We start from the raw sequence: 56,665 nt of genomic DNA on the forward strand, positions 1-56,665 counted from the left end.
CCGAAGGGGCCTTTCCGCTCGACTTGCATGTGTTAAGCACGCCGCCAGCGTTCGTCCTGAGCCAGGATCAAACTCTCCATCAAGGTCCAACGACCACCCGAGGCGCGAACCCCGAGCAGCCAAACCTCAGAAGAAAATCCCAGCAAACAACCCTCCGTACACGAAGGGCCGTATTGCCTCAAAGAAATCCCCACCACCGAACACTGAGATCCGATGGCCACGGGGCGATCCGGCCGAACAAACCGGCCAGATCGATAAAGGCACTGGCTTTTAACACGCTGTTGAGTTCTCAAGAAACGGACACCCACCGCGCCGGACTCGCTCCCGCGAGCCCCGCTCCGGGGCAACCCTTCTAGTTTAGCCGCTCCGTCCGGTTTGTCAAACCCTGGGCGGTTTGGCCATCCACGTCCCGTTTGGGCGCGAGAGACTCACACCCAACTGTTCCGTGGAAGTTTCCCCCGAGGTCGGCCGCCTGTCGGCGTCCCGCTCCCCCGTGGGGCGTGTAGAACATTAGGTCGCTCCGGCAGCACCGTCAAATCGGCTCCGCGAGGGCATGTATCCCCAGGTCAGTCGGGGTTTTCGGGGTCTCAAACCTTGCTCGGGGACAGTCTCTTGTAACCGCACTGTGACGTGTATCTGGCGAAGCTCGTCCGCAACGCGCCGAGCGCCCGCCGGAACCGTCCGGAGGGCGCTCGTCCTTCGTGGGCCAGAGGCCCTGATCAGGGCGCGGTCACCTCGACGCCGCCGACGCTGCGCTTGCCTCGCCGCAGGACGAGGAAGCGGCCGTACAGGAGATCGGCGGCCGCGGGGACGGCGTCCTCCGACTCCACCTTGGCGTTGTTGAGGTAGGCGCCGCCCTGGGCGATCGCACGCCGTGCCTCCGACTTGCTCTTGCACAGGCCGGACGCCGCCAGGAGGTCGGCCACGGACGGCAGGCCGCCCCGCGGGACCTCCGTGCGCGGGACCTCGGCGAGCGCGGACCTCAGGGTGCGCTCGTCCAGCTCCTGGAGGACGCCCTGCCCGAACAGGGCCTTGGACGCGGCGATGACCCGGGCCGTCTCGTCGGCGCCGTGCACGAGGGTGGTCATCTCCTCGGCGAGAGCGCGCTGGGGCGCGCGGGCGGCGGGGCGGTCGGCGCCCTGCTTGACGAGGTCCTCGATCTCCTCGCGGGTACGGAAGCTGAAGACCTTGAGGAGCTTCTCCACGTCCCGGTCGTCGGAGTTGATCCAGAACTGGTAGAAGGCGTAAGGCGAGGTCAGCTCGGGGTCGAGCCAGTAGGTCTCGCCTCCGGCGGTCTTGCCGAACTTGGACCCGTCGGCCTTGGTGAGCAGCGGGGTGGTCAGCGCGTGGGCGCTGCCCCCCTCGACGCGGCGGATCAGGTCGACGCCGGCGGTCAGGTTGCCCCACTGGTCGCTGCCGCCGGTCTGGAGCCGGCAGCCGTGCCGGCGGTACAGCTCGAGGAAGTCCATCGACTGCAGCAGGACGTAGCTGAACTCCGTGTAGCTCATCCCGGAGCTTTCGAGGCGGGCCTTCACCGTCTCGCGGGCCAGCATGCGGTTCACCGGGAAGTGCTTGCCGATGTCGCGCAGGAACTCGATGGCCGACATGGGGCCGGTCCAGTCGAGGTTGCTGACCATGGCGGCGCCGGTCGGGCCGTCGCCGAAGTCGAGGAACCGTGCGACCTGGCCGCGGATCCGCTCGACCCATCCGGCGACGGTCTCCTCGGAGTTCAGGACGCGCTCGGTGCTCTTGCCGCTGGGGTCCCCGATGAGGCCGGTGGCGCCGCCGACGAGGCCGAGGGGCCGGTGGCCGGCCAGCTGGAAGCGCCGCAGGATCAGGATCTGGATCAGGTTGCCGAGGTGCAGCGAGGGCGCGGTGGGGTCGAACCCGCAATACAGCGTGACCGGCCCCGCGGCGAGCAGGGCGCGCAGGTCGTCCTGATCGGTGGACTGCGCGATGAGGTCGCGCCACGCGAGGTCGTCCAGGATGTCGGTCACGTTCTCCCTCGTCTCCGCCTTGCTCTCTCCGTACGTCCATCAGGGTGCCCGATGGAACGCGAACAAAGGTAACGGTATCCGCGGAGGGGGGCGGGAGGACGCTAGCGGACGGGGTTCCGGCGCTGCCGCGGGACGTGGGCGCGGTATGGGGAGACGCTGGGGTCTCCGTCGATCCAGAAGCGCCAGGGGACCTCCTTGGCCCCGTTGACGCCCGTGCGCGGCCCGCATCTGATGAGCGCGGGATCGGCCGGCTCCCCGACGTGGACGGTGAGGGGGCCGCCCGCGGAGCAGACGTCCAGCCCGTTCTGCTCGCGGGCGACGCCGAGGGCCTGGCAGAGCCGGGCGGGACCGCGGGCGAGGTCCCGGACGGTCGAGCGCGGGCGGCGGGCGCGCGCGGCCTCCTCGCCGGCGATGATCTCGCCGGCGCGCAGCAGGACGGCCGAGGAGAGCCCGTCCGGCCCGCAGACGAGGTTCATGCAGAAGTGCATGCCGTAGGTGAAGTAGACGTAGGCGAAACCGGGCGGTCCGAACATGACGGCGTTGCGCGGCGTCCGGCCGCGGTAGGCGTGCGAGGCGGGGTCGAGGGGCCCGGCGTAGGCCTCGACCTCGGTGATCCGGGCCGTGACGTCGCCGCCGGGCGCGCGATGCGTGATCCGATGCCCGAGCAGCGCGGGCGCGACCTCCTGGACGGGCCGGTCGAAGAACTCCCGTGGCAGCAGCGCTCCGCTCATCGCCTCACCGTGATCGTGTCGTGGTTCCGCCGGGCAGCCAGCTTAGGCGGCGCCGGAGACCGCCCGGCCCGTGCCCGGTGCGGCGGGACGGGCCGGGCGGAACGTCCGGCGGCTCAGGCGTCGGCGCCGGCGGCCCAGCCGGCGTGCTCGTTGACCAGCGCGCGGAGGTCGCGGAGCTGCTCACCGACCCGCTCGGGGGCCGTGCCGCCGTGGCCCTTGCGGGACGCCAGCGCGCCCTGGACGTTGAGGACCTCGCGGACGTCCGGGATGAGCGACGGGGAGACCTTCGCCAGCTCGTCGTCGGTGAGGTCGTCGAAGTCCTTGTCGTTGACCTGGCACCAGACCACGAGGTGCCCGACGATCTCGTGCGCGTCCCGGAAGGCGACGCCGCGCCGGACGAGCAGCTCCGCAAGGTCGGTGGCCAGCGCGAAGCCCTCGGGGGCGAGGGCCTCCAGGCGTTCGGTGTTGACCCGCATGGTGGCGATGAGGCCGGACATCGCGGGCAGGACGAGCAGGAGCGTCTCGACGGCGTCGAAGGCGCCCTCCTTGTCCTCCTGGAGGTCCCGGTTGTAGGTGAGCGGGAGGCCCTTGAGGGTGGTCAGCAGGCCGACCAGGTGGCCGATGAGCCGGCCGGCCTTGCCGCGGGCGAGCTCGGCGACGTCGGGGTTCTTCTTCTGCGGCATGATCGACGACCCGGTGGCGTAGGTGTCGTCCATCTCGATCCAGCGGAACTCCTGCGACGCCCAGAGGCAGATCTCCTCGCCGAGGCGGGACAGGTGCACGCCGATGAGGGCGGCGGCGAAGAGGAACTCGGCGACGAAGTCGCGGTCGGCGACGGCGTCCATCGAGTTGGGGGCGGCGCTGTCGAAGCCGAGCTCGGCCGCGGTGGCGCGCGGGTCCAGCGGCAGCGAGGACCCGGCGAGCGCCCCGGAACCGAGGGGGGACACCGCGGCGCGGCGGTCCCAGTCGCGCAGCCGGTCGATGTCGCGGGTGAGCGGCTGCACGTGCGCGAGGAGCTGATGCGAGAAGAGCACGGGCTGGGCGTGCTGGAGGTGCGTCATGCCGGGGGCGGCGACGCCGAGGTTGTGCTCGGCCTGGGCGATCAGCGCGGTCTCCAGCTCGACGAGCCGGGAGACGATCTGGCGGGCGTGGTCGCGCAGGTACAGCCGCAGGTCGGTGGCGACCTGGTCGTTGCGGCTGCGGCCGGCGCGCAGCTTGCCGCCGAGCGTGCCGAGGCGCTCCAGCAGGCCGCGTTCGAGGGCGGTGTGCACGTCCTCGTCGGCGACGGCGGGACGGAACTCGCCGGACCGGCAGGCCGACTCCAGGTCGTCCAGGGCACCGATCATGCGCTCGAGCTCGTCGTCGGTGAGCAGCCCCGCCCGGTTCAGGACGCGGGCGTGCGCGCGCGAGCCCATCAGGTCGTAGGGGGCGAGCCGCCAGTCGAACTGGACGCTCACGGAGAGCCGCGCGAGCGCGTCCGACGGGCCGCCTTCGAACCGGCCGCCCCACAGTCGCGTCGGTGCCTTGGTCACGGAGATCCTCTTCTTTCCCTGCGTTGTCGTTAGGTGTCCCCGCCATCCCATCACGGGGCCCGCGCGAACGCCGTGCGGAAGCGCCGCGCGCCGGATTCGGGCGCGCGGCTCCCCCGCACGGCACGGCGTCCGCCACAGGGTACGGCTCCGGCGGCGCCGGGCCGGCGGCCCGGCGCCGCGTCGGGCGGGGTGTCAGGCGCCGAGGTCGCGGTCCCGCTTGGCGGCGATCTTGCTGGGCAGGCTCCACAGCTCGACGAAGCCCTTGGCCAGGCTCTGGTCGAAGGCGTCGCCGGTGTCGTAGGTCGCCAGGTCGTAGCTGTAGAGGGAGGCGTCGCTGCGCCGCCCGGTGACGACGGCGCGGCCGCCGTGCAGGGTCATCCGGACGTCGCCGGAGACCTGCCGCTGCGCGTCGTCGATGAACGCGTCCAGGGCGTCCTTCAGCGGCGAGAACCAGAGGCCGTCGTAGACGAGCTCGCCCCACCGCTGGTCGACGGACCGCTTGAAGCGGGCCAGGTCGCGTTCGACGGTGACGTTCTCCAGCTCCATGTGCGCGGCGATGAGCGCGATCGCGGCGGGCGCCTCGTACACCTCGCGGCTCTTGATGCCGACGAGCCGGTCCTCGACCATGTCGATGCGGCCGACGCCCTGGGCGCCGGCGCGCCGGTTGAGCTCGGCGATGACCTGGTACGGGGTGAGCGGGCGGCCGTCCAGTGCGACCGGGACGCCGGAGGCGAAGGTGATGACGACCTCGTCGGCCTCGCGGGGCTCGGCGGGGTCGGAGGTGTAGGAGTAGACGTCCTCGATGGGGCCGTTCCAGATGTCCTCGAGGAAGCCGGTCTCGACGGCGCGGCCCCACAGGTTCTGGTCGATCGAGTAGGGGGACTTGGCCGACACGTCGATCGGCAGGCCCTTGTCCTCGGCGAACGCGATGGCCTTGTCGCGCGTCCAGGCGTAGTCGCGGGCCGGCGCGATGACCTTCAGGTCGGGGTTCAGCGCGGACAGGCCGGCCTCGAAGCGGACCTGGTCGTTGCCCTTGCCGGTGCAGCCGTGCGAGACCGCGGTGCCGCCGAACTCGCGGGCGGCCGCGACGAGGTGCTTGACGATCAGTGGCCGGGACAGCGAGGACAGCAGCGGGTAACGGTCCATGTAGAGGGCGTTGGCCCGCAGGGCGGGGACGCAGAAGTCGGCGGCGAACTCCTCCTTGGCGTCCACCACGACGGACTCGGTCGCGCCGCAGGCCAGCGCCCGCTTGCGGATGGTGTCGAGGTCCTCGCCGTCCTGGCCGACGTCGACCGCCACCGCGATGATCTCGCCGCCGGTCTGCTCGGCGAGGAACGGGATGGCCACGGAGGTGTCCAGGCCCCCCGAGTACGCGAGTACGACGCGCTCACTCATGATCGTCTTCTCCTGTGCGAAGTGTCCTGTGGTCGGGGTGTGCGGCGGAGGCGGGGGCGCGGCGGCCCCTACCCTCGTCGCTCGCGGCCGTTCGTCAGTTTCAGCAGTGCCTGCGCGACGTCCTCGCCGCCGACGGGGTCGCGGGCGATGACGAGGATCGAGTCGTCGCCCGCGACGGTGCCGAGGATCGAGGGCCACTCGGCGTGGTCGATCGCCGAGGCCAGATACTGCGCGGCCCCCGGCGGTGTCCGCACGATGACGAGGTTGGCGGACGCCTCGGCGGAGACGAGCAGCTCCGCGGCGATCCGGCCGAGCCGCCCGGCGAAGGTCTCGGTGGCGCCGGTGCGGGTCCGCCGGATGCGCTCGCCGCCCTCCCCGGGGACGGCGTAGATCAGGCTGCCGTCGTCGGCGCGGAGCCGGACGGCCCCGATGTCCACCAGGTCCCGCGACAGGGTGGCCTGGGTGACCTCGACGCCGTCGTCGCCGAGCAGCCTGGCCAGCTCACCCTGCGAGTGCACGGGGTGCCGGTTCAGCAGCTCGATCACCCGCGCGTGCCGGGCGGCCTTGGTCATCGGGGTGGTCATCCGGACCGCTCCAGCAGCCAGGTCAGCAGGGCCTTCTGGGCGTGCAGGCGGTTCTCGGCCTCGTCCCAGACCCGGCTGCGGGGGCCGTCGAGGACCGCGGCGGCGATCTCCTTGCCGCGGTAGGCGGGCAGGCAGTGCAGGACGATCGCGTCGGGGCCGGCGAGGCCGAGCAGGGCCTCGTCCACGGCGTACGGCTCGTAGCGGGCGGTGTCCTTGCCGCCCTGCCCCATCGACACCCAGGTGTCGGTGGCGAGGACGTCGGCGCCGGAGGCGGCGGCGCGGGCGTCGGCGGTGACGGTCACCGACCCGCCGGTGGCGGCGGCGATCTCGGTGGCGCGGGCGACGACCGCGGCGGCGGGCGGCTCGCCCGCGGGGGCGGCGACCCGCACGTGCATGCCGGCCGTGGCGCAGCCGAGCAGATAGGAATGGGACATGTTGTTGGCGCCGTCGCCGAAGTAGGCGAGGGTGAGGCCGGGCAGGGCGCCCCTGGCCTCCCGGACGGTCTGCAGGTCGGCGAGGATCTGGCAGGGGTGGAACTCGTCGGTGAGGGCGTTGACGACGGGCACGGTGGTCCCGTCCGCCATCTCCTCGATCCGCTCCTGCCCGCCGGTCCGCCACACGATCGCGGCGACCTGCCGTTCTAGGACGCGGGCGGTGTCGGCGATGGTCTCGCCGCGGCCGAGCTGGCTCGTTCCGGCGTCCATGACCAGCGGGTTCCCGCCCAGCTCGGCGATGCCTGCCGCGAACGACAGCCGGGTGCGGGTGGACGGCTTGTCGAACAGGACCGCGACCGACCGGGGACCTTCGAGCGGCCGGAACCCGAACCGGTCGGCCTTCACCCGGGCGGCGAGGTCGAGGACCTCGGCCTGCTCGGCGGGCGTGAGGTCGTCGTCGCGCAGGAAGTGCCTGGTCACGCGGCCACCTCCGTCGCGTCCAGGATCGCCGGCAACGCGTCGGTGAACGAGCGCGCCTGCCCGGCGGTGAGGGTCAGCGGCGGGGCGAGCCGCAGCGCGTCCGGCTGGACGGCGTTGACCAGGAAGCCGGCCGCGCGGGCGGCGGCCTCGGCGGCGGGGGCGTGCGGCCCGGTCAGCACGGCGGCGCGCCAGAGTCCGCGGCCCCGCACGCCCGCCAGCAGCGGATGCTCCACGGCGGCGATCCCCGCGGCGAGGACCTCCCCCGTCGCGGCGGCGTTGCCGAGCAGCCCGTCGCGCTCGATGGTGGTGAGCACGGCGAGGGCGGCGGCCGCGGCGACCGGGTTGCCGCCGAAGGTGCTGCCGTGGTCGCCCTTGGCGAAGATGCCGCCGTGCGGGCCGAACGCGACGCACGCGCCGATCGGCAGCCCCCCGCCGAGGCCCTTGGCCAGCGTGAGGATGTCGGGCCGCGCCCCGGCGAGGTCGTGCTCGAAGGCGAACCAGGCGCCGGTCCGGCCGATCGCCGACTGGATCTCGTCGGAGACCAGCAGCGCGCCGGTGGCGTCGCAGATCTCCCGCGCCGCCGCGAGGTAGCCGTCCGGCGGCGGGACGACCCCACCCTCGCCCTGCGCCGGCTCGAGGAAGAGCGCGGCGCAGTCCTCGTCCACCGCGGCCTTGAGCGCGGCGACATCACCGTAGGGGACGAACCGGACGTCCAGGGCGTGCGGCCCGAACGGCTCCCGGATCGAGGCCTTGCCGGTCAGGGCCAGCGCGCCCATGCTCCGGCCGTGGAACCCGTTCTCCGTCGCGACGAAGACGGACCGGCCGTTCGCCCGGCCGTGCTTGATCGCGAGCTTCAGCGCGCACTCGTTGGCCTCGGTGCCGCTGTTGGACAGGAACACCCGGCCGTCGCCGCCGAGCAGGTCCAGCAGCCGCTCGGCGAGCAGCACCGCGGGCTCGTTGACGAACAGGTTCGAGGTGTGCGCCAGCGTCGCGACCTGTGCCGACACCGCCTCGACCAGCGCCGGGTGGCCGTGCCCGAGGGAGCTGACCGCGATACCGGCGATCAGGTCCAGGTAGGCGCGGCCGTCGGCGTCCCACACCCGGCAGCCCTCGCCGCGGACGAGCGCCAACGGGGGGACGCCGTAGTTCGGCATGAACGCGGCCTGGTACCGCTCGCGCAGGTCGCTCACGCCGTCTCCTCCAGTACGGACGCGCCCAGGGGGGAGGGCAGCACCATCGTCCCGATCCCTTCGTCGGTGAAGATCTCCAGCAGCAGCGAGTGCGGGACCCGCCCGTCCAGCACGTGGGCCCGCGGGACACCGCCGCGCACGGCGGTCAGGCAGGCCTCCATCTTCGGCGCCATCCCCGCCGACAGGCCCGGCAGCAGCGCCGCCAGCTCGTCGGTGGTGAGGCTGCCGATCACGTCGTCGCTGTCGGGCCAGTCGGCGTACAGGCCCTCCACGTCGGTGAGCACGACGAGCTTCGCCGCGTCCAGCGCGACCGCGAGGGCCGCGGCGGCGGTGTCGGCGTTGACGTTGTAGACCTCGCCGTCGTCGCCGCGCGCGACGCTGGAGACCACCGGGATCCGGCCGTCGTCCAGCAGCGCCCGCACGGCGCCGACCTGAACCTCGACGATCTCGCCGACCTGGCCGATGTCGACGGGCTCGCCGTCCACGACCGCGTGCTTGCGCTCGGCGGTGAACAGGTTCGCGTCCTCGCCGGACATGCCGACCGCGAACGGGCCGTGCCGGTTGACCAGCCCGACCACGTCCCGCTGCACCTGCCCGGTCAGCACCATCCGGACGACGTCCATGGCCTCCGGCGTGGTCACCCGCAGCCCGGCGGTGAACGTCGAGTCGATGCCGTTGCGGGCCAGCGCCGAGTCGATCTGGGGGCCGCCGCCGTGCACGATCACCGGCCGCAGGCCCGCGTAGCGCAGGAACACGACGTCCTCGGCGAACGAGTGCCGCAGCGCCTCCTGCGTCATCGCGTGCCCGCCGTACTTGATCACGACGGTGCGGCCGTGGAAGCGCTGCAGCCACGGCAGCGCCTTGATCAGCGTCTCCGCCCTGCCCATGAGCTCGCTCCGCTCGCCGGTGCCCGGGGTGACCGCGCTCATGTCGAGTACGCCGAGTTCTCGTGGACGTAGTCGGCCGTGAGGTCGGTCGTCCAGACGGTCGCGCTGTGCGGGCCCGCCGACAGGTCGACGGTGATCGTCACGTCGCGGGGGCGGAGGTCGACCTTGTCGCGGTCGTCGCCGAACGAGCCGCCGCGGCACACCCACACGCCGTTGATCGCGACGTTCAGCTGGTCGGGGTCGAACACCGCGTCGGTGGTGCCGACGGCCGCCAGCACCCGGCCCCAGTTGGGGTCCTCGCCGTGGATGGCGCACTTGAGCAGGTTGTTGCGGGCGACCGAGCGCCCGGCGGTGACCGCGTCGGCGTCGGACGCGGCGCCGACCACCTCGATCGCGATGGCCTTGGACGCGCCCTCGGCGTCGACGAGGAGCTGCCGGCCGAGGTCGCCGCACACCTCGGTGAGCAGCGCGGTGAACTCCTCCTCGCCGGGGACGACCCCGGTGGCGCCCGAGGCCAGCAGCAGGACGGCGTCGTTGGTGGACATGCAGCCGTCGGCGTCGAGCCGGTCGAAGGTGACGGCGGTGGCCGCGCGCAGCGCCCGGTCCAGCACCTCGGCGGGCAGGTCGGCGTCGGTGGTGACGACGCACAGCATCGTGGCCAGGGACGGGGCGAGCATGCCCGCGCCCTTGGCCATCGCGCCGATCATGTAGCCGCCGGCGCCCTGCCGGAAGGAGATCTTCGCGACGGTGTCGGTGGTGCGGATGGCGTCGGCCGCGGCGAGCCCGCCGTCCCCGCGCGACAGCTCGGCGACGGCCGTGTCGACGCCGGGCAGCAGCACGTCCATCGGGAGCCGCTCGCCGATCAGCCCGGTGGAGCAGACCGCGATCTCCCCGGCCGACTCCTCCAGGAGCCCGGCGGCCCGCTCGGCGGTGGCGTGGGTGTCCTGGAAGCCGGGCGCGCCGGTGCAGGCGTTGGCGCCGCCGGAGTTCAGCACGACCGCGCGGACACGGCCGCCCTTGAGCACCCGCTCCGACCACAGCACGGGGGCGGCCTTCACGCGGTTGCGGGTGAACACCCCCGCCGCCGCGCGGGACGGCCCGTCGTTGACGACGAGGGCCAGGTCGCGGCCGCCGCCGTTCTTCAGCCCGGCGACGACACCGGCGGCGCGGAAACCCCGGGGGGCGGTGACGCTCAAGGAGACACTCCGATCGTGGTGAGCCCGAGTTCTTCCGGGAGGCCGAGGGCGAGGTTGGCGCTCTGGACGGCACCGCCCGCCGTGCCCTTGGTGAGGTTGTCGATGGCGGCGACGACGACGATCCGCCCGGCGTCCTCGTCCAGGGCCGCCTGGACGAGGACGGTGTTCGCGCCGAGCGTCATGGACGTGGCCGGCCACCGCCCCTCCGGCAGCAGGCCGAGGAACGGCTCTCCCTCGTACGCCCGCTCGTAGGCGGCGCGCAGCGACGCGGCGGTGACGCCGGGACGGGCCTTGGCGGTGCAGGTGGCGAGGATGCCCCGGCTCATCGGCGCGAGCGTCGGGGTGAACGACACCGTGACCGGGCCGCAGGCGACCACGCCGAGGTTCTGCGCCATCTCGGGGGTGTGCCGGTGCAGGCCGCCGGCGGCGTAGGCGCTCACCGAGCCCATGACCTCGCTGCCCAGCAGGTGCGGTTTGAGGGCCCGCCCGGCGCCCGAGGTGCCGGACGCGGCGACCACGACGACGTCCGGTTCGGCGAGCCCGGCGGCGAAGGCCGGGAACAGCGCGAGGGTCACCGCGGTCGGGTAGCAGCCGGGCACGGCGATGCGCCGCGCACGGCGCAGCGCGGCCCGCTGGCCCGGCAGCTCGGGAAGCCCGTAGGGCCAGGTGCCCGCGTGGGCCGTGCCGTAGAACCGCTCCCAGGCCGCCGGGTCGGCGAGCCGGTGGTCGGCGCCGCAGTCGACGACGAGCACCTCCTCGCCGAGCCGCTCGGCGAGCGGCCCGGACCGGCCGTGCGGCAGGGCCAGGAACACGACGTCGTGACCGGCGAGGGTCTCCGGGGTGGTCTCGGCCAGGACGCGCCCGGCCAGTGATCGCAGGTGGGGGTGGTGCGCGCCCAGCTCGGTGCCCGCGTTGGAGCCCGCGGTGAGCGCGCCGATCTCGAACTCTGGATGTCCCGCCAGGATGCGCAGCAGCTCGCCGCCCGCGTACCCGCTGGCGCCGGCGACCGCCGTCCGGATTCCCATGTCCACTCTGCCCTTCGGAAGCAATGAGCAAGAGTATGCATGCTGCTGGATGAGTATTCAATGATCCGTGCCCGGCTTGTAGGAGTTTGAGACGAGAGCCACAAAGATGCTTAGGCGGCTAAAGATTTGACACCTAAACATCGGTGGGCTAATAATCCCCGTCGTGGAGAACCTCGGCTTCGGTGACCTGTCTCGGCTCGGCCCCGTGGAGGAGTGGCCCATCGGCCGTCTCTTCGCGGTGGCCTCACGGCTCTCGGGGCCGATCGTGTTGCGGCTGGTCGAGCGGCACGGGGTCAGCCCGGCGGGGTTCTTCACGCTGCGCGCGCTCTCCGTCGAGGACGGCCTGCGGGCCGGTGAGATAGCCAGGCGGCTGCTCATCACCCCGGCGACGGTGACCTCCGTCGTCGACACCCTGGAGCGCAACGGCCACGCCGAGCGGCGCCGCTCCGAGCAGGACCGGCGCGCCGTCCTCGTGCACATCACCGAGGCCGGACGGCGGCTGGTCGCCGAGAAGAACCAGCCGATCGGCCACGACATCGTGCAGCTCTACGACGTCGTCGACGAGGGCGACGAGCCCGCCGTCCGCAGATTCCTGCTCAGCCTCATCAAGCGGTTCGAGGAACACTCAGAGACGAGGGAGGAAAGCGCGTGACCGCGTCCCCTGGGCCCGCCGTCCGCACGGTGGACCTGCACAAGACCTACACGAGCCCGCGTGGGGATGTGCCCGCGGTGCGGGGCATCGACCTGGAGGTGCGGCCCGGCGAGTTCTTCGGGCTGCTCGGCCCGAACGGCGCCGGGAAGTCGACCACCATCGGGATGCTGACCACGCTGGTGGTGCCCACGAGCGGCACCGCCGAGGTGTGCGGCTTCGACGTGGCCCGGCGGCCGGTCGAGGTCAAGCGCCGCATCGGCATGGTGTCGCAGAACAACACCCTCGACGCCGACCTCACCGCCTTCGAGAACCTGGAGTTCCGCGGCCGCTACTTCGGCCTCGGCGCCCGCGACGCCCGCCGCCGCGCCGAGGAGCTGCTGGAGCTGTTCGGCCTCACCGACCGCCGCAAGGGCGTCCCGTTCGAGATGTCGGGCGGGCAGGTCAAGCGGCTGATGATCGCCCGCGCCCTGGTGCACCGGCCCGAGGTGCTGTTCCTGGACGAGCCCACCGCCGGTCTCGACCCGCAGAACCGGGCCAACCTGTGGGAGCTGCTGCGCGGCCTCCAGAGCCGCGGCCAGACCATCCTGCTCACCACCCACTACATGGAGGAGGCCGAGGCCCTCTGCGACCGGGTCGCGGTCGTCGACCACGGCACGGTCCTGGCCAGCGACACCGTCGAGGGCCTTAAGGGCTCGGCGGGAACCGACACCGTCATCACCGTCTCCTTCGACGGCGCGGTCCCCGAGGGCGTCCACGCCCTCGACCGGCGCGAGGGCGTCAGCCGGATCGAGGTCGGCGACGGCCAGGTCCGCGTGTTCGCCCGCTCCCCCGCCGGCGTGCTCGGCGAGCTCGTCGCCGCCGGCGCCGCCGCCGGGGTCGGCGTCACCGACGCCGCCCAGCTCCGCCCCAGCCTGGAGACCGTCTTCCTCACCCTCACCGGACGGGAGTACCGAGATTGACCTCCCCAGCCAGCCCGAACGCCACCGGGCCCACGCCCGGCGGGACCACCGAGGAGCCGGCCGGATCTGAGTCCGCGCCGTCACCCGCCGCCCCCCGCAACGAGGCCGCCGGACCCGGTCCGGCCATGCCCCGGGCCACCCTGACCGGCACGTTCCTCGCGATGATGGCGCGCGAGGTCAGGGTCATGCGCAAGAACTTCCTCTCCACGTTCGTCCGCGTGCTCGTCCAGCCGCTGATGTTCGTGTTCGTGTTCGCCTACGTCCTGCCGAAGGTCGGGTCCGGCGCCGGGGCGGGCGGATTCGCGTCCAAGGACGGCGGCCCCACCTTCGCCACCATCCTCGTGCCCGGACTGGTCGGCTCGGCCATCGTGATGCAGGGCATGATGGCCGCGATCTTCCCGCTGATGATGGAGCTGTCCTGGCAGCGGTCCATCACCGACCGGGCCCTGGCCCCCGTGCCGGTCCCCGTGCTGGCCCTGCAGAAGATCACGGCGGCGGGGCTGCAGGCGCTGATCGCCGGGCTGCTGGTCTTCCCCTGCGTGCTGTTCGTCCACGCCGGCGGCCAGGCACCGAACATCCACGTCGGCAACTGGCCGGTGCTGCTGCTGACGCTCGTGACGGGCTCGCTGATGTGCGCGTCCGGCGGGCTGCTGCTCGGCACGCTCATCGACCCGCAGAAGTCGCAGGTGCTGTTCGCGCTCGTCCTGGTGCCCATGTCGATGCTCGGCTGCGTCTACTACCCCTGGGCCGCGCTCGACCACGTCCGCTGGCTGCAGATCGTCACCCTGATCAACCCGATGGTGTACGTCAACGAGGGGCTGCGCACCGCACTGACACCGCAGATGGAGCACATGCCCATCTGGGCGTTCGGCTCGGTCCTGATCCTCGGCACGGCGGCGCTGTCATGGGCCGCCGCCCGCACCTTCACCCGCCGCGTCCTCACCTGAGAGGAACGGCCCCCCAGGCCCTGCGCACCCCGCCGGGTGCGCAGGGCCTCCGTGTACGGACCCCGCTCTTCGTTCTCCAGCGCACCTCCGTGATCAAGGGCGGGGCGGGGCCGGGGGCACGGCTCGCCACGGAGGTGCTCACCGGCCTGGCCCCGGGCCGGCGCAGTCACGTGATCGCGGAGACGGGGCGGACGGTGCTGAGAGCCGTCCCGGCCCGGCGGCGGAGGGAGCCCGCCGTCCGGGAACTTCACCAGGTCCTCGCCGGGAGCGTCCCTCGCACGCGCCCGGCTTCGCCGGCGTGAGGCGTGTCCCGGATCCGAGCCGGTCCGGGACACGCCATGACGGGGTCGTCAGGCGCCGCGCAGGACCGCGCCGGTCCGCTCGGCCGCCACCGCGACCGCCGCGTCCCTGGCCTGGGACGCCTCCTCCGCGGTCAGCGTCCGGTCCGCCGCCCGGAACCGCAGCGCGTAGGCCAGCGACTTGCGGCCCTCGCCGACCTGCTCGCCGGTGTACACGTCGAACAGCCGGATCGCCTCCAGCAGCTCGCCCGCGCCCTCCCGCAGCGCCGCCTCGACGTCGGCGGCGGGCACCGCGGAGCCGACGACCAGCGCGACATCCTGGGTGGCGACCGGGTAGGTCGAGACGTGCGGCGCCCGCACCGGCACCGGCTCGCCCAGCCGGCGCAGCTCCAGCTCCATCGCGCAGCTGCGCTCCGGAAGCCCGTACGCCTTGGTGACCCGGGGGTGCAGCTCGCCCGCGTGGCCGACGAGGACGTCACCGGCGTACAGGGCGGCGCAGCGGCCCGGGTGCCAGGGCGCGTGCCGGTCCGCCCTGACCGTCAGCTCGACGCCGACCTCGCGGGCGACCGTCCGCGCGGCCTCGACGGCGTCCGCCCACAGCGCCGGACGGCCCGCGCCCCACCAGCCGGAGCGCTCGCGCTCACCGGACAGCGCCACCGCCACCCGGTAGGGCTGGTCGGGCAGCGCCGCCTCCACCGAGGCGATCTCCTCCGCCGTCGGGCCGCGATCCACCCGCAGCCGCGGCGACCGCTCCGGCGCTCCGGGACGGGGCAGGAACACCGCTCCCGTCTCGAAGAGGGCCGCGTCGCCGAACCCGCGCCCCACGTTGTGCCCCAGCGCGCGCAGCAGGCCCGGCAGCAGCGTGGTGCGCAGGAGCGGCTCGTCCTCCGACATCGGGTTGGCCAGCCGCAGCGCCGCGCGGCGCGCGTCGTCGGCCGGAAGCTGCAGGTCGTCCCAGTCCTTCTCGGCGGCGAACGGGAAGGCCAGCACCTCGACGTAGCCCGCGCCGGCAAGGGCGCGGCCGATCCGGCGGCGCAGCCGCTGCTCGCCGGTCAGACCCTGCCCGGCGGCCCGCGGCGGCCGTGAGGGGATGTGGTCGTACCCCTCGAGCCTGATGACCTCCTCGGCGAGGTCGTTCGGCTCGGTCAGGTCCGGGCGCCACGCCGGCGGCGTCACGGTGAGGACGTCCCCGCCCGTCACGGCGCAGCCGACCTGCTCCAGCCGCCGGACGACCGCCTCGCGCGGGTAGGTCAGGCCCGCCACCCGCCCCGGGTGGCCCGCCGCCATCGTGATCGTCACGGGCTCGGCGGGCACCTGCGCGTGCGTGACGCCGGGCACGATCTCGGCGCCGCCGAGCTCGGCCAGCATCCGCGCCGCCCGGTACGAGGCGTACAGCGGCAGGTCGCGGTCGACCCCGCGCTCGAACCGGTAGGACGCCTCGCTGTGCAGCCGGTGCCGGCGCGCCATCCGGGCGATGCCCGGGGCGTCGAAGTGCGCGGCCTCGATGACCATCGCGGTGGACCGGTCGTCGATCTCCGTCGCCAGACCGCCCATCGTGCCCGCCAGGGAGATCGGCCCCGAGGCGTCGGTGATGAGGATGTCGTCCGGGTCCAGGGCCCGCTTGACGTGGTCGAGCGTCTCCAGCATCTCGCCCTGCGCCGCGCGCCGCACCACGATCGGGCCGGTCAGCTTGGCCCGGTCGAAGGCGTGCAGCGGCTGCCCGAGCTCCAGCATCAGGTAGTTGGTGACGTCCACGGCCAGCGACACCGCGCGCATCCCGGCGCGGTGCAGGCGGACCCGCATCCACATCGGCGTCCGCGCGTCCGCGTCGAAGCCGCGCACCTCCCGCAGCACGAACCGGTCGGCGGCCGTGGGGTCGCCGATGCTCGCCGGGTAGGACTCCCCCGCCTCGGCAGGCGGCTCGACGTCGGCGGGGTCGGTGAACGGCACGCCGTAGGCCACGGCCGCCTCGCGGGCGATGCCGCGGATCGACAGCGCGTAGCTCCGGTCCGGGGTGACGGCGATGTCCAGCACGTCGTCGCGCAGCCCGAGCAGCTCCACCGCGTCCGTGCCCGCGGGCGTGCCCGGCGGCAGCACGAGGATGCCGCTGTGATCGTCGCCGATGCCCAGCTCGGTGACCGAGCAGATCATGCCCTCCGACAGCCGGCCGTAGGTCTTGCGCGACCCGATCCGGAAACCGCCGGGCAGCACCCCGCCGGGCAGGATCACGACGACGTCGTCGCCGACGGCGAAGTTCGTCGCACCGCACACGATGCTCTGCGGCTCGCCCGTCCCGTTCGCCCGCCCCACGTCCACCTGGCAGTAGCGGATGGGCTTCTTGAAGCCGGTCAGCTCCTCGATCTCCAGGACCCGGCCCACCACCAGCGGCCCACTGAGGTCGGCGCCCGCCTCCTCCACGGTCTCGACCTCGAGGCCCGCGGCGATCAGCTTGGCGGCCAGCTCGCGGCCGGTGACGCCGGCCGGGAGCTCCACGTGCTCACGCAGCCAGGAAAGCGGCGCCCGCATCAGATCTCCATCCCGAACGGGAGGGTGAACCGGACGTCGCCCTCCACCATGTCGTGCATGTCCTCCACACCGTGCCGGAACATCAGCGTCCGCTCGACGCCCAGCCCGAACGCCCAGCCGCTGTAGCGGTCCGGGTCGACGCCGCAGGCGACCAGCACCCGCGGGTTGACCATGCCGCAGCCGCCGAGCTCGATCCAGCCCTCGGAGTGGCAGGTGCGGCACGGGTCCGCCCCCCGCTCCACCGAGGCGCCGCGGCACACGAAGCACTGCATGTCGACCTCTGCCGAGGGCTCGGTGAAGGGGAAGTACGACGGCCGGAACCGCGTCCGCAGCCCCGGGCCGAACATCCCGCCGACGAACGCGTCGATGCCGCCGCGAAGGTCGGCCATCGTCAGGCCCTCGTCCACCGCGAGACCCTCGAGCTGGTGGAAGACGGGGCTGTGCGTGGCGTCCAGCTCGTCGGTGCGGAACGTGCGCCCCGGCACCACCACGTACACCGGCAGCGGCCGCGACAGCAGCGACCTGATCTGCACGGGCGAGGTGTGCGTGCGCAGCACCAGCCCGGTCTCCTCCGCCCCCACGAAGAAGGTGTCCTGCATGGTGCGGGCCGGGTGGTCGGGGGTGAAGTTGAGCGCGTCGAAGTTGAACCACTCCGCCTCGACCTCGGGCCCCTCGGCGACCTCGAAGCCCATGGCGACGAAGACGTCGGCCATCCGCTCCTGCAGCGTGGTCAGCGGGTGCCGGGCCCCGCGGGGGGCGCGGTCCCACGGCAGCGTGACGTCGACGGTCTCCTCGACGAGGACGCGCTGGTCGCGCTCCTCCTCCAGCTCGGCCTGGCGGGCCTTAAGCGCCTGGGAGACCGCCCCGCGGGCGGCGCCGATGCGCTTGCCGGCCTCGGCGCGGCCGGCGGGCGGCAGCGCGCCGATCTCACGGTTGGCCAGCGCCAGGGGGGAACGGTCTCCGGCGTGCGCCAGGCGGACCTGCTTGAGCGCCTCGAGGTCGGCGGCGGCGGCGATGGCGGCGAGCGCCTCGGCTCGGGCCCGCTCCAGCTCTTCGGGCTGCAATGCGGACACCTCGACAGGGTCGTAGGACTTGTTGGGTGCAGACATGGTGGTGTGATGACTCCGGTCGGCGTGGGACGCCCGCAGTCTAGTGCGCGGGCGGTGGGTATCCGGCAGGACGTGCGCGTTCCGCGCTGCCCGCGGCGCGCCCGGCGCCGGCTCCGGTGTCGAAGACCGGGCTCAGCCAGCGTAGTCGGGGGCCCCCGCGGGCATGGTAAATCGGAACTCCGCGCCGCCGCCGGGCGCGCGCCGCACCGTGATCGTGCCGCCGTGCGCCTCGACGAGGCCCTTCACGATGTACAGGCCGAGTCCGGTGCCGCCGCGGCGGTTGCCGCCCGGCCCGCGCCAGAACTGCCGGAAGACGCGCTGGACGGCCTCGGGCGGAATGCCCTCGCCCTCGTCGCGCACCGACACCGCGGCCCCCTCCTCGTGCACGTCCGGCTCCACCACGATGGTGACGGTTCCGGCTCCGTGCCGCACCGCGTTCTCCACGAGGTTACCGAGGATCTGGTCGACCTTGTCCGGATCCAACCACATCTCTGGCAGCTCACCGCGCGTCTCGAAACGGAACCGGTCGGCCGCGTCCCCGGCCGCCACCCGGCCCGCGATGACCTTGCGGACCTCGTCGGGGAGGTCGACGACCTGCCGGCGCATCTCCAGCCGGCCCGCCTCGATGCGGGACACGTCCAGCAGCTCGGTGATCAGCCGCGTCACCCGGTCGGCGTCGGCGTTGACCGTCTCCAGCATCACGCGCTTCTGGTCGTCGTTGAAGCGGTGCCACTTGGCCAGCAGCGTGGCGGTGAAGCCCTTGACGCTCGTCAGCGGGGAACGCAGCTCGTGGGCCACGGTGGAGACCAGGTCGGCGCGGTCGCGCTCCTGCCGGGTGCGGTGCGCCGCGTCCCGCAGGCAGACGCTGAACCGTTCCACTTTCCCCCCGGGATCGCGCCGGTAGGCGGCGGTCACCAGGAGTTCGGTGCCGCCGGGGAGGAACAGCACGCGCTCGGGGTGCCGGGTCCTGGTGCCCAGGCCGTCGTAGGGCGCCAGGCACTTCCACCAGTCGCGTCCCTCCGCGTCGTGCAGCGGCAGGACGTCGCGGAAGTCGATGCCGAGGGCGGCCTCGGCGGTGATCCCGGTCATCCGGACGGCGGCGGCGTTGAACAGCACGACGCGGGCGTCGCGATCGGCCACCAGGAGCCCGTCGGGCAGGTCGTCGGCAGGGTTCTCCCCGGGTCGCGCACCGGACCCGGCGGGCACGCGCGCGGCCACGCGGGGGGGTTCCTCTCCGCCCACAGCGGCCTCCAGAACACCGGTGAGAACGCGGCCTGTCGAGAACAGACTCTATCTGCCCCCGGGGACCTTACGGGACCCGGAAAAGGCCCTGCGGCAAGGCATTTGTAGCCATCGGGCGGTGTGTCGCCACCCCGCGCGGCGCCCTCACCTGCGCCTGCGCGGATCGGCGCGGCCGCCGCGGCGGCCCCCGACGATGGCACGGAAAGGTGACACAACGGATCTGGACACGCCGGATCCGTCACCCGGAGGGACACGTGGCGACGCTCCCCGTGCGACACACCGGCGGCGGAAGCGGCACCGGCGGGGGGAGCCGGGGCGGGACTCAGCGGGAGGGGGCGGAGGCGTCCCCGGACGCCAGCGCGGTCATCGCGTCCGCGTGCAGGGGGAAGAGCCGGTGCAGGCCGGTGATGCGCAGCAGCCGCAGCTGGGCGGGCCGCACACCGGCGATCTCGATCTCGCCGCCGCGCGCGGCGAGGTGGTTGCGCGCGGCCACCAGCGCGCCGAGACCGGTCGCGTCGCAGAACGGGACGGCGGAGAAGTCGGCCACCAGCCGGCGGAAGCCCGCGGCGTGCAGCTCGACCAGGGCCGCCCGGAGCCCGTCGGCGGTGTGCAGGTCGATCTCGCCCTCCACCGTGACCACGGCGGCGTCGCCGCGCACCCGCGCGACCTCCACCCGCAGGCCCGGCACGCGGCGGACGGGCCGCGACGGCGCGGCGGGTCCGCCCGCCCGGCAGCGGACCTCCGGCGCGCGCCGAGCCGTCCTCCTGGCGGTCCTGGTCTCTTCGGTCATCACGTTCGCCCCCACTTCGCGCGGCGTCGTCGCCGCCCTGATCTTCACCGTAGGCACCCGTTGGAACGTGCAAATCCATCGCCGGACCGGTCCGCGCTCCTACCTCCGGACGAGTCCCCCGTGGCGCGGGCCCCCGCCCATCGTCCACGAGGAGACCATCGTCGCAGGTCACAAGCGGAGAAAAGGCGGAGTTGGCGACCGCTTGCGGCCATCCGACCACGGAATGCATCGCACATCCGTGACCGGCCTCACGACTCGCGCGCCGAACCTGCGTCAGCCCGCGTTTTCGGCACCCGTTGTGTGCACTCCTACCTTGCGCTGTGCCCGAGCGGAGGCGTAGAGGCAGACGGCGGCGGCCGTCGCCAGGTTGAGGCTCTCGGCGCGGCCGTAGATCGGTACCCGCACGACCTCGTCGACATGGCGCAGGATCTCCTCGGGCAGGCCCCACGCCTCGTTGCCGAACACCCAGGCGGTGGGACGCGCCAGCAGCCCCTCGTCGAGGCTCTCGTCCAGGGTCCGCTCACCCGCCCCGTCGGCCGCGAGGACGGTCAGGCCCGACCGCTTCAGCTCGGGGATCAGCGTGTCGAACCGCGGGCCGACCACCACCGGCAGGTGGAACAGGCTTCCGGCCGAGGCGCGCACGCACTTGCCGTTGTAGGGGTCGACGGAGGCGTCGGTGAACACCACCGTCTCCGAGCCCGCCGCGTCGGCGGTGCGCAGCACCGTCCCCGCGTTACCGGGGTCCCGGACGTGCGCCAGCACCGTCACCAGCTTCGGGCCGGCCTCCAGGGCGGCGCCGAGCGCGACGTCGACGAACCCGCACACCGCCAGCAGCCCCTGCGGGGTGACGGTCTGCGCGAGCTCGGCCATGACCTCGCCGCTGACCCGCAGCACCGGGGCGCCCGCGCGCTCGGCGGCCAGGACCAGCTCGGGGTGCCGGGCCTCGGCCTCGGCCGTGGTGAACAGCTCGGCCAGCCCGCCGGGGATCTCCAGCGCCTCCCGGACCGCCTGCGGCCCCTCGGCGAGGAAGCGCCGCTCACGGCGCCGGAAGGCGCGCTTGGCGAGCCGGCGAGCGGCCTTCACCCGCGGTGATCGGATAGAGGTCAGCTCGCGGCCCGCCATGCTTCGATCGCCTGAACGCCGGAGACCCGGCTCAGGCCGCCTCCGAACCCTCGGCCGGGAGCGCGTCCTTGGCGACCTTGACCAGGGCGGCGAACGCGGCGGCGTCGTTCACGGCGAGCTCGGCCAGCATGCGCCGGTCGACCTCGACCTCGGCGGCCTTCAGGCCCTGGATGAACCGGTTGTAGGTGATGCCGTTGGCGCGGGCGGCGGCGTTGATCCGCTGGATCCACAGCCGGCGGAACTGTCCCTTGCGGTCCTTGCGGTCCCGGAAGGCGTACGTCATCGAGTGGAGCTGCTGCTCCTTGGCCTTGCGGTACAGGCGCGACCGCTGGCCGCGGTAGCCGCTCGACCGCTCCAGGACGACCCGACGCTTCTTGGCGGCGTTGACCGCCCGCTTCACGCGTGCCACGTGCTGAACTCCTTCGTGGGGGCCGGGGCCGTACGGGCTCCGGCCGGTCGCTGATGTTGGTCGTGGACTACTTGCGCAGCAGCTTCTTGATGTTCTTGGCGTCGGCGTCGGCCACCACGGCGGGGCCGTTCAGGCGGCGCGTCCGCTTGGACGGCTTGTGCTCGAGCAGGTGGTTCTTGTTGGCGCGGCGGCGCATCACCTTGCCGGAGCCTGTCAGCTTGAACCGCCTCTTGGCACCACTGTGCGTCTTGGTCTTCGGCATGGTCGCCGTCGTCTCCCTCGCTCCTGGACCCCCGCGCGGCGGCACGGAGGCGCGCCTGAATCGGCGCATCGCACGGATCCCGTGGACACGCCGGGCCAGGCTTCAATGTACGTGCGTCACGACCCCGCGAGAACGCGAGGGCGTCGTTCGGGCCCGCCACGAGGGCAGGCCCAGGTGACCGGTTCGCCCAGGAGTCCGTCCCGGGGTCTCCGGCGTCGGCCTGCCGGCGCTCCCGCTCACGGCGGGCGCCGGGCGGACCGTCAGGCGGTGCCGTGCTCCGCGTCCTGCCCGCGAGCGGCGGCGCGCTCGGCCTTGGCCTCCGCCTTCTTCTTGTGCGGACCGATCACCATGATCATGTTCCGGCCGTCCTGCTTGGGCCGCGACTCGACGAAGCCGAGCTCCTCGACGTCGTCGGCCAGCCGCTGCAGCAGCCGGAAACCGAGCTCGGGGCGGGACTGCTCACGACCACGGAACATGATCGTGACCTTCACCTTGTCCCCGGCCTTCAGGAACCGCACCACGTGACCCTTCTTGGTCTCGTAGTCGTGCGGGTCGATCTTCGGGCGGAGCTTGATCTCCTTGATGACCGTGTGCGCCTGGTTCTTCCGCGCCTCACGCGCCTTCATCGCGGACTCGTACTTGAACTTGCCGTAGTCCATGAGCTTGGCGACGGGCGGGCGCGCGGTGGGCGCCACCTCGACCAGGTCGAGGTCCGACTCACGCGCCAGTTCAAGGGCCTTGGCGATGGGAACGATGCCCACCTGTTCGCCGTTCGGGCCGACGAGCCGGACCTCGGGCACGCGAATGCGGTCGTTGATACGCGGTTCGGCGCTGATGGGACCTCCTTGGGGCCGTTCTCAAGTTCTTGGACCGGTCGTACCCCGGGGCCTTCATGCGAAAAGCCCCGCACGACTCGCATGCGGGGCCACCTTCGGTCTCCCCGGACGACGGACCGCCCGGGGACGACGGCAGGACGAGCGCGCACGCGCCCGTTCGCCGGACCGAGAACCCACCGGCTTCTTCCAGCCGGTCAGGTGGGAGGTGGCCTCCGCTTGAGCGCCCGGCGCGCGCGATCGGTTCGGATCGCGAGCACAGGGCCGGTCAGCCACTAAGAATAGCACCTGACTCGGCCTCCGGAGCCGGGCGGCCGCACGGCGTCCGGCGGACCGGCCCCGCCGCGACGCGGGCCGTATGGAGTACGTCACTCGTACGAACCCCCGGACGCTCCCGGCCATTCCCCGGAAACCCCCCAGAAGTTCGCAGGATCCGGCTTGCGCCGGGTGACGCTCATGTGCCTTTGCGGGCCTCGGCCGGACGGTCCGGGCTTGTTACCGTGGTCCGAGACGGCCCGGGTGGGTCCGGCACCAGGGAGGTATTCCCCAGATGCCCTCGATCGAGGCCGGCGGTCCCGGCCCTCTCACCGCCCTGCCGCCGGTCAGGCTCGAGTTCGCGCAGAAGGCGTTCATCGTGGTCGGCGGCAGCCTGCTGATGGTCCGCAAGTCCGCGGACGACCCGTACCACCCCTGCCGCTGGGAGGTCCCCGGCGGCCGCCTGGAGATGGCCGACCTCGACCTGGACGACCACATCCGGCGCGAGGTGTGGGAGGAGGTCGGCCTCAAGATCGATCCGGGGCCGCCGTTCCATCTGTGGCAGTGGTACATGCCCGACGCGTCCCGCGGCCTCCCCGGCGGCCGGGTCCGGGTGGTGGCCGCCGCGCGGCACTGCCGCGCGCTCTCCACCGACGCCGGAGTCCACAACCAGGAGGCGGGCGACCACCTGGCCGAGTGCCGGTGGGTGCCGCTCGACGAGGTCGAGCGCCGCGAGCTCATCCCCAGCCTGCGCCCGGTGGTGCGGGCCTTCCTGTCGCGTCCCGGTTAGCGGCCCATGGACCCAGCGGCGGGCGACGCCCGCTCGCCGGTGCGGTGGCCCGGCCTCGACGGCGCGGCGCGGCGCCGGTTCGCGCTGTTCGTCATCGGGGACGTGCGGATCGAGGTCCGCGCCTCGCTGCCGGACGTGCGCTTCGGCGACCTGGCCGCCGACCGCCTCTGCTACGCCCCGGCGCGCGCCCTGGTCGCCGGGACGGCGGTCAACCTGGCGCGGTACGCGCGGGGCTACTTCGCGCGGGTGAGCGTCCTGGGCAGGGTGGGGGACGACGAGTACACCCCGATCATCCGCCGCGAGCTGCGGCGCCTCGGCGTGCGGGACCGGCTCCGCGTGGAGCGGGACGCCGCCAACGGCGTGACGATCATGCTGCGCGACCGCCCGCGCGGCGGCCGGCCCGGCGTGCGGCTGCTCGTGGCGGAGGAGGAGGCCCCGGCGCGGCGCCTGGCCGAGTCCGACGTCCGCGCGGCGGCCACCGGGATACGCCGGGCGGACGTGCTGTTCATGGACGGCTACGCGCTGCTGTCCCCGGTCTCGCGGGCCGCGCTGCACGCGGCGGCGAGGGTGGCCCGCGAGGCGGGCACGCTGGTCGCCTTCGACCTGGTCCCGCACGACATCGACGCGCGGCTCCCGGCGATCGACGTGCTGCCGCTGCTGTCGGTCGCCGACGTCGTCATCGCCGAGGCGCCGACGCTCGCCCGGCTGCTCGGCCACCCCGTCCCGGTCGGCTCGGGCGAGGTCCGCGCGCTGCTGCCGGCGCTGGACCGGACCGTCCCCGGCAGGCCGCTGTGGCTGCTGCGCTTCGGCGCGACGGCGCTGGAGCACGTCCTCGCGCACCAGCGGGAACGGCTGCTCCTGGAGTATCCCTCCGGGTACGGCGCGGACGTGGAGCGGACGGGTTTCGGTGACCGGCTGGCCTCGGGCGAGCTCTACTGGTGGCTGTCGGCGCGCTGAGCGTCCCCGGCCGCACCTGCGGGAGGGGCGGCGGGGAGGGCGCGGCGCAGCGTGCGGACGGTGCGCAGGAAGCGCTCCCTGCTGTCGGGCAGGCCGAACGACTCCTGCCAGCGCCAGGCCCGGCGCGTTCCCGCGGCCGTGACCGCCCAGCGCAGGAACTGGCTCCGGACGCCGTCCCCTGGGTGGACCGTCGCGGTACCCGCCTCCTCGATCAGCAGGTAGGAGCGGCCCGCGAGAAAGTAGGAGCGCAGCGCCGTGCGGTCGGCGGGCTCTCCGGGAAGGCCGCTTCCCTCCACCACCGCGCGAACGCCGGGCGTGCCCGGGAGGAAATGCCAGTGCGCGTGGTCGATGCACGCTCCCCCGCCCTGTGAGGTCGCCGGACCGTGTTCGAACAGCAGGAAGGCGTCGCTCCCGTACGCCTCGCCGTAGAGGCCGGCGACCCGTTGCCGCCACCGGCAGGCCCGCCCCCACGTGCGTTTGCCGAACGCCCCGGCGCATTGGTGGTGGGCGCGGGTCACCAGCAGGAGGTGACCGTCCGTGAGGGGCGCGACGTCCGGCATCAGCAGGAAGTCGGCGTCGGCGGCGAGCACCGACGTCTCCCCCGGCAGGTTCGCCATGCCGTTGAACCGGAACCTCAGCGGCGGGCACAGGACGCAGTCGTCGCCGGGTTCGCCGTGCGCCGATGCCTCGGTCACCGCGTCCCTCCAGTAATCCGGGCGGCGTGGTCGGTCTCTTCCAGGTTGCCCGTGGTGGGGCGGCGCCGTTCCCCGGAAGGACGGCTACAGACACAGAACCCATGGGGTACAAAGCGTGTCCGGGCGGGCACATACAGAACGGAAGGCGACACCGTGAACCAGACCCCCCAGCCTCCCCGGCATCCCGCACCGGCGCCTCGCCCGGGCCGCCCCGCCGCCATCCGCGCGGCCTTCCTCCGGCCCGGCCGCGCCGACGGGCCCGCGGCCGCCCCCGGCACCGGGCCCGAGATCCCCGCCGCCATCGACATGGCCGTCCTCGCCACCCGGATCGAGGAGTCGCTGGACGTCCTGCGCGACACCTACGCGCCCGCCCTCGGCACCGGGGGCGGCTGGTACCACGAGCTGGCCAGGCCGGAGCCCGGCACGACGGCGACGGCGCTCGGGCTGCTGGCGTTCGTGGAGGCCGGGCGGCCGTTCGAGTACTTCGACGAGGGGCTGGCGTTCCTGGCCGCCCGGCAGACGACCTCCTCCGACGTCCTGCGCGACGGCGGCTGGGCGACCAAGACCAGCCTGGGGATGCCCGTGGTCGAGGCCACCGGCTGGATCGCCCGCTTCCTCGCCCGGGCCCGCTGCGACCTGCGCGAGGACGCGCCGGACCTGCGCCGGGCCTACAGCTGGCTGCTGCGGAACCAGAACTCCGACGGGGGCTGGGGTTCGCTGAGCGGCTGCCCATCACGGGTGTGGCTGACATGCCTGGCGCTGCGCGCGCTCTGCCAGCTCAATCCCTACGAGCCCGCGGTCGAGCGGGGCGTGGAGTGGCTGACCGCCGACCGGACCGCGCACCGGCCCGCGTGGGGACCCGTCCCCGCCGCGGGTCCGACCGTGACGCACACCGCGTTCGTGCTGGTGACGCTGGCCGAGGCCCGGCCCGATCTGCGGACCGAGCGGCTGCTGGACGCCTATGACTGGCTGCTGGAGCACCTGGACCCCGAGGAGGAGGACACCTGGATCGAGACCTACGACGTCTCGCCGCAGGGCGCCGGGGCCAAGCCGGTGTGGCGGCTCGCGCTGTGGCACTACGGGCTGCCGATCGCGCTCACCGCGATGCTGCGGGACCCGCGCGGCCCGCACGGGCCCACCGTGGCGCGCGTCTTCCGGACGCTGGCCCGCGGTGAGGTCACCGGGCCGCGCTGGAACGGGTACCCGGCCGGCGGCCGGACCTCGCTGTGGACGCTGTGGTGGCGGCTGGAGACGCTGCTCGCGCTGACCCGGGTCCCGCTCGCGGGCGAGGCCGACGTGCTGCACCTGCTCCCGGACGCGGCCATCGTCCAGCGCGCGCACGCGCGGGAGCGGCCGCTGGCCGCGCTGCTGCCGCACCGGCGGCGCCTGGATCCCGTCGCGCTGGTCCGGCAGCACTGGTCGGCGTTCCTGCTCGGCCTGGTCTGCCTCGCCAGCGCGGCCGGCGTCACCACCGGGACGTGGGGCTGGCGGGACTTCTGGCTCAGCGTGATCCTGCCGATCGTGCTGGCCAGCGTGGACGGGGCCGTGAAGCGGCGCCGCAGCCCCCGCGACCCGCCCGGCGCCCTCTGAGTCCTCAGGCCCGGCGCGCGAGCTCCGCCTCGCCCGCGGCGCGCATCGCCGCGACGGGCACGTCCTCGCGGCCGGTCATCAGCGCCACCTGCCGGACGGCCTGGTGCAGGAGCATCTCGAAGCCGCCGACGACCGTCCCGCCGGCGGCCTCGACCGCCGCCGCGAGCGCGGTGGGCCAGGGCGCGTACACCACGTCGAACAGCGCCGCGCCGGACGCGGCGACCGGCCCGGCGAACACGTCCGCGGCCCGGCCCGGAAGGGTCGAGACCACCAGCGCGGAGGGCAGGTGCTCGGGGACCCTGTCGAGGGTGACGACCCGCACCCGGACGCCGAACCGCTCCCCCACCCGCACGGCCCCGGCGGCGCGCTCCGGGGTCCGCGCCGCCAGGACCGCCTCGTCCAGGCCGAGCCCGGCCAGCGCCGCCAGGGCGGAGGCCGCGGTGGCGCCGCCGCCGAGGACCAGCGCGGACGCGGGGGCGTCCAGCCCCGCCTCGCGCAGGGCCGTGACGATCCCGTGGACGTCGGTGTTGTCGGCGTGCCGGCGGCCGTCGCGCAGCACGAGCGTGTTGGCCCCGCCGACCTTGGCGGCGAGGTCGGACACCGAGTCCGCCAGTTCGATGGCGACCCGTTTGAGCGGCATGGTCAGCGACAGGCCCGCCCACTCCGGGCCGAGCCCGCCGAGGACGGCTTCGAGACCGTCCTCGGCGCACTCGATCGCCTCGTAGGACCAGCCGTCCAGGCCCATGGCGGCGTACGCCGCGCGGTGCAGCACCGGCGACAGCGAGTGCGCGACCGGGGATCCCAGCACGGCCGCCCGGCGGACGGCCGTGCCCCTCGTCTCCGTCATTGCCCCGGGTGGTCCGCCTGCCACTTCCGGAACTCCCGCTCCATCGCCAGCCGCTCCTGCTCCGTCGTGCCGAACTTGGTGATCTTGTTCGTCGGGTCGACGGCGGTGAAGTAGAGCCACGTCCCCTCCTCCGGCGACACCGCGGCCTCCAGCGCGTCCGGACCGGGGTTGCAGATCGGCCCCGGCGGCAGTCCGGTGTGCCTGTAGGTGTTGTAGGGCGAGTCGACCTGGAGGTCCTTGTTGGTCACGCTCAGCCGTCGCTCGCCCAGCGCGTACAGGACGGTCGTGTCGAACTGGAGCCTCATGTTCTTCGCGATGCGGTTGCGGATCACCCTGGAGATCTTCGGAAGGTCGCTCGGCTTGCCGCCCTCGGCCTGGAGGAGGCTCGCCATCGTCAGCAGTTGCACGGGGGTCATGCTCGCCTCGCGCGCCTTGCCGACCAGGTCGACCTGCTCCGCCTCCTTGTTGAAGCGGGCCACCATGTCCTTGAGGATCTGCTTCGCCGACGCGTGCTTCGGGTCCAGGTCGTAGCGGCCCGGGTACAGGTAGCCCTCGATCTTGCCCTTGGCGTAGGAGGGCAGTCCGAGCTCCGCGGGGTTCCTGGCCGCCGCCTGGAACTCCTTGACGGAGATGCCGGTCTTCTTCGCCAGGAGCTGGTAGACCTCGCTCGCCCGCCGTCCCTCGGGGATGGTGAGCTGGCTGCCCGCCCGCGACTTGGGGTCCAGCAGCAGCGCCATCGCCGCCTTCGAGGACATCTTCTGACGCATCTGGTAGAAGCCCGGCTGGACGCTCGCGGCCCGGCTCTCCTTGTTGTAGACCTTCACGAACGCGCGGGTGCTCTTGACGACCTGGTGCCGCACCAGCGTCAGCCCGATCACCGAGCCGCTGGCGCCGTCCGGGATCTGGACCGTGACGCTGCCCGAGCCCGAGCCGCCGTAGTCCGGCGGGTGCATCTTGTCGTCCAGCATCGCGACCCCGAGCACGCCGCCGGTGCCGAACACCGCGACGATGAACGCCATCGCGAACAGCGCGGCGGCGCGGCCGTTGGTCTTGCGCCGCTTCTGCCGCGTGCGGACGCGCTGCTGGGCCCGCCGGCCGGGCGGCCGCTCCGGTGGGCGGCCTTCCCCGTGGGGATCTGGGAAGAGGTCCAAGTCGCTCATGGGCTCTCCCGGACGATCTCGCCTGAGGGACGGCCCGTCAACCGCTCCCCGTCCAGGGCCGCCTGGAGCAGCACCGCCGCGGCCGCCTGGTCGACGACCTTGCGGCGGGCCTGCCCGCGCACGCCCCCGGCCCGGAGGCCGGCCTCCGCCGTCACGGTGGTGAGGCGCTCGTCGTAGAGCCGCACCGTCCCCTCGGGCAGCCGCCCGGCCAGCCGCGCGGCGAACCTCCGGGCCGCCTCCGCCGCCGGGCCCTCGCGGCCCGACAGCGACGTCGGCAGCCCGACGACGACCTCGACCGCCTCGTGCTCGGCGGCCAGGGCCACCAGCCGGTCGACGTCCCCCTTGCCGCTCCGCACGGTCTCCAGGGGCGTGGCGAGGATGCCCCCGGGGTCGCAGCGGGCGACGCCCACGCGGACGCTCCCGACGTCGACGCCCAGCCGCACGCCGGGCCTCACGGCCGTCTCCCGCCGCGCGTCCGGGCACTCCCGGCGCACCATGCCGGTCGCCTCACCGCGTCCCCGCCCGGCCTCACGCGGCCCCTACGGCTCGCTCGACGGCGGCGAGCGCCTCGCCGATCGCGGCGGGGTTCGCGCCGCCGCCCTGGGCGAGGTCGTCCTTGCCGCCGCCGCCTCCGCCGAGGGTCTTGGCGGCCAGGCCGACCAGCGCGCCGGCCCTGAGGCCGCGCTCGCGGGCGCCCTCGGTGACCGCGACGACGACGACCGGGCGGTCCTTCGGCACGCCCGCGACCATCACCACGGCCGGGCGGGCGGTGAGGCGGCCGCGCACGTCGACGGCCAGCCTGCGCAGGTCGTCGGCGCCGGTGCCGTCCGGCGCGCGGTGGCCCACGAAGGCGATGCCGCCGAGGTCGGCGGCCCCGTCGGCGAGCGCCCCGGCGGCCGCGAGGACCTGCTGCGAGCGCAGCCGCTCCAGCTCCTTCTCGGCCTCGCGGAGCCGGGTGACCACGCCGGAGACGCGCTCGGGCAGCTCCTCCTTGCGCACCTTCATCTGCTCGGCGAGCTGCGCGACGAGCACGTTCTCGCGGGCCAGGAAGCGGAACGCGTCGATGCCCACGAGCGCCTCGACGCGGCGGACGCCGGCGCCGATGGACGACTCGCCGAGCACCTTGATCAGGCCGAGCTGGCCGGAGCGGGCGACGTGGGTGCCGCCGCACAGCTCGCGGGAGTAGTCGCCGACCTCGACGACCCGGACCTCGTCGCCGTACTTCTCGCCGAACAGCGCGAGCGCGCCCATCGCCCGGGCCTCGTCGATCGAGGTGTGGAAGGAGCGCACGTCCAGGTCGTTGACCAGGACCTCGTTGACCTCGTCCTCGACGTCGCGCAGCACGCTGACGGGAACGGCGCCGGAGGCGGTGAAGTCGAACCGGAACCGGCCGGGCGAGTTCTCCGAGCCGGCCTGGGCGGCGGACTCGCCGAGCGCGCGCCGGAACCCGGCGTGCACCATGTGCGTCGCGGTGTGCGAGCGGGAGATCGCCCGGCGCCGCGACACGTCGACCTCGGCGTGCGCGACGTCCCCGGCCTGCGCCTCGCCGCTGCGGACGCGGCCGCGGTGCACGACCAGCCCGGCGAGCGGGGCCTGCACGTCGGTCACCTCGACGACCGCGCCGTTGCCGAGCCGGATCACGCCCTGGTCGGCGAGCTGGCCGCCGCCCTCGGCGTAGAACGGGGTGCGGTCGAGGACGACCTCGACCTCGGTGCCCTCGCCCGCGGCGCGCGCGTTGGCGCCGTTCACCAGCAGGCCGACCAGGCGGGCGTCGCCGGTGAGGCTGCCGTAGCCGATGAAGTCGACCCGGCCGCCGGCGCCGGTGAGCAGCTCGTCCAGGACCGAGACGTCCAGGTTGCCGGTCTTCTTGTCGCGGGCGTCGCGCTTGGCGCGGTCCCGCTGCTCCCGCATCAGCCGGAGGAAGCCCTCCTCGTCGACCTGGAGACCCTGCTCCGAGGCCATCTCCAGGGTGAGGTCGATGGGGAAGCCGTAGGTGTCGTGGAGCTTGAACGCCTGCTCGCCGGCCAGCGCCCGGTCGCCGGCCCGCTTGGTCTCCGCCACCGCCGTGTCGAAGATCGTGGTGCCGGTGCGCAGCGTCTGGAGGAAGGACTCCTCCTCGGCGTCGATCACCGTGTGGATGTTCGCGGCGGTCCGCACCAGCTCGGGGTACTGCTCGCCCATCGCGCCGATCGCGACGGCGGTCAGCTCGTGCATGAGCCCGGCGTCCTGCCCGCCCAGCAGCCGCAGGTTGCGGATGGAGCGGCGCAGGATCCGGCGCAGCACGTAGCCGCGGCCCTCGTTGCCGGGGCGGATGCCGTCGGCGACCATCATCGTCCCGCTGCGGACGTGGTCGGCGATGACCCGCAGCGACACGTCCGCGCGCTGGTCGCGGCCGTAGCGGGTGCCGGTCAGCCCGGCGGCGCGGTCCAGGACCCGCCACAGGGTGTCGGTCTCGTAGATGTTGTCGACGCCCTGCAGGATCGCCGCCATGCGCTCCAGGCCCATGCCCGTGTCGATGTTCTTGGCGGGCAGGTCGCCGAGGATCGGGAAGTCGGTCTTGCTCTCGCCCGGACCCCGCTCGAACTGCATGAAGACGAGGTTCCACACCTCGAGGTAACGGTCCTCGTCGGCGACGGGACCGCCCTCACGGCCGTACTCGGGCCCGCGGTCGTAGTAGATCTCCGAGCAGGGGCCGCAGGGGCCGGGCACGCCCATCGACCAGAAGTTGTCCTCCATGCCGCGGCGCTGGATGCGCTCCAGCGGCACCCCGACCTTGTTGTGCCAGATGTCGCGGGCCTCGTCGTCGTCGGTGAAGACGGTGACCCACAGCTTCTCCTCGGGGAAGCCGAAGCCGCCGTCCTCACGGGGACGGGTCAGCAGCTCCCAGGCGAAGGGGATCGCCTGCTCCTTGAAGTACTCGCCGATGGAGAAGTTCCCCAGCATCTGGAAGAACGTGGCGTGCCGGGTGGTCCTGCCGACCTCGTCGATGTCGGGCGTGCGGACGCACTTCTGGGCGCTGGTCATCCGCTGCGACGGCGGCGTGCGCTGGCCGAGGAAGTACGGCTTGAACGGGACCATGCCGGCGTTGACCAGCAGCAGGGTGGGGTCCTCGGCGATCAGGCTGGCCGAGGGCACCACGGTGTGCCCGCGCTCTTCGAAGAACCCGAGGAAGCGGCGCGCGACCTCTGCCGACTCCATGATCAGTGGCCATCCTTCTCGTCGTCGATGATCGTGTATCGCGCTCTCAGGATCCGGCGTGGCCGGGAACCGTCGAGCTCGGGGGGAGCCTGGTCCATGCGGACGGCCTCGCGCAGCTCCTCCTCGCGGGCCCGCATCTCTGTACGCACGTCGGCCGCGAAATGTTTCAGCCGCGCGCCGGCGTCCTGCCCGGTGGTCACCGCCCGGGCGGCGACGCCCTCGGGGGACAGGGTCCGCGCGAGCCGCTCCACCTTGCGCTTGACGCGGTGCGTGGCGTAGACGCCGACGCCGGCGCCGACCGACAGCCAGAAGACCCGTCTCATCGGCGCCCCTTCCCCTGGGACCGGGCCTGCAACTGCGGGCGGTCCGGGGCGGCGGCCCGCCCCTCGCCCTCGCGGTTGCCGAGGGCCTTGCGCACCCCGTAGGAGAAGGCGGCGGCCTTCACCAGCGGTCCGCCGACCACCGAGGTCATGACGGTGGTGACGGCCGAGACGTTCTGCGTCACCCCGGCGACCTGCTTGGTGATGACGTCGGTACGGCCGAGCTGCTCGTTGGCGCGCTTCACGGTGCTGGTCATGTCGTCCAGGAGGGGGGCAGCCTGGTCCCCGAAGTCCCTGACCACCCTGCTCGCCTCACCGAGCAGCCGGGCGAGCCTGAGCAGCGTGAACGCGATGAACGAGACGAGCACCGCCCAGAACACGGCCACGATGAGGCCTGCTAGCTGTCCTCCAGTGAGCATCAGGGCTTCCGTTCGCTGTGTGTTCGGCTCGGGCCGGGTGTGATCTGACAGACCTTACCGGGACCCCGGCCTCCGCCGCGGGCGCCCGGGGACGGCCGTGCGGCGCGGGCGCCCGCGCCCGCGACCCGTTCCGGGGCCCGGACCCGGGCCGCCGACAGGGGGAAGGGTATCGGGACCGGGCGGGCGATGAGGGCCGCTCGGCGCCTCAGCGCCCCCCGGTGCCGCGCAGCACCGAGCGGATCCGGGCGAGGACCTCGGTGAAGCGCGACTCGGCGCCGTGCCGGGTGGGACGGTAGTACTCAATGCCGTGCACGGCGTCGGGGGCGTACTGCTGCCGGACGACGCCGCCGGGGTGGTCGTGGGCGTACTTGTAGCCCTTCCCGTGCCCGATCTTCGCCGCGCCCTTGTAGTGCGCGTCGCGAAGATGCCCCGGGACGGGCCCGGCGAGGCCCTTGCGGACGTCGGCGAGCGCCTCGTCCACGGCGGTGATGACCGCGTTGGACTTGGGCGCCAGCGAGAGGTGGACGACGGCCTGCGCCAGGTTGATGCGGGCCTCGGGCAGGCCGACGAACTCGACCGCCTGCGCGGCGGCGACCGCGGTCTGCAGCGCGGTCGGGTCGGCCATCCCGACGTCCTCGCTGGCGTGCACGATCAGCCGGCGCGCGATGAACCGCGGATCCTCACCGGCCTCGATCATGCGGGCGAGGTAGTGCAGCGCCGCGTCGACGTCGCTGCCGCGGATGCTCTTGATGAAGGCGCTGATGACGTCGTAGTGCTGGTCGCCCTCGCGGTCGTAGCGGACGGCCGCCCGGTCGACGGCCTTCTCCAGCACGCCGACGTCGATCAGCCTCGGCGGGGGCCGCTCCGCGTCGCCGCGCTCGCCCGGCGCCCCGGCGGCGGCGTCCTCGGCGTCGGCCACCAGGGCGGCGGCCTCCAGGTAGGTGAGGGTGCGGCGGGCGTCGCCGCCGGCGAGCCTGATCAGGTGGTCCTCCGCCGCGGGGTCGAGGGCGACCGCGCCGCCGAGCCCGCGCTCGTCTTCGAGCGCGCGGCCGATGACCTCGCGCAGCTCGTCCTCGCCGAGCGGCTCCAGGGTGAGCAGCAGCGACCGGGACAGCAGCGGGCTGATCACGGAGAAGAAAGGGTTCTCGGTGGTGGCGCCGATGAAGGAGACCCAGCGGTTCTCGACGGCGGGCAGCAGCGCGTCCTGCTGGGCCTTGTTGAAGCGGTGGACCTCGTCGACGAACAGGACCGTCTGGCGGCCGGTCATGCCGAGCTCGCGGCGGGCCAGGTCGATCTCGGCGCGGACGCGCTTGACCCCGTCGCTGACCGCGGAGATCTCGACGAAGCGGCGGGAGGTGACGTGGCTCACGACGGTGGCCAGGGTCGTCTTGCCCGTGCCCGGCGGACCCCACAGGATCAGCGACATGGGGGCGTCCCGGTCGACGAGCTGCCGGATCGGGGTACCGGGCCCGACCAGATGCGCCTGGCCGACCACCTCGTCCAGCCCGCGGGGACGCATCCGCACCGCGAGCGGCCGCCGCTCCCCCGCCCCGCCCGCGCCGTTCCCCCCGGAGCCGGCGGGGACGCGCTCCGGCGCGGCGCGCGGGACCGCCTGCTCCCCGTCCGCCGGCTCGTCGGCCGCCGGGTCTTCGAACAGGCCCTCCGGCCGGCCCGGTTCCGTCCTGCTGGTCACGCTCCGACACTATCCCGGCGCCGGGACATCATCGGACGTTCCCGGACGCGGTCGTCCAGGGCGGGCGGCAGCGAGGTGGCCCAGAGCGCGGCGACGACGATCGCGGCCCCGATCGCGCCGTCCAGCCAGTAGTGGTTGGCCGTCAGGACCACGACCAGGAGGGTGATCACCGGATGGGCGGCGACCAGGTACCGCCACCGCCCGCGGCCGTAGCGGATCACGGCCCAGGCGATCAGCAGCGCCCAGCCGACGTGCAGCGACGGCATCGCGGCGAACTGGTTGGTCATGCCCTCCCCCGGGCGCGTCTCGTACGCGGTCGGGCCGTAGGCGGTCATCAGGTCGACGAGCCCGTGGCCGGGCAGCAGCCGGGGCGGGGCGAGCGGGAAGAGCGAGTGGACGGCCAGCGCCGCCGCCAGCGACCCGATGAGCGCCGCGCGGACCCGCGGCCAGGCCGGACGCCGCCAGAAGTACACCCACCCCATGAAAGCCATGATCGCCGGGAAGTGGACGCGGACGTAGTACTCGTTGGCGAGGCGGGCCCAGCCGTCCCAGCGCAGGGCGCCGCGCTGCAGCGACGCCTCGTCCGGCAGGTGGAGGGCCCGCTCCAGGTCCCACAGCCGGCGCGCGTTGCCGAACGCCTCGTCCGCGCGGCCGTCGATCAGATGCCTGCCGTACCCGTACAGGCTCCACGCCGCCGCCATCACCAGGACCTGGAGGGCGGCGGCGCAGGCGAGGCCGATGATCCGCCGGTCGTGCCGCAGTGCCGCTCCTTGATCTCCCCGTCGCCGCATGTCGTTCATCATCCAGCTACCCGGAGTCGCGTAAGTGATACGTCAGGAGGGTTCCGGCTCCGCCTCAGGTCCGAGACCCCGGGGGAACCCACGGCGGTGCCACGACGTTAAATTCGCCCAGAAGACCGAATCAGGAGCGTGACGGTGTCCGGTACGACCCAGCGTCGGCGGCACGGGCTGGCAGGGCTGCTCGTGGCGCTGTTCGTGGTCGCCGGGCTGGCCTTCAGCTACGGGCTGGGCCACGCACCCCCCGCGCGCCTGTGCACCGAGCACTCGGTGAGCGTCCCCGTGGACGCCGCCGCGGCGGCGGCCCGGCACCACCCGCCGTCCGAGAGGACGGGGCCGCCCACCTCCACGGGAACGCGGATCGCGGCGCCGCTCGCGCTCCACGGCGTCCCCGCGCTCGGCGGGTCCGCGGGCACCGCCGCGAACGCGCCGCTGTCGCCGCTACCTCCACTGGACGCGTGCCTGTGCCTGGCCGTCCTGTTCACGCTCATGGTGCTCGCCCTTCTGGCCGCGGGGGCATGGCGCGCGTTCCGGAGGCTCCCCGCCCGTGCCGGCTGGGAGCGCGCCGCCCCGGCGGGCGCCCTTCCCGCTCTCCTCTCGCTCTCCTCACTACAGGTTCTCAGGCTGTGACGGACCGGCCGTAAGGCCACCGGCACCGTCCGTGACGTCCCCAGGACGTTCGTCGTACGGCGCTGCCTCATGTCCGTTCTCACTCAGCCCGAGCACCCCCGAGAGGAGCGCTCGCATGTCCAAGAGCGCCAGAAACCGGAACAACCGCAGCAAGAACGCCCTGACGGCGCGGCAGGTGCCGTGGGGCGGCATCGCCTTCTTCACCGTGATCGGCCTGGTGGCGGTCGTGGCCATCGGCTACGCCTTCCTCCAGTCCCGGTCGTCGGCTTCGGCGGAGTCGGCGTCCATCTCCGGACTCGTCAAGAAGGACGGCCTGGGCCGCGATCACACGACACAGGCCGTCAAGTACGCCACCTCGCCGCCCATGGGAGGCGACCACGACCCCGTCTGGCAGAACTGCGACGCCCGCGTCTACGACCGGCCCCTGCGCGACGAGAACGCCGTCCACTCCCTCGAGCACGGCGCCGTCTGGATCACCTACCGGCCCGGGCTGCCCGCGGACCAGCTCGCCCGCCTCAAGACCAAGGTCTCGTCGACCGACTACACCCTGATGAGCCCTTATCCGGCCCTGGACGCCCCGATAGCGCTCACCGCCTGGGGACGTCAGGTGAAGCTCCAGAACGCCGCCGACGAGCGTGTGGACGCCTTCCTGCGCGCGTTCGTGAAGGGCCCGCAGACCCCCGAGCCCGGCGCCTCCTGCGGCGGCGCCAAGGACGCCCCGTGAGCACCGCCGTCCCCGGGCCGCGGGGACGGCGGGCCACCGTCGTCCTCGCGGCGCTGGTGCTGCTCGCCGCCGCCGCGCTGGTCGCGGTGACCGCGGCGCGCTCGGGGCGGCCCGGCACCGGCGGCCCCGAGGCCGGGTTCGCCCGCGACATGAGCGCCCACCACGCGCAGGCGGTGCGGATGTCGTTCACCGTCCGGGACCGGACGCGGGACCCCGCCGTCCGGCTGCTCGCCTACGACATCATCAACACCCAGTCCGCGCAGATCGGCATGATGACGGCCTGGCTGGACGAGTGGGACCTGCCCAAGACCGACCCGGAGGGTCCCATGCGGTGGATGGCCGGGCACTCCGGGCACGGCGCCGCGGGGCCCGCTCCCACGGGTGCGGCGGGCGGCGGCCCCGGGGCCCGGATGCCGGGGATGGCGACGCGCGAGCAGCTCGCGGAGCTGGAGCGCGCGCAGGGCCGCGCGGCCGAGGTGCTGTTCCTGCGCCTCATGATCGCCCATCATCGCGGCGGGGTCGCCATGGCCGAGGCGGTGCTGGCCCGCACCGGCCACGACCGCGTCCGGCGGCTGGCCCGGACCATGGTCGACGGACAGCGGGCGGAGATCACCCTGATGAACGGGATGCTGCGCGAGCGCGGGAGCGGCGCGGTGTGAGGTGCGACGTGAGCCCCGGCGGCCGGCTCCCTTCCGGGTACCGGCCGCCGAGTGCGCCGGCGGGTGCCGTGGAGCCGGGCCTCAGGAGAACTCGGCGAGCGTGCGCTCGGCCTCTTCCAGCCAGGCCCGGCGGGCGTTCAGCGCCTCCTCGGCGTCCTTGACGTCCTTGTCGCGGCCCGCCGAGCGGGCCTTGTCCAGCCGCCGCTGGAACTGGTCGATGGAGGTGCGCAGCTGCGCCACCGTCGCCTCGGCGCGCGCCCGCGCCTCGGGGTTGGTGCGCCGCCACTCGCTCTCCTCGGCGGACCGCACCGTCTCCTCGATCTTGCGCAGCCGTCCCTCCAGCCGGTCGCGCTGGTCGCGCGGGACCATGCCCGCGGCCTCCCAGCGCTCCTGGATCGCGCGCAGCGCCTGCCGGGCCTGCCGCACGTCCCGCACCGGCAGCAGCCGCTCCGCCTCAGCGAGGATCTTCTCCTTCTCCTCGGCGTGCTCCTGGAACTCGGCGTCCCGCTCGGCGAACGCGGCGCTGCGTGCCTGGAAGAAGGTGTCCTGGGCGCCCTTGAACCGGGCCCACAGTTCCTCTTCGGTGTCGCGGGCGGCGCGGCCGGCCAGCTTCCAGCGGCGCATGAGATCGCGGTACACCGCGGCGGTCTCGCCCCAGTCGGTGGAGCCCGACAGCGCCTCGGCCTCGGCGACCAGCCGGTCCTTCTCCCGGCGGGCCTCCTCGCGCTGGTCGTCCAGCGTCGCGAAGTAGACCTTGCGGCGCTTGGTGAAGGCGTTGCGCGCCGACGACAGCCGCTTCCACAGCGCGGTCTCGGTGGGCCGGTCGATGCGGTCGGCGGCCTTCCACTCCTCGACGAGCTGACGCAGCCGCTCGCCGCCGTTCTTCCAGTGCGTCTCCTCGACGGCGATCCGCTCGGCCTCGGCGACGATGCGCTCCTTGACCTCGCGGGCCTCGGTGCGGTGCTGCTCGCGCTGGGCCTTGACCTCCTCGCGCCGCCGCCCGACCTGCTCGGTCAGCCCGTCCAGGCGGCGGGCCAGCGCGTCGAGGTCGCCGACCGCGTGCGCCTCGGTGACCGCCTCGCGCAGCCGCTGGATGCTCTGCTGGGCCTGCCCGGGCTGCAGGTCGGTCGTGCGGACCCGCTGCTCGAGCAGCCCGATCTCGGTGGCCAGCGCATCGTACTTGCGCTTGAAATAGGACAGGGCCTCATCCGGCGCGCCGGCCTGCCAGGACCCCACGACGCGCTCGCCGTCGGTCGTCCTGACGTAGACGGTGCCGTCCTCGTCCACCCGGCCCCAGGGATCGGTAGCGCTGGACACCCTTGCCTCCTGAATCACAGGTCCGGTCGCGCACGCGGCCACCGGACCCTCCACACCTTAGTATCCCGTTCGCCTATTTCCCGGCGATCGTGACGTCCTGGATCGTGACCTTCTTCTTGGGAGCGCCGTCCCCCTGGGGATTGGAGCCCGCCTTGGCGATCTTCTCCAGCACGTCCATACCCTTCGTGATTTTCCCGAACACGGAGTAGTCAGGCTGAAGCTGCGAATCGCCGTACACCATGAAGAACTGGCTGCCGTTGGTGTCCGGACCGGAGTTCGCCATGGCGAGCGTTCCCTTGGTGTACTTGGCACCGGCGGTGTTCTCATTGGGGAACTCGTACCCGGGCCCGCCCCTTCCGGTCCCCTTGGGGTCGCCGCATTGGAGCACATTGAGCCCGCCACTGGTCAACCGGTGGCAGGGGCTGTTGTCAAGGAAATTCTTCTGCGCCAGGAAGGCGAACGAGTTCACCGTGCAGGGCGCCTTGGCGGCGTCCAGGTCCATGACCACGTCGCCCTCGTTGGTCTTGACCGTCGCCTGGACCACGCCGGAGTAGGCGGGCTTGGCGGGCGGCCTTCCGAGGTCCTTGGGGGCGCCGTCGGCCTGCGCGGGCTTGTAGGCGCACTGCCCGCCGGCGCTGGGGCTCGCGCCGGCGGCGGCGCCCTTCCCGTCACCGTCGCCGTCGCCGCTCATGACCACCGCCGCCGCCGTGCCGCCGCCGGCGAGCACCACGACCGCGGCGACCGCGCCTATGATCTTCAGGCGGCGGGCACGGGCCGCCTCGGCCTGCCGGCGCTGCTGCTGGCGCTCGTAGCGTTGCCGTGCGAGCTGCTTCTTGCGGTCCTTCCCCGCCACGTGCCTGCCCTTCCGCTGTGATCAGGTGAACGTGCAGCGCATAGTAGCGGTCCCCGGCGGCGGGCGCGCCGCCCGCTGAACGAACGTGGAGGAACGCCGCCGCGACGCCGTCCGGGACCCGCGGGGGGACCCGTGAGAGACCCGCGGGCGACACGGCCGTCCGCATCTCGTTCGCGGTGGCCGTGGCCGCGCCGGTACTCTCGGAGGGCCCATCCGAGATGGTTCGAAGGAAAGGACGGCCGTGCTCGTCGCCGGGTTCCCCGCTGGATCGTTCGCCGCGAACTGCTACGTCGTGGCGCCCGCCGCGGGCGAGGAGTGCGTCATCGTCGATCCCGGCCAGGACGCCGAGGCCGGGATCGAGGAGATCCTCCGCGAGCACCGGCTCAAGCCGGTCGCGGTGCTGCTCACCCACGGGCATCTCGACCACGTCTGGTCGGTCGCCCCGGTCTGCGGCGCAAAGGACGTCCCCGCCTACGTCCATCCGGACGACCGCGAGCTGCTCACCGACCCGGCCAAGGGTCTGTCCCTCGGCCCCGGGCAGCAGCTGTTCGGCGGCCTCGAGCTGACCGAGCCGGACGACGTCCGCGAGCTGGCCGACGGCGCCGCGCTGGAACTGGCGGGCCTGAGCATCACCGTCGACCACGCGCCCGGCCACACGCCCGGGTCGGTGACCTTCCGTACGCCCGCGGGCCCCGGCGTCCCGGACGTCATGTTCACGGGCGACCTGCTGTTCGCCGGATCGATCGGGCGCACCGACCTGCCGGGCGGCTCCCACGAGGCGATCCTCGCGAGCCTGACGCGGGTGTGCCTGGCCCGCCCCGACGAGACCGCCGTCCTGCCGGGGCACGGCCCGCAGACCACAATCGGCCGCGAGCGCGCGACCAACCCGTACCTCCGCGGGCTCGCGCCGGGGAACGCGGGGGGATCCTCCCCCCTGACCGGCGCGACGCCGCGGCCCGCGGACGGGCCCAACAAGGGATTCTGAGTCAAGAGATCATGAGTTCGAGCTTCCAGGCCCCCAAGGGGGTCAGTGAATACGTCCCGCCGCGCGCGGACCTCTTCTACGCCATCCGCGAGGCGTTCGCCGAGCAGGCCAGGCTCGCCGGCTACGGCTACCTGGAACTGGCCGTCTTCGAGGACACGAACCTGTTCCGGCGGGGCGTCGGCGAGTCCACCGACGTGGTGTCCAAGGAGATGTACACCTTCGAGGACCGGGGCGGCCGGTCGCTCACGCTGCGCCCGGAGTTCACCGCGACGGTGCTGCGGGCCGTCCTGGAGAACAACCTCCACAAGGAGGGCGCCCTCCCCGTCAAGGTGTGGACCACCGGGCCGGCGTTCCGCGCCGAGCGTCCCCAGCAGGGCCGTTACCGGCAGTTCTACCAGCTCGACCTGGAGGCGATCGGCAGCGAGGACCCGCAGGTCGACGCCGAGACCATCGCGATCGCCGCGAACTGGTACCGGTCGCTGGGGCTGACGCGGGTGCGGCTGCTGCTGAACTCGCTCGGCTGCCGGGAGTGCCGTCCCGCCTACCGGGCCCTGCTCCAGGACTTCCTGCGCGGCCTGGACCTGGACGAGGCCACCCGCGCCCGCATCGAGATCAACCCGCTGCGGGTGCTGGACGACAAGCGGCCCCAGGTCCGCGCCCAGATCGCGGACGCGCCGCTGATGGCCGACCACCTCTGCCCCGCGTGCAAGGCCCACCACGACCGCGTCCGGGAGCTGCTGGCCGACCTCGGCATCGCCTGGGAGGACACGCCCACCCTCGTCCGCGGCCTGGACTACTACACCCGCACCACCTACGAGTTCGACCACCCGCTGCTCGGCGCCCAGTCCGGCATCGGCGGCGGCGGCCGTTACGACGGGCTCTCCGAGGACATCGGCGGGCCGCCCCTGCCCGGCATCGGGTTCGGGCTGGGCCTCGACCGCACCGTCCTCGCGATGGAGGCCGAGGGCACCGCGTTCGCCCCCGGGCCGCGCTGCGAGGTGTTCGGGGTGGCGCTCGGCGAGGCCGCCGAGCGCCGGCTGTTCGGGCTGGTCGCCGAGCTGCGCGGCGCCGGGATCGCCGCCGACATGGCGTTCGGCGGCAAGCGGCTGAAGGGGGCCATGAAGGACGCCGGGCGGTCCGGCGCCCGGTACGCCGTGATCCTCGGCGAGCGGGACATCGCGGACGGCGTCGCCCAGGTCAAGGATCTGGCCGAGGGCGAGCAGACCGCCGTTCCGCTCACCGGCATCGCATCGACGTTGAAGGAAAGGCTTTCCAGATGATCCGCTCGCACGAGGCGGGGACGCTCCGCAGGGAGCACGCCGGACAGCAGGTGACGCTGGCCGGCTGGGTCGGCCGCCGCCGCGACCACGGCGGCGTCACGTTCATCGACCTGCGCGACGCCTCCGGCACCGCGCAGGTCGTGTTCCGTGAGGAGGACGCCGCGCACGACCTGCGCGCCGAGTTCTGCGTGAAGGTCGTGGGAGAGGTCCGCGTCCGGCCGGCGGGCAACGAGAACCCCGAACTGCCCACCGGCGACATCGAGGTCGCGGCCGCCGAGATCGAGGTGCTCTCCGAGGCGGCGCCGCTGCCGTTCCCCATCGAGGGCGACGTCAACGTCAACGAGGAGATCCGGCTCAAGTACCGCTACCTCGACCTGCGCCGCGACGCGGTCGCGCGGGCCGTGCGGGTCCGGTCGGAGGCGTCGTTCATCGCGCACGAGGTGATGCGCGAGCACGGCTTCGTCAACGTGGAGACGCCGACGCTGACCGGCTCCACCCCCGAGGGCGCCCGCGACTTCCTCGTGCCCGTCCGGCTCAAGCCCGGCCACTGGTACGCGCTGCCGCAGTCCCCCCAGCTGTTCAAGCAGCTGCTCATGGTCGGCGGGCTGGAGCGCTACTACCAGATCGCGCGCTGCTACCGGGACGAGGACTTCCGCGCCGACCGGCAGCCGGAGTTCACCCAGATCGACGTCGAGATGTCGTTCGCCGACCAGGAGGACGTCCTGCGCGTCGGCGAGGACCTCGTCGCCCGGCTGTGGAAGGAGATCGCCGGGTACGAGATCCCCCTCCCGATCCCCCACATCACCTACGCCGACGCCCTGGCCCGGTACGGCTCGGACAAGCCCGACCTGCGCTTCGGCAACGAGCTCACGGACATGACCGAGTACTTCTCGGCCACCTCGTTCCGGGTGTTCCAGGCCCCCTACGTGGGCGCGGTGGTGATGCCCGGCGGCGCGTCCCAGACCCGCAAGGAGCTGGACGCCTGGCAGGACTGGGCGAAGGCCCGCGGCGCCCGCGGCCTGGCCTACGTCCTGGTCCAGGAGGACGGCACGCTCGGCGGCCCGGTCGCCAAGAACCTGTCCGACGACGAGAAGGGCGGGCTCGCCGCGAAGACCGGTGCCGCCCCCGGCGACGCGATCTTCTTCGGCGCGGGCAAGCGGCACTCGACCCAGGAGCTGCTCGGCGCCGCCCGGCTGGAGATCGGCCGCCGCCGCGGCCTGATCGACGAGTCGGAGTGGAACTTCGTCTGGGTCGTCGACGCGCCGATCTTCGAGCCGGTCGAGGACGAGCGGGGCGAGCAGATCGGCTGGACGTCGGTCCACCACCCCTTCACCGCGCCGAAGCCCGAGTACGCCGACACCTTCCAGGACGACCCGGGCGGCGCCCTCGCCGACGCCTACGACCTCGTCCTGAACGGCAACGAGATCGGCGGCGGCTCCGTCCGCATCCACCGGGCCGAGATGCAGCAGCGGGTGTTCGACGTGCTGGGACTGTCCAAGCGGGAGGCCGAGTCGCGGTTCGGCTTCCTGCTGGAGGCGTTCAAGTTCGGGCCGCCGCCGCACGGCGGCATCGCGTTCGGCTGGGACCGCATGGTCATGCTCCTCGCCCGCCAGGACTCGATCCGCGACGTCATCGCCTTCCCCAAGGTCGCGTCCGGGTACGACCCCCTCACCGGCGCGCCCACCGTCATCACCGCGCAGCAGCGCGAGGAGGCCGGTGTGGACGTGGTCCCGGAGGACGCCACCGCCGAAGGCTGACCGGACGGGCGGCCGCCGCGCGGCGGCCGCCCGCTCCCCGTCACCCGGGAACGGAGCGGGCCGGTGCCTCGGCGCCCGCCGGTCAGCGGACGCCGCTGGTGACGCGGTACACGTCGTAGACGCCGTCGATCGAGCGGACGGCCTTCAGCACGTGGCCGAGATGCTTCGGGTCGCCCATCTCGAAGGTGAAACGGCTGACGGCGACGCGGTCGCGGGTGGTGGTGACCGACGCGGAGAGGATGTTGACGTGCTGGTCGGAGAGCACGCGCGTGACGTCCGACAGCAGCCGGGGCCGGTCGAGGGCCTCGACCTGGATGGCGACGAGGAAGACCGAGTCCTCGCCCGGGGACCAGGTGACGTCGATCAGCCGGTCGGGCTGGGTCTTGAGGTTGGCGACGTTGGCGCAGTCGGCCCGGTGCACCGAGACCCCGTGGCCGCGGGTGACGAAGCCGACGATGTCATCGCCCGGCACCGGGGTGCAGCAGCGCGACAGCCGGACCCAGACGTCCGGGTCGCCGGCGACGACGACGCCGGGGTCGCCGGCGACCCGGCCCCGCTTGCGGCGCGTCGGCAGCGCGATCTCGGCGAGGTCCTCCTCGGCGCTCTCCACGCCGCCGAGGGCCTCCACGAGCCGCTGCACGACGGTCTGCGCGGAGACGTGGCCCTCGCCGACGGCGGCGTACAGCGACGACACGTCGGTGTAGCGCATGTCGCGGGCGAGGGCGAGCAGCGCCTCCCCGGACATCATCCGCTGCAGCGGCATGTTCTGCTTGCGCATCGCGCGGGCGATGGAGTCCTTGCCGGACTCGATCGCGGTGTCGCGGCGCTCCTTGGAGAACCAGTGCTTGATCTTGTTGCGGGCGCGGGCGCTCTTGACGAAGCCGAGCCAGTCGCGGCTGGGCCCGGCGTCCTGCGACTTGGAGGTGAACACCTCGACGGTGTCGCCGTTGTCGAGGGTCGACTCGAGGGGGACGAGACGGCCGTTGACGCGGGCGCCGATACATCGGTGGCCGACCTCGGTGTGGATTGCGTAGGCGAAGTCGACCGGGGTCGCGCCCTGCGGCAGCGCGATCACGTCGCCCTTCGGGGTGAAGACGAACACCTCCGAGACCGACAGGTCGAACCGCAGCGACTCCAGGAACTCCGCCGGGTCGGCGGTCTCCTTCTGCCAGTCCAGGAGCTGGCGCAGCCACTGCATGTCGCCGGCCTTGCGGCCGCCGACGGTCTCCTCCTTGTACTTCCAGTGCGCGGCGACGCCGTACTCGGCGCGCCGGTGCATGCCCCAGGTGCGGATCTGCAGTTCGACGGGCTTGCCCTCGGGGCCGATCACCGTCGTGTGCAGCGACTGGTACATGTTGAACTTCGGCATCGCGATGTAGTCCTTGAACCGGCCGGGGACCGGGTTCCATCGCGCGTGGATCGAGCCGAGGGCGGCGTAGCAGTCGCGGACGCTGTCGACGAGGACCCGGATGCCGACCAGGTCGTAGATGTCGTCGAAGCTGACGTCCCGCGCGATCATCTTCTGGTAGATCGAGTAGTAGTGCTTCGGCCGGCCGGTGACGGTGGCCTTGATGCGGGCCTCGCGCAGGTCGGTCGAGACGTTCTCGATGACCTCCTGGAGGTAGACGTCGCGGCGGGGGGCGCGCTCGGAGACCAGGCGGGCGATCTCGTCGAACCGCTTGGGGTACATCGTGGCGAACGCGAGGTCCTCCAGCTCCCACTTGAGCGTGTTCATGCCGAGCCGGTGGGCGAGCGGCGCGAACACCTCCAGGGTCTCGCGGGCCTTCTTCTCCTGCTTGTGCCGCGGCATGTAGCGCAGCGTGCGCATGTTGTGCAGCCGGTCGCCGAGCTTGATCACCAGGACGCGGATGTCGCGGGACATCGCCACGACCATCTTGCGGACGGTCTCGGCCTCGGCGGCCTCGCCGTACTTGACCTTGTCGAGCTTGGTCACCCCGTCGACGAGCGCGGCGATCTCGTCGCCGAAGTCGGCGCTCAGCTCCTCCAGGGTGTACGGCGTGTCCTCGACGGTGTCGTGCAGCAGCGCCGCGCACAGCGTCTCGGTGTTCATGCCGAGCTCGGCGAGGATGGTCGCGACCGCGAGCGGGTGCGTGATGTACGGGTCGCCGCTCTTGCGCTTCTGGTGCCGGTGGTAGTGCGCCGCGACGTCGTACGCGCGCTCGATCAGCCGGAGGTCCGCCTTCGGATGCGTGTTGCGGACCGTCTTGATCAGTGGTTCGAGTACCGGGTTCATAGTGGGGCCGCGCTGGGCGCCCAACCTGGCGAGCCTTCGGCGCACCCGGGCGGCAGACGGTGGGATCGTGGTGGAGGCTGGTGTGCCTTTGACTGTGTCTTTGCCGGAGGGGTCTTCGGCGGTTCCGGCGGTGTCGGCGGTTTCGGCCGCGGTGTCGGCGTCCCCGGCGGCGGGGTCGGCGGACGGCTCCGCTCCACCCGCGGGCGGCCGCGCGTCGTCCCGGGCGGACCGGGACTCGGCCGCGTGCTCTGCCGCGGCGTCGGTCACCGCGCCGGTCGATACCACCTCACCGGGCACTCAGCCTCCCTGGTCCTTGCGGGCGCGGTGTCCCGCGCCCTGCGAGACGCGCCCGTCCCCTCCGGACTTGACGCCAGTCTATCCGGCGCCCGTTTTGTGCTAGACCGTAACCAACGAGTGGACGTCCAGATTCCCGAGCTTCCCACGTCCTCGCAGGAACGACAGCTCGATGAGGACCGAAAGCCCGGCGACCTCGCCCCCGCCACGGCGGACGAGCTCGGCGGCGGCCCTGGCGGTTCCGCCGGTGGCCAGCACGTCGTCGACGATCAGGACCCGGTCACCGGGCCGGAACGCGTCGGCGTGAACCTCGATGGTCTCGGTTCCGTACTCGAGATCATAGGTCTCCGCGAGGGTCCGTGACGGCAGCTTTCCCTTTTTGCGCACCGGGACGAAGCCCGCGCCGAAGTGGTAGGCCACCGGGGCGGCGAGGATGAAGCCGCGCGCCTCGATCCCGACGATCTTGTCGACGGTGCCGCGGCCGTGGTGGTTGACGATCTGGTCGACCGCCCCCGCGAACGCGACGTGGTCGGCGAGCAGGGGCGTGATGTCCTTGAACAGCACTCCCGGTTTCGGGTAGTCGGCCACGTCGCGGATCCGCTCCTGGATCAGCCTGCCGAGGTCCACGTTCCACTCCTGTGCCGTAGTCATGGATAGGCCGTGCCCGCGCCCGCCCCGGTGAGGGACGGGCGCGGGCACGGCCGGATGTCGTGCCCGCCGCCTGCCGGCGGCGCTACTTGCCGCCGCCGCGGCGTTGCTGGCGGGAACCGCGTTTGGGCTGCTGCCGCGGCCCCTGCTGCACCACCTTGCGGATCGTGACCGAGGCGTTGACGTCCTCCTCGGCGGGCGTCTCGCGCTCGCGCCCGTCCTCGTCGGACGCCTCCGCCGGGCCCGTGGCGGCCTTCACCTTGGCGGTCCGGGCCTGCCGCTTCGCGCTGGTCTCGCGGCGCGCGATGTTGGCGCGGATCTGGCGGTACTTCGGCTCGCGCTCCTTCAGCTGGACCAGCAGCGGCGTCGCCACGCAGATCGAGGAGTACGTACCGACGATCATGCCGACGAACAGGGCCAGCGACAGGTCCTTCAGGGTGCCGGCGCCGAACAGCGTGGTACCGATGAACAGGATGGCCGCGACCGGCAGGATCGCCACCAGCGAGGTGTTGAGGGAGCGGACCAGCGTGCTGCTGAGCGCCTGGTTGGCCGCCTCGCTGTAGGTGGTCTTGGAGGTCGGGCCGAGCGGCCGGGTGACCTCCTTGATCATGTCGAAGACCACGACCGCGTCGTACAGGGAGTAGCCGAGGATCGTCAGGAACCCCAGCAGCGTCGCGGGGGTCACCTCGAATCCCGACCAGGCGTAGACGCCGGCGGTGATGACGAGGTCGTGCACCAGCGCGACGACCGCGGCCAGCGCCATCCGCCACTCGAACGCCACCGACAGATAGCCGATGATCAAGATCATGAAGACGACCAGCGCCTGCCACGCCTTCTTCTGGATCTCCCCGCCCCACGAGGCGCCGACCACCTGGGTGCTGACCTTGTCGGCTGGGATCTTCAGATCCTGCGTGACGTTCTTCTTGACCTGGGTGACCTGGGTCGAGGAAAGGCTCTCGGTCGTCACCCGCCAGTCGCCGCCGGCCTTCTGCACGATCGCCTGGTGGGCGCCGCCGCCGGTGACGGCGCCGCGCACCTGCTCGATCGACGAGCTCGGCGCCTTGAACGTGAAGACCGAGCCGCCCTTGAACTCCACGCCGATGTTGAGCCCCTGGATCAGCAGGCCCGCGATCGACACCACCAGCAGCAGCCCGGAGATCGAGTACCAGATCCTCGGCTTGCCGACGATGTCGGCGCTGATCTCACCCCGGTAGATCCGGGAGATGATCGCACGCAGTCCCATGGATCAGACCTCCTGGCTCGTCGGCTGAGCGGCGCCGGAGTCGGGCTGCGTCCGGCGCAGCCGCTTGGCGTCGAGGCCGGAGAGCGGATGGCCCCGGCCGAAGAAGGCGGTGCGCGACAGCAGCGCCACCAGCGGCTTGGTGAAGAAGAACACCACCACGATGTCGATGAGGGTGGTGAGCCCCATCGCGAAGGCGAACCCGGCGACGCCGCCGACCGCGAGGAAGTACAGCACCAGCGCGGCCAGGAACGTCACGGCGTCGGCGACCAGGATGGTGCGCCGGGCCCGCTTCCAGGCGTTCTCCACCGAGGAGCGCAGCTTGCGGCCGGCCCGCAGCTCGTCGCGCAGCCGCTCGAAGTAGACGATGAACGAGTCGGCGGTGATGCCGATGGAGACGATGAGGCCGATGATGTGCGGCAGCGAGAGCCGGAACCCCATCCCCTCGCCGAGGATCACCACCGAGACGTAGGTGATGATCGACGCCACGACCAGGCTGGACACCGCGACCAGTCCGAGGCCCCGGTAGTACAGCAGGCAGTACAGCACCACGAGGCCGAGACCGATGGCGCCGGCGATCAGGCCGCCGCGCAGCTGGTCGGCGCCGAGCGTGGACGACACCTCGTCGATGGAGCTCTGCTTGAACTCCAGCGGCAGCGCCCCGTACTTGAGCACGTTGGCCAGGTCGGTGGCGTAGCGCTGGTTGAAGCTGTCGGGCGGGCCGTCGATGCGGGCGGTGCCGCCGTTGATCGCGCCCTGGTTGATGCTGGGCGCAGAGACGACCTGCCCGTCCAGGACGATCGCGACCTGCGCCTGCGGTGAGCCCGGGCTCTGCTGGTAGGCCTTGTACGCCTCGGTGGTGACCTGGCCGAACTGCCGGCCGCCCTTGCCGTCGAACTTCAGCGAGACCGACCAGCTCGCCTCGCCGTTCTGGGCGTTCGGCGGCATCGCGTTGGCGCCCGAGACGTTCTCGCCGAGCACCCGCACCGGCCCGAGGATGTACTTGCTGACCTGGCCCTTCTCCTCGTTCTGGTCACAGGCCGCGACGAACTTGCGGTTCGGGTCGTTCGACCCGGGCGCCCGCTTGTCGTCGGTGTAGCAGTTCAGCGTCTCGAACTGCTTGATGACCGCCTTGTCGTCGACGCCGGAGAAGTCCTGCGCCGGCGCCTGCTGCGGCGGCGTCGTCGGCAGGCCGGTCGGCGGAGCCGAGGGCGTCGCCGACGGGGCGGGCGTGCCCGAGCCGGACGGCGTGGGCGAGGGAGCGGTGAGCGCCTGCGACAGCGCCCGCCCGCGGGGCGAGGCCGAGGGCGAGGGCGAGGGCGAACCGGACTGCGTGCCCGACGCCGAGGGCGACGGCGTCGCCTTGCCGGCCTTGCCGCCCTTGCCGGGCGACGGCGTCGGCGCCGGCGCGGACGGCGCCGACGGCTTGCCGTCGGCGACCGCGAACACCTGGCGGAACTGCAGCTTCGCCGTGGTGCCGATCAGCTGGACCACGCGGTCCTGGCCCTCGCCGGGCACGTTGACCACGATGTTGTTGCCACCCTGCTTCGCGACCTCCGCGTCGGAGACGCCCAGACCGTTGACCCGCTGCGTCATGATCTTGACGGCCTGGTTCATCTGGGATGCGGGCGGGTTCTTGCCCGACTCGGTCTTGGCGGTGAGGGTGACCGTCGTCCCGCCCGCGAGGTCCAGCCCCAGCTTGGGCGTGGTCCGCCCCTGCAGGAGCGCCACGCCGGCCAGGGCGACCATGATCACGAAGAGCGCGAGGAGCGTGCGCCCGGGCTTGGGGACATTGCTAGGCGGAGCCACTGGTCGTCATTTCCCGTCTTGAGTCGTTGCCGGAGGGGCGTCAGGCCGAGGGCTTCTCCGCGGCCTTCGCCTTCACCTTCGTCCGCGACCTGGAGCCGGAGGCGTCCCCCTCGTCCTCGGCGTCCTCGGCGTCCTCGGCGGCGTGCGCCTGGTCGGCGTCCTCGGCGGCGGTCCCGGTGCCGGTCTCCTTGGCGTCCCGCTCCGCGGCGTCACCCTTGGTGAGCTCGACGCGGCCGGACTCCTCCTCGTCCCGGTCGTGCTCCCGGTCGCCGTCCTCGCCGTCCTCGTCGAGCTCGTCGTCGACGTCGTCGGGCTCCTCGTCCTTGAGGACCTGCATGACGGCCTGCTTCACGAAGCGGACCTCGACGCCGGGAGCGATCTCCAGGAGCAGTCCGTCGTCGTCGACCGACACGACGGTGGCGTGGATGCCGCTGGTCGTCAGCACCCGGGCGCCCGGTTCCATGGCGTTCTGCATGTTCATCTGCTCTTTACGGCGCTTGCTCTGCGGCCGGATGAGCAGGAAGTAGAAGACCAGGGGCACGGCGAGGAGCAGCAGCAGGTTGAAGGACCCGCTACCGCCGGACGACGCCGCGATAATCATGTCGCTGCCCATTACTGGGGCATCCTTCCGATGTGGTTTGCCCAGCCCGCGACCAGATCGGCCGCATCCTCGGGACCGCCGGCTGGTGACGGTGGACCAAGTCCCGGAGTCTAGAGAGTACGCGAGACCCCGGCAACGACGTGACGATCGGTGACGCCGGGAAGTTCCCAAGCCGTTACCAGATGATCACGAACCGGGCCCCGCCGGGTCCCCGCCGGCGTCCCCGGCGGCCTCCTCGCCGGTCTCCGCGGCGCCGTCACCAGCGGCGTCGCGGCCCGTCTCGCCGTCCATCTCGAACAGCGTCCCGGTGAGCGGCGCCGTCCGGGGCGGGGTGAGGCCGAGATGGGCCCAGGCGGCGGCGGTCGCGACGCGGCCGCGCGGCGTCCGGGCGAGCAGCCCCTGCCTGACCAGAAAGGGCTCGGCGACGACCTCGACGGTCTCGGGCTCCTCCCCCACCGACACCGCGAGCGTCGACAGCCCCACCGGCCCCCCGCCGAACTTGCGCAGCAGGGACCCGATGACGGCGCGGTCGAGCCGGTCGAGGCCGCGCTCGTCCACCTCGTAGAGGTGCAGCGCCGCCCGCGCCAGCTCCCGCGTGACCACGCCGTCGGCGCGGACCTCGGCGAAGTCGCGGACGCGGCGCAGCAGCCGGTTGGCGATGCGCGGCGTGCCCCGGGAGCGGCCGGCCACCTCGGCGGCGGCGTCATCGGTGATCTCCACTTCGAGCAGCCGCGCCGACCGCCGGACGATCACCTCCAGCTCCGCCGGCTCGTAGAAGTCCATGTGGGCGACGAACCCGAACCGGTCGCGCAGCGGCCCCGGCAGCATCCCGGCCCGCGTGGTGGCGCCCACCAGCGTGAACGGGGCGATGTCCAGCGGGATCGCGGTGGCCCCGGGGCCCTTGCCCACCACGACGTCGACCCGGAAGTCCTCCATCGCCATGTAGAGCATCTCCTCGGCGGGCCTGGCCAGCCGGTGGATCTCGTCCAGGAAGAGCACCTCGCCCTCGGCGAGGGTGGACAGGACCGCCGCGAGGTCCCCGGCCCGTTCGATGGCGGGGCCGGAGGAGATCCGCAGCGGCTGCCCCAGCTCCGCCGCGATGATCATGGCGAGGGTCGTCTTGCCCAGCCCGGGGCCGCCCGACAGCAGGACGTGGTCGGGGGTGCGGCCCCGGCGCAGCGCGCCGTGCAGCACCAGCGAGAGCTGCTCGCGGACGCGTTCCTGGCCGACGAAGTCGTCGAGCCGTTTCGGCCGCAGCGCGGCCTCGATCACCTGCTCCTCGGTGCCCTCGGCGGCGGCCGAGACGAGCCTGTCCTCGGTCATGCGCTGAGCTTCCTGAGCGCGGCCTTCAGCAGGGCGGCGACCGGCGGGATCTCGGTGCCGCCGGCGAGGTCGGCGGCGACCGCGTCCACGGCGGCGTCGGCGTCGCGCGCGGACCAGCCGAGGTTGACCAGGCCCGCCTGGACCTGCCCGCGCCACTGCTGGGCGGGCGCCGCCGGGCGGGCGCCCGGCCCGCCGTCGCCGGCCGGGCCGCCGAGCCGGTCCTTCAGCTCCAGCACGATGCGCTGGGCGCCCTTCTTGCCGATGCCGGGGACCCGGGTGAGCGCCGCGAAGTCCTCGGCCGCCACGGCGTGCCGGAGCGCGTCGGGGCTGTGCACGGCGAGCATCGCCAGGGCGAGCCGGGGACCGACGCCACTGGCGGTCTGCAGCAGCTCGAACACCGTGCGCTCGTCGTCGTCGGCGAACCCGAACAGGGTGAGGGAGTCCTCCCGGACGACCAGGGACGTCGGCACCCGCGCCGGCTCGCCGACCCGGAGCCCGGCCAGGGTGGCCGGGGTGCACTGGACCGCGAACCCGACGCCGTGGACGTCGATCACCGCCCCGTCGGGACCGGCCGCGGCCACCTGGCCGCTGACGAAGGCGATCACTGGACGGTTCCTCCTCTGGTCCGGGCGGCCAGCCGCTCGCGCTCGGCCCGCGCCGCCTCCTCGATCCGCGACCGCTGCGCGTGGGCGAGCCTGGCCTGGGCCCCGCCGCGCCACAGGTGGCAGATCGCCAGCGCGAGCGCGTCGGCGGCGTCGGCGGGCCGCGGCGCCGTCTCCAGGTGCAGCAGCCGCGTCACCATCCGGGTGACCTGGGCCTTGTCGGCGCGGCCGTTGCCGGTGACGGCGGCCTTGGCCTCGCTCGGGGTGTGCAGGGCGACGGGCAGCCCGCGGCGGGCCGCGGCGAGCATGGCGATCCCGGCGGCCTGCGCGGTGCCCATCACGGTGCGGACGTTGTGCTGGGAGAACACCCGCTCGACCGCGACGGCGTCGGGCCGCAGCTCGTCCATGAGCGCCTCGACGCCGCGTTCCACGCCGAGCAGCCGCAGGGCGTGGTCCTCGTCCGGCGCCGTCCGGACGACGCTGACGTGGACCAGATGGAGCCGCTTGCCGGGGGCGCCCTCGACGACCCCCACCCCGCACCGGGTGAGCCCGGGGTCCACGCCCATCACCCGCACCCCGTCACCGCCGCGCTCCTTCGATCATCTGTTCGGCTGCGGACACGCTACCAAGCCGGGACCCTCCGCGCGGGGCGGCGACCCGCCCACGTCAGAAGTAGTCGAGCGAGAACGGCGCGGCGGCGAAGGCGGCGGACAGGGCGGGCAGGGCACCGGATCCGCCGTCGCCGGCCAGCCCGGCGCGCAGCAGCGTGGCGACGGGGATCCCGGCGAAGAGGGCGGCGAGGCCGCGGGCGCCGAGCCGCACGGCCCCCGCGGGCTCGGCACGGCGCTCCAGGCGCCCCCGCCCGTCCGCGACGCTCAGGTGCCAGGCCCCGTGGTGCGCGGGACGCGGCGGGTCGTCGATCACCAGCGGCACCTCGGCGGTGACCCCGGCCGGGTAGCCGCGCGCCTCGAACGCCGCGGGCGCGTCCACGACGCGCAGCAGCCACTGTTTGCGGCGGACGGCGTCCACCTCGCGCTCGCGGGGCAGCCACAGCGCCGCGTCCATGGGCGCGACGCACGCGCGCACGGTGGCGGCGGTGGAGGAGCCGGAGCCGACGAGCGCCCACAGCGCCCGCAGCGTGCGCTCGGAGCGGGCCACCAGCCGGGTGACCTCGAACGCCGTGTCGCCGTCCGCCCAGCGGTAGGACAGGAAGCCGTCCTCGGCGAGGTAGGCGAAGTCGTCACCGGTCAGCAGGAACGCCCGCCACATCGCCTCGTTCCAGGCGACGGGACCGCTGTCGAGGCCGCTCTCGTGCGCGCGGGCGATCACTGCCGCCACCTCGGCGGCGTCGCGCGGCTCCACGCGGCGCACCGGGACGCTTTCGGCGGCGACCGTGCGCAGGCCCTCCGCGGGGAACTCGATCTCGTGCAGGGCGCCCGCGTGCTCGTAGCCGACGGAGCGGTACAGCGACGTCGTCGCCGGGTAGAGCATCGACAGCGGGTGCCCGAGGTCGGCGCAGCGCTCCAGCAGCTCCGTCATCAGCGCGCGGCCGAGGCCCCGGCCGCGTTCCTCCGGCGCGACGGCGACCCCGCCGACCCCGCCCATGGACACGGCCCGGCCATGCCACCACTGTCTCAGGTCGTGGAGACGTGCCATGGCCACGACGCGGCCGTTCTCGAACCCGGCGAACTGGCGTCCCGCCTCCATCGCGGGCCGCGCGACGACGGCCGACCGTTCCCACTCCTCGTCCCCGACGCGCCCGAAGGCGCGTGACCGGAGGTCGCGGGTGAGGTCGTACTCCCCCGGCTCGAGCGCGCGAATCTCCATGATCCAGACGATAGGGCACCGCCGGGGACGCCGACGCCGCCGCGCCCGGGACGGGCCGCGGCGGCGTCGTTCGGCGTCGTCCGGCGCCGGGCCCTCAGGCGTCGAGCGCGGCCATGACCTCGTCGGCCACGTCGAAGTTGGCGTAGATCTCCTGGACGTCGTCGGAGTCCTCGAGGGCGTCGAGCAGGCGGAACACCTTCTTGGCGTTCTCCTCGTCCAGCGGGACGGTGACGCTCGGCAGGAACTTGCTCTCGGCCGACTCGTAGTCGATGCCGGCCTCCTGCAGCGCGGTGCGGACCGCGACCAGGTCCCCGGCCTCGCTGACGACCTCGAAGTTCTCCTCGTCCAGCTCGTTGACCTCCTCGGCGCCCGCGTCCAGCACGGCCATCATGAGGTCGTCCTCGCTCGTGCCGCCCTTGGGCACGATGACGACGCCCTTGCGGGCGAACATGTAGGAGACCGAGCCCGGGTCGGCGAGCGAGCCGCCGTTGCGGGTGAGCGCGACGCGGACCTCGGAGGCGGCCCGGTTGCGGTTGTCGGTCAGGCACTCGATGAGCACGGCGACCCCGCCGGGGGCGTAGCCCTCGTAGGTGATGTTCTGCCAGTCGGCGCCCCCGGCCTCCTCACCGGCGCCGCGCTTGCGCGCGCGCTCGATGTTGTCGTTGGGGACCGAGTTCTTCTTCGCCTTGTAAATGGCGTCGTACAGGGTGGGGTTGGCGTCGGGATCACCGCCGCCGGTCCGGGCCGCCACCTCGATGTTCTTGATCAGCTTGGCGAAGAGCTTGCCCCGCTTGGCGTCGAGGGCGGCCTTCTTGTGCTTGGTCGTCGCCCATTTGGAATGGCCGGACATCTGTCAATCCTCCTCAACCATCGCCCGGCGCACCAGATCGGCGAAGTAGTGGTGCACGCGGAAGTCGCCCGTCAGCTCCGGGTGAAAGGCGGTCGCCATGAGGCGTCCCTGCCGGACGGCGACGATCCTACCGGCGTTCGGGCCGGTCTCGGCGCGTCCGAGGACCTCGACGGCGGCTCCGACGGACTCCACCCAGGGTGCGCGGATGAAAACGGCGTGGTACGGCGTGTCCCCCATACCGGTCAGCGGAACGGCCGACTCGAAGGAGTCGACCTGCCGTCCGAAGGCGTTGCGCCGCACCGTCATGTCGATCCCGCCGACGGTCTCCTGACCGGTGACGCCGCCCCGGATCCGGTCCGCCAGCATGATCATGCCGGCGCAGGAGCCGTAGGCGGGCAGGCCGGCCTCGATCCGCTTGCGCAGCGGCTCGAGCAGGTCGAACGAGCGCGCCAGGCGCCACATCGTGGTGGACTCGCCGCCGGGCAGCACCAGCCCGTCGACCCGGTCCAGTTCCTCGGGGCGGCGGACGCCCAGGGCCCGTGCCCCGGCCGCCTCCAGGGCGCGGGCGTGCTCGCGCACGTCGCCCTGCAGGGCGAGGACACCGATCGTCGGCACGGCAGTCACGAATGCACCTTCCGAGGGGGTGGTACGCACGGGTTCGTCCCAACTTTAGACGTCCCGTACAACGTTCCAGGACCGGGAGAGCCTTCCCGGGGCGCCCGGGTCAGGCGTGCTTGAAGCGGCGCAGCGGCAGCTCGAGCGGCAGGAACCCGTCGGCGCCGCGGTCGGCGATGCCCCGGCCGAACATGTGCGCCGCGGCCAGCGCCAGCCCGAACTCCTCGGGGTCGAACGGCAGCGGCACGTCCGGCGCGCCCTCGTCGATCGGCCGCCAGAAGGGCCGCTCGGCGGGCAGCCGCTCGCCCTGGTCGACGACGACGCCGTCCTCGGCGGTCACGAACACCTCCCGGCGCAGCTCGCCGGACTCGTACCAGCGGAACCAGCAGCCGTGGATGACGGTGTGCAGGACGAGCACGCCGCAGAGCGAGCCGGGCAGGGCCGCGGCGGCGGTGTCGGCGATACGGCGGGCGTCGTCGTCGAGGTGGAACAGCCGCCGGTCGCACAGCAGGAGGGCCCGGTCGAAGGCGCCGACGAACAGCTCGTCCTCGTAGGGCCAGAGCGCGAAGTCGAGGACCGTGTCACCGGTCTCGGTCAGGGTGTCCGCCGGGTAGAGGCCGCGCGCGATCGTCGCGGCGGCGGCCGGATCGGGCACCAGGCCCGGCCGGAACACCTCGGTGGGTTCACCCGCGCTCGCGCACGCCAGCGCGACCGACCAAGCCATGCTCTCCCCTCCCGCGGCCGGGCACCGCCCAGGGGCCTCGACCCCTCACCGCCCGCGCCGCCAGCGTAAACCCTCGACCGGCACGGTGTGGAGGGGGGACCCCCGGTCGGCGCGAGATCGCCGGGGCGGGACGGTGGCCCCGGGCCGCCCGAGGCGGCCCGGAGCGGTTCACCAGCCGCGGCCGGCGAACTTCTGGTCCTCGCCGAGGGAGGCGACGCTGATGCCGACCATGGCCTCGCCGAGACCGCGGGAGACCTTGGCGATCACGTCGGGGTCGTCGTGGAAGGTGGTGGCCTTCACGATCGCCTCGGCGCGCTGGGCGGGGTTGCCGGACTTGAAGATGCCGGAGCC

General features: G+C 73.1%; 54 protein-coding genes and 1 rRNA gene (1 of these 55 cut by a window edge). 12 read left to right on the top strand and 43 right to left on the bottom strand.

Annotated elements, in window-relative coordinates:
* The 11 genes from E1291_RS06140 to argC form a co-directional block, all read right to left on the bottom strand.
* A 16S ribosomal RNA gene (locus E1291_RS06140) occupies window positions 1-83 on the bottom strand; the annotation flags it as partial.
* A gap of 636 nt (window positions 84-719) precedes the next feature.
* Window positions 720-1,997 carry a tyrosine--tRNA ligase gene (gene tyrS / locus E1291_RS06145; protein ID WP_131736746.1) on the bottom strand — a complete coding sequence of 426 codons (1,278 nt, stop codon included), beginning with the start codon at window positions 1,995-1,997 and terminating at the stop codon, window positions 720-722.
* 101 nt (window positions 1,998-2,098) lie between these two features.
* Window positions 2,099-2,728, bottom strand: coding sequence for a DNA-3-methyladenine glycosylase (locus tag E1291_RS06150; RefSeq protein WP_131736747.1), 630 nt, complete (start codon window positions 2,726-2,728; stop codon window positions 2,099-2,101).
* Between the two features lie 113 nt (window positions 2,729-2,841).
* Window positions 2,842-4,260 (bottom strand): argininosuccinate lyase, encoded by a 1,419-nt coding sequence (gene argH, locus E1291_RS06155; protein WP_131736748.1) that lies wholly within the window; start codon window positions 4,258-4,260, stop codon window positions 2,842-2,844.
* Window positions 4,261-4,452: 192 nt separating this feature from the next.
* Window positions 4,453-5,655 carry an argininosuccinate synthase gene (locus E1291_RS06160; RefSeq protein ID WP_131736749.1) on the bottom strand — a complete coding sequence of 401 codons (1,203 nt, stop codon included), beginning with the start codon at window positions 5,653-5,655 and terminating at the stop codon, window positions 4,453-4,455.
* A 68-nt stretch (window positions 5,656-5,723) separates the two neighbouring features.
* Complete coding sequence (locus E1291_RS06165; protein WP_131736750.1) at window positions 5,724-6,239, bottom strand: arginine repressor; 516 nt, start codon at window positions 6,237-6,239, stop codon at window positions 5,724-5,726.
* Window positions 6,236-7,153, bottom strand: a complete 918-nt coding sequence (argF, locus tag E1291_RS06170; protein WP_131736751.1) for an ornithine carbamoyltransferase — start codon at window positions 7,151-7,153, stop codon at window positions 6,236-6,238. Before argF ends, E1291_RS06165 begins: the two co-directional genes overlap by 4 nt.
* Window positions 7,150-8,343 carry an acetylornithine transaminase gene (locus E1291_RS06175; protein WP_278045233.1) on the bottom strand — a complete coding sequence of 398 codons (1,194 nt, stop codon included), beginning with the start codon at window positions 8,341-8,343 and terminating at the stop codon, window positions 7,150-7,152. The genes argF and E1291_RS06175 overlap by 4 nt, the downstream gene beginning before the upstream one ends.
* The gene (argB, locus tag E1291_RS06180) at window positions 8,340-9,230 is read right to left on the bottom strand and encodes an acetylglutamate kinase (protein WP_370770955.1); all 891 of its coding nucleotides are present in this window, start codon (window positions 9,228-9,230) and stop codon (window positions 8,340-8,342) included. The genes E1291_RS06175 and argB overlap by 4 nt, the downstream gene beginning before the upstream one ends.
* A 38-nt stretch (window positions 9,231-9,268) precedes the next feature.
* Window positions 9,269-10,426 carry a bifunctional glutamate N-acetyltransferase/amino-acid acetyltransferase ArgJ gene (gene argJ, locus E1291_RS06185; protein ID WP_131736753.1) on the bottom strand — a complete coding sequence of 386 codons (1,158 nt, stop codon included), beginning with the start codon at window positions 10,424-10,426 and terminating at the stop codon, window positions 9,269-9,271.
* Entirely contained in the window at window positions 10,423-11,451 is a 1,029-nt protein-coding gene (argC, locus tag E1291_RS06190) for an N-acetyl-gamma-glutamyl-phosphate reductase (protein ID WP_131736754.1), read from the bottom strand. The genes argJ and argC overlap by 4 nt, the downstream gene beginning before the upstream one ends.
* Before the next feature lie 163 nt (window positions 11,452-11,614).
* Here argC and E1291_RS06195 point away from each other — a divergent pair, with 163 nt between their 5' ends.
* From E1291_RS06195 to E1291_RS06205, 3 genes are all read left to right on the top strand, one after another.
* On the top strand, window positions 11,615-12,103 hold the full coding sequence (locus E1291_RS06195) for a MarR family winged helix-turn-helix transcriptional regulator (RefSeq protein WP_131736755.1): 489 nt from the start codon (window positions 11,615-11,617) through the stop codon (window positions 12,101-12,103).
* Window positions 12,100-13,062, top strand: coding sequence for an ABC transporter ATP-binding protein (locus E1291_RS06200; protein ID WP_131736756.1), 963 nt, complete (start codon window positions 12,100-12,102; stop codon window positions 13,060-13,062). Before E1291_RS06195 ends, E1291_RS06200 begins: the two co-directional genes overlap by 4 nt.
* A gap of 125 nt (window positions 13,063-13,187) precedes the next feature.
* A complete protein-coding gene (locus tag E1291_RS06205) occupies window positions 13,188-14,009 on the top strand; it encodes an ABC transporter permease (RefSeq protein ID WP_131736757.1) in 822 nt (273 codons plus the stop codon).
* Between the two features lie 350 nt (window positions 14,010-14,359).
* Here the strand turns inward: E1291_RS06205 and pheT are convergent, their stop codons facing one another.
* The 8 genes from pheT to infC all read right to left on the bottom strand — a co-directional run bounded on the left by pheT (window position 14,360) and on the right by infC (window position 22,604).
* Complete coding sequence (pheT, locus tag E1291_RS06210) at window positions 14,360-16,834, bottom strand: phenylalanine--tRNA ligase subunit beta (RefSeq protein ID WP_131736758.1); 2,475 nt, start codon at window positions 16,832-16,834, stop codon at window positions 14,360-14,362.
* Window positions 16,834-17,943 (bottom strand): phenylalanine--tRNA ligase subunit alpha, encoded by a 1,110-nt coding sequence (gene pheS, locus E1291_RS06215; protein ID WP_131736759.1) that lies wholly within the window; start codon window positions 17,941-17,943, stop codon window positions 16,834-16,836. The genes pheT and pheS overlap by 1 nt, the downstream gene beginning before the upstream one ends.
* Before the next feature lie 132 nt (window positions 17,944-18,075).
* A complete protein-coding gene (locus E1291_RS06220; protein ID WP_131736760.1) occupies window positions 18,076-19,161 on the bottom strand; it encodes a sensor histidine kinase in 1,086 nt (361 codons plus the stop codon).
* Between the two features lie 346 nt (window positions 19,162-19,507).
* On the bottom strand, window positions 19,508-20,032 hold the full coding sequence (locus E1291_RS06225) for an STAS domain-containing protein (RefSeq protein WP_242613972.1): 525 nt from the start codon (window positions 20,030-20,032) through the stop codon (window positions 19,508-19,510).
* 216 nt (window positions 20,033-20,248) lie between these two features.
* Entirely contained in the window at window positions 20,249-21,097 is an 849-nt protein-coding gene (locus tag E1291_RS06230; protein ID WP_131736761.1) for a TrmH family RNA methyltransferase, read from the bottom strand.
* Window positions 21,098-21,128: 31 nt separating this feature from the next.
* A complete protein-coding gene (gene rplT, locus E1291_RS06235; protein ID WP_131736762.1) occupies window positions 21,129-21,506 on the bottom strand; it encodes a 50S ribosomal protein L20 in 378 nt (125 codons plus the stop codon).
* 67 nt (window positions 21,507-21,573) lie between these two features.
* Entirely contained in the window at window positions 21,574-21,768 is a 195-nt protein-coding gene (gene rpmI, locus E1291_RS06240; protein WP_131736763.1) for a 50S ribosomal protein L35, read from the bottom strand.
* 260 nt (window positions 21,769-22,028) lie between these two features.
* The gene (infC, locus tag E1291_RS06245; RefSeq protein ID WP_131736764.1) at window positions 22,029-22,604 is read right to left on the bottom strand and encodes a translation initiation factor IF-3; all 576 of its coding nucleotides are present in this window, start codon (window positions 22,602-22,604) and stop codon (window positions 22,029-22,031) included.
* A gap of 547 nt (window positions 22,605-23,151) precedes the next feature.
* On the opposite strand from infC, the gene E1291_RS06250 reads away from it, so the two are divergent.
* Together E1291_RS06250 and E1291_RS06255 are read left to right on the top strand one after the other, a co-directional pair.
* A complete protein-coding gene (locus E1291_RS06250; RefSeq protein ID WP_131736765.1) occupies window positions 23,152-23,646 on the top strand; it encodes an NUDIX domain-containing protein in 495 nt (164 codons plus the stop codon).
* Between the two features lie 6 nt (window positions 23,647-23,652).
* Complete coding sequence (locus E1291_RS06255; protein ID WP_131736766.1) at window positions 23,653-24,603, top strand: PfkB family carbohydrate kinase; 951 nt, start codon at window positions 23,653-23,655, stop codon at window positions 24,601-24,603.
* Here E1291_RS06255 and E1291_RS06260 read toward each other — a convergent pair.
* Window positions 24,579-25,298, bottom strand: coding sequence for an HIT family protein (locus tag E1291_RS06260; protein WP_131736767.1), 720 nt, complete (start codon window positions 25,296-25,298; stop codon window positions 24,579-24,581). The two genes, E1291_RS06255 and E1291_RS06260, sit on opposite strands and share 25 nt — an antisense overlap.
* Before the next feature lie 153 nt (window positions 25,299-25,451).
* Between E1291_RS06260 and E1291_RS06265 the strand changes: the two genes are divergently transcribed.
* Complete coding sequence (locus E1291_RS06265; protein WP_131736768.1) at window positions 25,452-26,888, top strand: prenyltransferase/squalene oxidase repeat-containing protein; 1,437 nt, start codon at window positions 25,452-25,454, stop codon at window positions 26,886-26,888.
* A gap of 4 nt (window positions 26,889-26,892) precedes the next feature.
* On the opposite strand, the gene E1291_RS06270 is transcribed toward E1291_RS06265, so the two are convergent.
* From E1291_RS06270 to E1291_RS06305, 8 genes are all read right to left on the bottom strand, one after another.
* Window positions 26,893-27,735: a shikimate dehydrogenase gene (locus E1291_RS06270; RefSeq protein ID WP_131736769.1), complete on the bottom strand. Its 843-nt coding sequence runs from the start codon at window positions 27,733-27,735 to the stop codon at window positions 26,893-26,895.
* A complete protein-coding gene (gene mltG / locus E1291_RS06275) occupies window positions 27,732-28,895 on the bottom strand; it encodes an endolytic transglycosylase MltG (RefSeq protein WP_131736770.1) in 1,164 nt (387 codons plus the stop codon). The genes E1291_RS06270 and mltG overlap by 4 nt, the downstream gene beginning before the upstream one ends.
* Window positions 28,892-29,350 (bottom strand): Holliday junction resolvase RuvX, encoded by a 459-nt coding sequence (gene ruvX, locus E1291_RS06280; protein WP_131736799.1) that lies wholly within the window; start codon window positions 29,348-29,350, stop codon window positions 28,892-28,894. The genes mltG and ruvX overlap by 4 nt, the downstream gene beginning before the upstream one ends.
* 73 nt (window positions 29,351-29,423) lie before the next feature.
* On the bottom strand, window positions 29,424-32,093 hold the full coding sequence (gene alaS, locus E1291_RS06285) for an alanine--tRNA ligase (protein WP_131736771.1): 2,670 nt from the start codon (window positions 32,091-32,093) through the stop codon (window positions 29,424-29,426).
* A gap of 2 nt (window positions 32,094-32,095) precedes the next feature.
* Window positions 32,096-32,416 (bottom strand): hypothetical protein, encoded by a 321-nt coding sequence (locus E1291_RS06290; protein ID WP_131736772.1) that lies wholly within the window; start codon window positions 32,414-32,416, stop codon window positions 32,096-32,098.
* Window positions 32,413-32,832 (bottom strand): DUF948 domain-containing protein, encoded by a 420-nt coding sequence (locus tag E1291_RS06295; protein ID WP_131736773.1) that lies wholly within the window; start codon window positions 32,830-32,832, stop codon window positions 32,413-32,415. The genes E1291_RS06290 and E1291_RS06295 overlap by 4 nt, the downstream gene beginning before the upstream one ends.
* Window positions 32,833-33,037: 205 nt before the next feature.
* Window positions 33,038-34,351, bottom strand: a complete 1,314-nt coding sequence (locus tag E1291_RS06300) for a replication-associated recombination protein A (RefSeq protein ID WP_242613974.1) — start codon at window positions 34,349-34,351, stop codon at window positions 33,038-33,040.
* Window positions 34,352-34,521: 170 nt separating this feature from the next.
* The gene (locus E1291_RS06305) at window positions 34,522-35,316 is read right to left on the bottom strand and encodes a phosphatase PAP2 family protein (RefSeq protein ID WP_165494980.1); all 795 of its coding nucleotides are present in this window, start codon (window positions 35,314-35,316) and stop codon (window positions 34,522-34,524) included.
* 144 nt (window positions 35,317-35,460) lie between these two features.
* Between E1291_RS06305 and E1291_RS06310 the strand changes: the two genes are divergently transcribed.
* From E1291_RS06310 to E1291_RS43135, 3 genes are all read left to right on the top strand, one after another.
* Window positions 35,461-35,952, top strand: coding sequence for a hypothetical protein (locus E1291_RS06310; protein WP_131736776.1), 492 nt, complete (start codon window positions 35,461-35,463; stop codon window positions 35,950-35,952).
* Window positions 35,953-36,067: 115 nt separating this feature from the next.
* Entirely contained in the window at window positions 36,068-36,676 is a 609-nt protein-coding gene (locus E1291_RS43130) for a thioredoxin-like domain-containing protein (protein WP_207400588.1), read from the top strand.
* Complete coding sequence (locus tag E1291_RS43135) at window positions 36,673-37,335, top strand: DUF305 domain-containing protein (protein ID WP_207400589.1); 663 nt, start codon at window positions 36,673-36,675, stop codon at window positions 37,333-37,335. Before E1291_RS43130 ends, E1291_RS43135 begins: the two co-directional genes overlap by 4 nt.
* Before the next feature lie 81 nt (window positions 37,336-37,416).
* On the opposite strand, the gene E1291_RS06320 is transcribed toward E1291_RS43135, so the two are convergent.
* Together E1291_RS06320 and E1291_RS06325 are read right to left on the bottom strand one after the other, a co-directional pair.
* The gene (locus E1291_RS06320) at window positions 37,417-38,652 is read right to left on the bottom strand and encodes a DUF349 domain-containing protein (protein WP_131736778.1); all 1,236 of its coding nucleotides are present in this window, start codon (window positions 38,650-38,652) and stop codon (window positions 37,417-37,419) included.
* Window positions 38,653-38,725: 73 nt separating this feature from the next.
* Window positions 38,726-39,505 (bottom strand): peptidylprolyl isomerase, encoded by a 780-nt coding sequence (locus tag E1291_RS06325; protein ID WP_131736779.1) that lies wholly within the window; start codon window positions 39,503-39,505, stop codon window positions 38,726-38,728.
* 241 nt (window positions 39,506-39,746) lie between these two features.
* On the opposite strand from E1291_RS06325, the gene E1291_RS06330 reads away from it, so the two are divergent.
* The 3 genes from E1291_RS06330 to aspS are packed head-to-tail and all read left to right on the top strand — an operon-like array spanning window position 39,747 to window position 43,527.
* Window positions 39,747-40,490 carry an MBL fold metallo-hydrolase gene (locus E1291_RS06330; protein WP_131736780.1) on the top strand — a complete coding sequence of 248 codons (744 nt, stop codon included), beginning with the start codon at window positions 39,747-39,749 and terminating at the stop codon, window positions 40,488-40,490.
* Window positions 40,491-40,501: 11 nt separating this feature from the next.
* Window positions 40,502-41,770, top strand: coding sequence for a histidine--tRNA ligase (gene hisS, locus E1291_RS06335; RefSeq protein ID WP_165494981.1), 1,269 nt, complete (start codon window positions 40,502-40,504; stop codon window positions 41,768-41,770).
* Window positions 41,767-43,527, top strand: a complete 1,761-nt coding sequence (gene aspS, locus E1291_RS06340) for an aspartate--tRNA ligase (RefSeq protein ID WP_131736781.1) — start codon at window positions 41,767-41,769, stop codon at window positions 43,525-43,527. The genes hisS and aspS overlap by 4 nt, the downstream gene beginning before the upstream one ends.
* An 82-nt stretch (window positions 43,528-43,609) precedes the next feature.
* On the opposite strand, the gene E1291_RS06345 is transcribed toward aspS, so the two are convergent.
* From E1291_RS06345 to pdxS, 13 genes are all read right to left on the bottom strand, one after another.
* Entirely contained in the window at window positions 43,610-46,078 is a 2,469-nt protein-coding gene (locus tag E1291_RS06345; protein ID WP_131736782.1) for a RelA/SpoT family protein, read from the bottom strand.
* Between the two features lie 99 nt (window positions 46,079-46,177).
* Window positions 46,178-46,726: an adenine phosphoribosyltransferase gene (locus E1291_RS06350; protein ID WP_207400590.1), complete on the bottom strand. Its 549-nt coding sequence runs from the start codon at window positions 46,724-46,726 to the stop codon at window positions 46,178-46,180.
* Between the two features lie 82 nt (window positions 46,727-46,808).
* Window positions 46,809-47,966, bottom strand: coding sequence for a protein translocase subunit SecF (gene secF / locus E1291_RS06355; RefSeq protein ID WP_131736783.1), 1,158 nt, complete (start codon window positions 47,964-47,966; stop codon window positions 46,809-46,811).
* 3 nt (window positions 47,967-47,969) lie between these two features.
* Window positions 47,970-49,712 (bottom strand): protein translocase subunit SecD, encoded by a 1,743-nt coding sequence (secD, locus tag E1291_RS06360; RefSeq protein WP_131736802.1) that lies wholly within the window; start codon window positions 49,710-49,712, stop codon window positions 47,970-47,972.
* A 100-nt stretch (window positions 49,713-49,812) separates the two neighbouring features.
* Window positions 49,813-50,385, bottom strand: coding sequence for a preprotein translocase subunit YajC (yajC, locus tag E1291_RS06365; protein WP_131736784.1), 573 nt, complete (start codon window positions 50,383-50,385; stop codon window positions 49,813-49,815).
* Between the two features lie 174 nt (window positions 50,386-50,559).
* Window positions 50,560-51,696 (bottom strand): Holliday junction branch migration DNA helicase RuvB, encoded by a 1,137-nt coding sequence (ruvB, locus tag E1291_RS06370; RefSeq protein WP_131736785.1) that lies wholly within the window; start codon window positions 51,694-51,696, stop codon window positions 50,560-50,562.
* Window positions 51,693-52,301, bottom strand: a complete 609-nt coding sequence (ruvA, locus tag E1291_RS06375) for a Holliday junction branch migration protein RuvA (RefSeq protein ID WP_131736786.1) — start codon at window positions 52,299-52,301, stop codon at window positions 51,693-51,695. The genes ruvB and ruvA overlap by 4 nt, the downstream gene beginning before the upstream one ends.
* Window positions 52,298-52,873 (bottom strand): crossover junction endodeoxyribonuclease RuvC, encoded by a 576-nt coding sequence (gene ruvC, locus E1291_RS06380; protein ID WP_131736787.1) that lies wholly within the window; start codon window positions 52,871-52,873, stop codon window positions 52,298-52,300. The genes ruvA and ruvC overlap by 4 nt, the downstream gene beginning before the upstream one ends.
* 91 nt (window positions 52,874-52,964) lie before the next feature.
* Window positions 52,965-54,125 carry a GNAT family N-acetyltransferase gene (locus tag E1291_RS06385; RefSeq protein WP_131736788.1) on the bottom strand — a complete coding sequence of 387 codons (1,161 nt, stop codon included), beginning with the start codon at window positions 54,123-54,125 and terminating at the stop codon, window positions 52,965-52,967.
* Between the two features lie 94 nt (window positions 54,126-54,219).
* Entirely contained in the window at window positions 54,220-54,975 is a 756-nt protein-coding gene (locus tag E1291_RS06390) for a YebC/PmpR family DNA-binding transcriptional regulator (RefSeq protein WP_131736789.1), read from the bottom strand.
* A 3-nt stretch (window positions 54,976-54,978) separates the two neighbouring features.
* Window positions 54,979-55,599 carry a pyridoxal 5'-phosphate synthase glutaminase subunit PdxT gene (gene pdxT, locus E1291_RS06395; RefSeq protein WP_131736790.1) on the bottom strand — a complete coding sequence of 207 codons (621 nt, stop codon included), beginning with the start codon at window positions 55,597-55,599 and terminating at the stop codon, window positions 54,979-54,981.
* Between the two features lie 100 nt (window positions 55,600-55,699).
* Window positions 55,700-56,314 carry a DUF6928 family protein gene (locus tag E1291_RS06400; protein ID WP_131736791.1) on the bottom strand — a complete coding sequence of 205 codons (615 nt, stop codon included), beginning with the start codon at window positions 56,312-56,314 and terminating at the stop codon, window positions 55,700-55,702.
* Window positions 56,315-56,482: 168 nt separating this feature from the next.
* Window positions 56,483-56,665, bottom strand: the 3' end of a protein-coding gene (gene pdxS, locus E1291_RS06405) for a pyridoxal 5'-phosphate synthase lyase subunit PdxS (RefSeq protein WP_278045234.1). It continues 735 nt past the right edge of the window; only the last 183 of its 918 coding nucleotides appear in the window; its start codon lies beyond the right edge, outside the window — the gene reads right to left on this strand; its stop codon occupies window positions 56,483-56,485.

It is taken from the genome of Actinomadura roseirufa (assembly GCF_900659635.1).
GTDB lineage: Bacteria > Actinomycetota > Actinomycetes > Streptosporangiales > Streptosporangiaceae > Spirillospora > Spirillospora roseirufa.

What these genes read in the sequence shown, in the direction of transcription:
- E1291_RS06150 (WP_131736747.1), bottom strand. Translation starts at nt 2,728, where the DNA reads ATGAGCGGAGCGCTGCTGCCACGGGAGTTCTTCGACCGGCCCGTCCAG.
- E1291_RS06160 (WP_131736749.1), bottom strand. Translation starts at nt 5,655, where the DNA reads ATGAGTGAGCGCGTCGTACTCGCGTACTCGGGGGGCCTGGACACCTCC.
- E1291_RS06165 (WP_131736750.1), bottom strand. Translation starts at nt 6,239, where the DNA reads ATGACCACCCCGATGACCAAGGCCGCCCGGCACGCGCGGGTGATCGAG.
- argB (WP_370770955.1), bottom strand. Translation starts at nt 9,230, where the DNA reads ATGGGCAGGGCGGAGACGCTGATCAAGGCGCTGCCGTGGCTGCAGCGC.
- argC (WP_131736754.1), bottom strand. Translation starts at nt 11,451, where the DNA reads ATGGGAATCCGGACGGCGGTCGCCGGCGCCAGCGGGTACGCGGGCGGC.
- E1291_RS06205 (WP_131736757.1), top strand. Translation starts at nt 13,188, where the DNA reads ATGCCCCGGGCCACCCTGACCGGCACGTTCCTCGCGATGATGGCGCGC.
- pheT (WP_131736758.1), bottom strand. Translation starts at nt 16,834, where the DNA reads ATGCGGGCGCCGCTTTCCTGGCTGCGTGAGCACGTGGAGCTCCCGGCC.
- pheS (WP_131736759.1), bottom strand. Translation starts at nt 17,943, where the DNA reads ATGTCTGCACCCAACAAGTCCTACGACCCTGTCGAGGTGTCCGCATTG.
- E1291_RS06230 (WP_131736761.1), bottom strand. Translation starts at nt 21,097, where the DNA reads ATGGCGGGCCGCGAGCTGACCTCTATCCGATCACCGCGGGTGAAGGCC.
- rpmI (WP_131736763.1), bottom strand. Translation starts at nt 21,768, where the DNA reads ATGCCGAAGACCAAGACGCACAGTGGTGCCAAGAGGCGGTTCAAGCTG.
- E1291_RS06250 (WP_131736765.1), top strand. Translation starts at nt 23,152, where the DNA reads ATGCCCTCGATCGAGGCCGGCGGTCCCGGCCCTCTCACCGCCCTGCCG.
- E1291_RS06255 (WP_131736766.1), top strand. Translation starts at nt 23,653, where the DNA reads ATGGACCCAGCGGCGGGCGACGCCCGCTCGCCGGTGCGGTGGCCCGGC.
- E1291_RS06270 (WP_131736769.1), bottom strand. Translation starts at nt 27,735, where the DNA reads ATGACGGAGACGAGGGGCACGGCCGTCCGCCGGGCGGCCGTGCTGGGA.
- mltG (WP_131736770.1), bottom strand. Translation starts at nt 28,895, where the DNA reads ATGAGCGACTTGGACCTCTTCCCAGATCCCCACGGGGAAGGCCGCCCA.
- alaS (WP_131736771.1), bottom strand. Translation starts at nt 32,093, where the DNA reads ATGGAGTCGGCAGAGGTCGCGCGCCGCTTCCTCGGGTTCTTCGAAGAG.
- E1291_RS06290 (WP_131736772.1), bottom strand. Translation starts at nt 32,416, where the DNA reads ATGAGACGGGTCTTCTGGCTGTCGGTCGGCGCCGGCGTCGGCGTCTAC.
- E1291_RS06295 (WP_131736773.1), bottom strand. Translation starts at nt 32,832, where the DNA reads ATGCTCACTGGAGGACAGCTAGCAGGCCTCATCGTGGCCGTGTTCTGG.
- E1291_RS06300 (WP_242613974.1), bottom strand. Translation starts at nt 34,351, where the DNA reads ATGCGTCCCCGCGGGCTGGACGAGGTGGTCGGCCAGGCGCATCTGGTC.
- E1291_RS06305 (WP_165494980.1), bottom strand. Translation starts at nt 35,316, where the DNA reads ATGCGGCGACGGGGAGATCAAGGAGCGGCACTGCGGCACGACCGGCGG.
- E1291_RS43130 (WP_207400588.1), top strand. Translation starts at nt 36,068, where the DNA reads ATGTCCAAGAGCGCCAGAAACCGGAACAACCGCAGCAAGAACGCCCTG.
- hisS (WP_165494981.1), top strand. Translation starts at nt 40,502, where the DNA reads ATGAGTTCGAGCTTCCAGGCCCCCAAGGGGGTCAGTGAATACGTCCCG.
- aspS (WP_131736781.1), top strand. Translation starts at nt 41,767, where the DNA reads ATGATCCGCTCGCACGAGGCGGGGACGCTCCGCAGGGAGCACGCCGGA.
- E1291_RS06350 (WP_207400590.1), bottom strand. Translation starts at nt 46,726, where the DNA reads ATGACTACGGCACAGGAGTGGAACGTGGACCTCGGCAGGCTGATCCAG.
- secF (WP_131736783.1), bottom strand. Translation starts at nt 47,966, where the DNA reads ATGGGACTGCGTGCGATCATCTCCCGGATCTACCGGGGTGAGATCAGC.
- secD (WP_131736802.1), bottom strand. Translation starts at nt 49,712, where the DNA reads ATGGTCGCCCTGGCCGGCGTGGCGCTCCTGCAGGGGCGGACCACGCCC.
- yajC (WP_131736784.1), bottom strand. Translation starts at nt 50,385, where the DNA reads ATGGGCAGCGACATGATTATCGCGGCGTCGTCCGGCGGTAGCGGGTCC.
- ruvB (WP_131736785.1), bottom strand. Translation starts at nt 51,696, where the DNA reads ATGACCGAGGACAGGCTCGTCTCGGCCGCCGCCGAGGGCACCGAGGAG.
- E1291_RS06385 (WP_131736788.1), bottom strand. Translation starts at nt 54,125, where the DNA reads ATGGAGATTCGCGCGCTCGAGCCGGGGGAGTACGACCTCACCCGCGAC.
- E1291_RS06390 (WP_131736789.1), bottom strand. Translation starts at nt 54,975, where the DNA reads ATGTCCGGCCATTCCAAATGGGCGACGACCAAGCACAAGAAGGCCGCC.
- E1291_RS06400 (WP_131736791.1), bottom strand. Translation starts at nt 56,314, where the DNA reads ATGGCTTGGTCGGTCGCGCTGGCGTGCGCGAGCGCGGGTGAACCCACC.